This window comes from Streptomyces sp. NPDC049687 (assembly GCF_044465285.1).
GTDB lineage: Bacteria > Actinomycetota > Actinomycetes > Streptomycetales > Streptomycetaceae > Streptomyces.
Genome location: NZ_JBITLN010000008.1, coordinates 1 through 57,206 on the forward strand (window position 1 = coordinate 1; position 57,206 = coordinate 57,206).

The 57,206-nt window shown below is 71.1% G+C and carries 47 protein-coding genes and 5 pseudogenes (1 of these 52 running past the window's edge); 26 read left to right on the forward strand and 26 right to left on the reverse strand.

Going from position 1 to position 57,206, the window contains the following annotated elements; translation table 11 throughout:
* Positions 1 to 128 precede the first annotated feature (128 nt).
* Together ACIBVL_RS23920 and ACIBVL_RS23925 are read right to left on the reverse strand one after the other, a co-directional pair.
* Positions 129 to 707 (reverse strand): hypothetical protein, encoded by a 579-nt coding sequence (locus tag ACIBVL_RS23920; protein WP_399099540.1) that lies wholly within the window; start codon positions 705 to 707, stop codon positions 129 to 131.
* A gap of 184 nt (positions 708 to 891) precedes the next feature.
* Complete coding sequence (locus tag ACIBVL_RS23925; protein ID WP_399099542.1) at positions 892 to 1,857, reverse strand: fibronectin type III domain-containing protein; 966 nt, start codon at positions 1,855 to 1,857, stop codon at positions 892 to 894.
* Positions 1,858 to 2,242: 385 nt separating this feature from the next.
* Between ACIBVL_RS23925 and ACIBVL_RS23930 the strand changes: the two are divergent.
* The 6 genes and pseudogenes from ACIBVL_RS23930 to ACIBVL_RS23955 all read left to right on the forward strand — a co-directional run.
* Positions 2,243 to 2,941: pseudogene (locus ACIBVL_RS23930) on the forward strand (glycoside hydrolase family 75 protein); the annotation flags it as partial.
* A 612-nt stretch (positions 2,942 to 3,553) separates the two neighbouring features.
* The gene (gene dhaK / locus ACIBVL_RS23935) at positions 3,554 to 4,546 is read left to right on the forward strand and encodes a dihydroxyacetone kinase subunit DhaK (protein WP_399099544.1); all 993 of its coding nucleotides are present in this window, start codon (positions 3,554 to 3,556) and stop codon (positions 4,544 to 4,546) included.
* 43 nt (positions 4,547 to 4,589) lie between these two features.
* The gene (gene dhaL / locus ACIBVL_RS23940) at positions 4,590 to 5,189 is read left to right on the forward strand and encodes a dihydroxyacetone kinase subunit DhaL (protein ID WP_399100373.1); all 600 of its coding nucleotides are present in this window, start codon (positions 4,590 to 4,592) and stop codon (positions 5,187 to 5,189) included.
* A 7-nt stretch (positions 5,190 to 5,196) separates the two neighbouring features.
* Positions 5,197 to 5,607: a PTS fructose transporter subunit IIA gene (locus ACIBVL_RS23945; RefSeq protein WP_399099546.1), complete on the forward strand. Its 411-nt coding sequence runs from the start codon at positions 5,197 to 5,199 to the stop codon at positions 5,605 to 5,607.
* Between the two features lie 568 nt (positions 5,608 to 6,175).
* On the forward strand, positions 6,176 to 7,102 hold the full coding sequence (locus tag ACIBVL_RS23950) for a PmoA family protein (protein ID WP_399099548.1): 927 nt from the start codon (positions 6,176 to 6,178) through the stop codon (positions 7,100 to 7,102).
* Positions 7,096 to 7,857 (forward strand): cupin, encoded by a 762-nt coding sequence (locus tag ACIBVL_RS23955; protein WP_399099550.1) that lies wholly within the window; start codon positions 7,096 to 7,098, stop codon positions 7,855 to 7,857. The genes ACIBVL_RS23950 and ACIBVL_RS23955 overlap by 7 nt, the downstream gene beginning before the upstream one ends.
* Positions 7,858 to 7,952: 95 nt before the next feature.
* Here the strand turns inward: ACIBVL_RS23955 and ACIBVL_RS23960 are convergent, their stop codons facing one another.
* The 3 genes from ACIBVL_RS23960 to ACIBVL_RS23970 are packed head-to-tail and all read right to left on the reverse strand — an operon-like array spanning position 7,953 to position 11,158.
* Positions 7,953 to 9,245, reverse strand: coding sequence for a sugar ABC transporter permease (locus ACIBVL_RS23960; protein ID WP_399099552.1), 1,293 nt, complete (start codon positions 9,243 to 9,245; stop codon positions 7,953 to 7,955).
* Positions 9,246 to 9,250: 5 nt separating this feature from the next.
* Entirely contained in the window at positions 9,251 to 10,033 is a 783-nt protein-coding gene (locus tag ACIBVL_RS23965) for an ATP-binding cassette domain-containing protein (RefSeq protein ID WP_399099554.1), read from the reverse strand.
* A gap of 36 nt (positions 10,034 to 10,069) precedes the next feature.
* A complete protein-coding gene (locus ACIBVL_RS23970; RefSeq protein ID WP_399099556.1) occupies positions 10,070 to 11,158 on the reverse strand; it encodes a sugar ABC transporter substrate-binding protein in 1,089 nt (362 codons plus the stop codon).
* A 139-nt stretch (positions 11,159 to 11,297) separates the two neighbouring features.
* Between ACIBVL_RS23970 and ACIBVL_RS23975 the strand changes: the two genes are divergently transcribed.
* Positions 11,298 to 13,676, forward strand: coding sequence for a SpoIIE family protein phosphatase (locus ACIBVL_RS23975; protein WP_399099558.1), 2,379 nt, complete (start codon positions 11,298 to 11,300; stop codon positions 13,674 to 13,676).
* A complete protein-coding gene (locus ACIBVL_RS23980) occupies positions 13,673 to 14,755 on the forward strand; it encodes a sugar ABC transporter substrate-binding protein (RefSeq protein ID WP_399099561.1) in 1,083 nt (360 codons plus the stop codon). The genes ACIBVL_RS23975 and ACIBVL_RS23980 overlap by 4 nt, the downstream gene beginning before the upstream one ends.
* On the opposite strand, the gene ACIBVL_RS23985 is transcribed toward ACIBVL_RS23980, so the two are convergent.
* Entirely contained in the window at positions 14,745 to 14,990 is a 246-nt protein-coding gene (locus ACIBVL_RS23985) for a zinc-ribbon domain-containing protein (protein WP_399100375.1), read from the reverse strand. The two genes, ACIBVL_RS23980 and ACIBVL_RS23985, sit on opposite strands and share 11 nt — an antisense overlap.
* 188 nt (positions 14,991 to 15,178) lie before the next feature.
* Between ACIBVL_RS23985 and ACIBVL_RS23990 the strand changes: the two genes are divergently transcribed.
* Positions 15,179 to 16,156, forward strand: coding sequence for a hypothetical protein (locus tag ACIBVL_RS23990; protein ID WP_399099563.1), 978 nt, complete (start codon positions 15,179 to 15,181; stop codon positions 16,154 to 16,156).
* A gap of 36 nt (positions 16,157 to 16,192) precedes the next feature.
* On the opposite strand, the gene ACIBVL_RS23995 is transcribed toward ACIBVL_RS23990, so the two are convergent.
* From ACIBVL_RS23995 to ACIBVL_RS24010, 4 genes and pseudogenes are all read right to left on the reverse strand, one after another.
* Positions 16,193 to 16,765, reverse strand: a complete 573-nt coding sequence (locus ACIBVL_RS23995) for a MarR family winged helix-turn-helix transcriptional regulator (RefSeq protein ID WP_399099565.1) — start codon at positions 16,763 to 16,765, stop codon at positions 16,193 to 16,195.
* 50 nt (positions 16,766 to 16,815) lie between these two features.
* Positions 16,816 to 17,617 (reverse strand): annotated as a pseudogene (locus tag ACIBVL_RS24000) (amidohydrolase); the annotation flags it as partial.
* Positions 17,618 to 17,636: 19 nt separating this feature from the next.
* A complete protein-coding gene (locus tag ACIBVL_RS24005; protein ID WP_399100377.1) occupies positions 17,637 to 20,555 on the reverse strand; it encodes a glycosyl hydrolase 115 family protein in 2,919 nt (972 codons plus the stop codon).
* Positions 20,556 to 20,733: 178 nt separating this feature from the next.
* Positions 20,734 to 21,336 (reverse strand): sigma-70 family RNA polymerase sigma factor, encoded by a 603-nt coding sequence (locus ACIBVL_RS24010; protein ID WP_399099566.1) that lies wholly within the window; start codon positions 21,334 to 21,336, stop codon positions 20,734 to 20,736.
* Between the two features lie 76 nt (positions 21,337 to 21,412).
* Here ACIBVL_RS24010 and ACIBVL_RS24015 point away from each other — a divergent pair, with 76 nt between their 5' ends.
* The gene (locus tag ACIBVL_RS24015; RefSeq protein ID WP_399099568.1) at positions 21,413 to 22,315 is read left to right on the forward strand and encodes an alpha/beta fold hydrolase; all 903 of its coding nucleotides are present in this window, start codon (positions 21,413 to 21,415) and stop codon (positions 22,313 to 22,315) included.
* Here the strand turns inward: ACIBVL_RS24015 and ACIBVL_RS24020 are convergent.
* Positions 22,251 to 22,778, reverse strand: a complete 528-nt coding sequence (locus tag ACIBVL_RS24020) for an SMI1/KNR4 family protein (RefSeq protein WP_399099570.1) — start codon at positions 22,776 to 22,778, stop codon at positions 22,251 to 22,253. The genes ACIBVL_RS24015 and ACIBVL_RS24020 overlap by 65 nt on opposite strands.
* Positions 22,779 to 22,929: 151 nt before the next feature.
* Here ACIBVL_RS24020 and ACIBVL_RS24025 point away from each other — a divergent pair, with 151 nt between their 5' ends.
* The 7 genes from ACIBVL_RS24025 (at position 22,930) to ACIBVL_RS24055 (ending at position 31,067) form a co-directional block, all read left to right on the forward strand.
* Complete coding sequence (locus ACIBVL_RS24025; protein ID WP_399100379.1) at positions 22,930 to 23,439, forward strand: helix-turn-helix domain-containing protein; 510 nt, start codon at positions 22,930 to 22,932, stop codon at positions 23,437 to 23,439.
* A gap of 393 nt (positions 23,440 to 23,832) precedes the next feature.
* Positions 23,833 to 24,768, forward strand: coding sequence for a GNAT family N-acetyltransferase (locus ACIBVL_RS24030; protein WP_399099572.1), 936 nt, complete (start codon positions 23,833 to 23,835; stop codon positions 24,766 to 24,768).
* A 126-nt stretch (positions 24,769 to 24,894) separates the two neighbouring features.
* Positions 24,895 to 25,473, forward strand: a complete 579-nt coding sequence (locus ACIBVL_RS24035) for a hypothetical protein (RefSeq protein WP_399099574.1) — start codon at positions 24,895 to 24,897, stop codon at positions 25,471 to 25,473.
* A gap of 168 nt (positions 25,474 to 25,641) precedes the next feature.
* A complete protein-coding gene (locus tag ACIBVL_RS24040; protein WP_399099576.1) occupies positions 25,642 to 26,523 on the forward strand; it encodes a hypothetical protein in 882 nt (293 codons plus the stop codon).
* Positions 26,524 to 26,592: 69 nt separating this feature from the next.
* The gene (locus ACIBVL_RS24045; RefSeq protein WP_399099578.1) at positions 26,593 to 27,048 is read left to right on the forward strand and encodes an RpiB/LacA/LacB family sugar-phosphate isomerase; all 456 of its coding nucleotides are present in this window, start codon (positions 26,593 to 26,595) and stop codon (positions 27,046 to 27,048) included.
* Between the two features lie 292 nt (positions 27,049 to 27,340).
* A complete protein-coding gene (locus ACIBVL_RS24050; RefSeq protein WP_399099580.1) occupies positions 27,341 to 29,725 on the forward strand; it encodes a phosphoketolase in 2,385 nt (794 codons plus the stop codon).
* 364 nt (positions 29,726 to 30,089) lie between these two features.
* Positions 30,090 to 31,067: a RimK family alpha-L-glutamate ligase gene (locus ACIBVL_RS24055; RefSeq protein ID WP_399099582.1), complete on the forward strand. Its 978-nt coding sequence runs from the start codon at positions 30,090 to 30,092 to the stop codon at positions 31,065 to 31,067.
* On the opposite strand, the gene ACIBVL_RS24060 is transcribed toward ACIBVL_RS24055, so the two are convergent.
* Positions 31,051 to 32,994 (reverse strand): PAS domain S-box protein, encoded by a 1,944-nt coding sequence (locus tag ACIBVL_RS24060; RefSeq protein ID WP_399099584.1) that lies wholly within the window; start codon positions 32,992 to 32,994, stop codon positions 31,051 to 31,053. The genes ACIBVL_RS24055 and ACIBVL_RS24060 overlap by 17 nt on opposite strands.
* 154 nt (positions 32,995 to 33,148) lie before the next feature.
* On the opposite strand from ACIBVL_RS24060, the gene ACIBVL_RS24065 reads away from it, so the two are divergent.
* Complete coding sequence (locus ACIBVL_RS24065; protein WP_399099586.1) at positions 33,149 to 34,012, forward strand: fructosamine kinase family protein; 864 nt, start codon at positions 33,149 to 33,151, stop codon at positions 34,010 to 34,012.
* A gap of 71 nt (positions 34,013 to 34,083) precedes the next feature.
* Here the strand turns inward: ACIBVL_RS24065 and ACIBVL_RS24070 are convergent, their stop codons facing one another.
* Entirely contained in the window at positions 34,084 to 34,449 is a 366-nt protein-coding gene (locus ACIBVL_RS24070; RefSeq protein WP_399099588.1) for a DUF6479 family protein, read from the reverse strand.
* Between the two features lie 135 nt (positions 34,450 to 34,584).
* On the opposite strand from ACIBVL_RS24070, the gene ACIBVL_RS24075 reads away from it, so the two are divergent.
* From ACIBVL_RS24075 to ACIBVL_RS24085, 3 genes and pseudogenes are all read left to right on the forward strand, one after another.
* On the forward strand, positions 34,585 to 34,959 hold the full coding sequence (locus ACIBVL_RS24075; RefSeq protein WP_399099590.1) for a four-helix bundle copper-binding protein: 375 nt from the start codon (positions 34,585 to 34,587) through the stop codon (positions 34,957 to 34,959).
* Between the two features lie 130 nt (positions 34,960 to 35,089).
* Positions 35,090 to 36,268 carry an acyl-CoA dehydrogenase family protein gene (locus ACIBVL_RS24080; protein ID WP_399099592.1) on the forward strand — a complete coding sequence of 393 codons (1,179 nt, stop codon included), beginning with the start codon at positions 35,090 to 35,092 and terminating at the stop codon, positions 36,266 to 36,268.
* Between the two features lie 250 nt (positions 36,269 to 36,518).
* Positions 36,519 to 36,966: pseudogene (locus ACIBVL_RS24085) on the forward strand (transposase family protein); the annotation flags it as partial.
* 110 nt (positions 36,967 to 37,076) lie between these two features.
* Here the strand turns inward: ACIBVL_RS24085 and ACIBVL_RS24090 are convergent.
* The 10 genes from ACIBVL_RS24090 to ACIBVL_RS24135 form a co-directional block, all read right to left on the reverse strand.
* A complete protein-coding gene (locus ACIBVL_RS24090) occupies positions 37,077 to 37,745 on the reverse strand; it encodes a response regulator (RefSeq protein WP_399099594.1) in 669 nt (222 codons plus the stop codon).
* A complete protein-coding gene (locus ACIBVL_RS24095) occupies positions 37,742 to 39,103 on the reverse strand; it encodes a histidine kinase (RefSeq protein WP_399099596.1) in 1,362 nt (453 codons plus the stop codon). Before ACIBVL_RS24095 ends, ACIBVL_RS24090 begins: the two co-directional genes overlap by 4 nt.
* Positions 39,104 to 39,128: 25 nt before the next feature.
* Positions 39,129 to 40,007, reverse strand: coding sequence for an ABC transporter permease (locus tag ACIBVL_RS24100; protein WP_399099598.1), 879 nt, complete (start codon positions 40,005 to 40,007; stop codon positions 39,129 to 39,131).
* On the reverse strand, positions 40,007 to 40,936 hold the full coding sequence (locus tag ACIBVL_RS24105) for an ABC transporter ATP-binding protein (protein WP_399099600.1): 930 nt from the start codon (positions 40,934 to 40,936) through the stop codon (positions 40,007 to 40,009). Before ACIBVL_RS24105 ends, ACIBVL_RS24100 begins: the two co-directional genes overlap by 1 nt.
* A 61-nt stretch (positions 40,937 to 40,997) precedes the next feature.
* Positions 40,998 to 41,621 (reverse strand): TetR/AcrR family transcriptional regulator, encoded by a 624-nt coding sequence (locus ACIBVL_RS24110; RefSeq protein ID WP_399099602.1) that lies wholly within the window; start codon positions 41,619 to 41,621, stop codon positions 40,998 to 41,000.
* 112 nt (positions 41,622 to 41,733) lie between these two features.
* Entirely contained in the window at positions 41,734 to 43,197 is a 1,464-nt protein-coding gene (locus ACIBVL_RS24115; protein WP_399099605.1) for an aldehyde dehydrogenase family protein, read from the reverse strand.
* Positions 43,198 to 43,897: 700 nt separating this feature from the next.
* Positions 43,898 to 44,686 (reverse strand): IclR family transcriptional regulator, encoded by a 789-nt coding sequence (locus ACIBVL_RS24120; RefSeq protein WP_399099607.1) that lies wholly within the window; start codon positions 44,684 to 44,686, stop codon positions 43,898 to 43,900.
* A 44-nt stretch (positions 44,687 to 44,730) separates the two neighbouring features.
* Positions 44,731 to 45,573 (reverse strand): fumarylacetoacetate hydrolase family protein, encoded by an 843-nt coding sequence (locus tag ACIBVL_RS24125; RefSeq protein WP_399099609.1) that lies wholly within the window; start codon positions 45,571 to 45,573, stop codon positions 44,731 to 44,733.
* Complete coding sequence (locus ACIBVL_RS24130) at positions 45,570 to 47,342, reverse strand: bifunctional 3-(3-hydroxy-phenyl)propionate/3-hydroxycinnamic acid hydroxylase (RefSeq protein ID WP_399099611.1); 1,773 nt, start codon at positions 47,340 to 47,342, stop codon at positions 45,570 to 45,572. The genes ACIBVL_RS24125 and ACIBVL_RS24130 overlap by 4 nt, the downstream gene beginning before the upstream one ends.
* A 43-nt stretch (positions 47,343 to 47,385) precedes the next feature.
* Positions 47,386 to 47,880: a VOC family protein gene (locus ACIBVL_RS24135; protein ID WP_361554879.1), complete on the reverse strand. Its 495-nt coding sequence runs from the start codon at positions 47,878 to 47,880 to the stop codon at positions 47,386 to 47,388.
* A gap of 502 nt (positions 47,881 to 48,382) precedes the next feature.
* Here ACIBVL_RS24135 and ACIBVL_RS24140 point away from each other — a divergent pair.
* The 3 genes and pseudogenes from ACIBVL_RS24140 (at position 48,383) to ACIBVL_RS24150 (ending at position 51,750) form a co-directional block, all read left to right on the forward strand.
* A pseudogene (locus tag ACIBVL_RS24140) lies at positions 48,383 to 49,004 on the forward strand (TetR/AcrR family transcriptional regulator).
* Between the two features lie 121 nt (positions 49,005 to 49,125).
* Positions 49,126 to 51,324, forward strand: a pseudogene (locus tag ACIBVL_RS24145) (MMPL family transporter); the annotation flags it as partial.
* A 42-nt stretch (positions 51,325 to 51,366) separates the two neighbouring features.
* Entirely contained in the window at positions 51,367 to 51,750 is a 384-nt protein-coding gene (locus ACIBVL_RS24150; RefSeq protein WP_399100381.1) for a carboxypeptidase-like regulatory domain-containing protein, read from the forward strand.
* A 539-nt stretch (positions 51,751 to 52,289) separates the two neighbouring features.
* Here the strand turns inward: ACIBVL_RS24150 and ACIBVL_RS24155 are convergent.
* The 3 genes from ACIBVL_RS24155 to ACIBVL_RS24165 all read right to left on the reverse strand — a co-directional run bounded on the left by ACIBVL_RS24155 (position 52,290) and on the right by ACIBVL_RS24165 (position 55,516).
* Complete coding sequence (locus ACIBVL_RS24155; protein WP_399099615.1) at positions 52,290 to 52,706, reverse strand: helix-turn-helix domain-containing protein; 417 nt, start codon at positions 52,704 to 52,706, stop codon at positions 52,290 to 52,292.
* Positions 52,707 to 52,916: 210 nt separating this feature from the next.
* Positions 52,917 to 54,119, reverse strand: coding sequence for an MFS transporter (locus ACIBVL_RS24160; protein WP_399099617.1), 1,203 nt, complete (start codon positions 54,117 to 54,119; stop codon positions 52,917 to 52,919).
* A 761-nt stretch (positions 54,120 to 54,880) separates the two neighbouring features.
* A complete protein-coding gene (locus ACIBVL_RS24165; protein WP_399099619.1) occupies positions 54,881 to 55,516 on the reverse strand; it encodes a TetR/AcrR family transcriptional regulator in 636 nt (211 codons plus the stop codon).
* Between the two features lie 160 nt (positions 55,517 to 55,676).
* On the opposite strand from ACIBVL_RS24165, the gene ACIBVL_RS24170 reads away from it, so the two are divergent.
* A complete protein-coding gene (locus ACIBVL_RS24170) occupies positions 55,677 to 56,831 on the forward strand; it encodes a VOC family protein (protein ID WP_399099621.1) in 1,155 nt (384 codons plus the stop codon).
* A 29-nt stretch (positions 56,832 to 56,860) separates the two neighbouring features.
* Positions 56,861 to 57,206 carry the start of a fumarylacetoacetate hydrolase family protein gene (locus tag ACIBVL_RS24175; RefSeq protein WP_399099624.1) on the forward strand. 620 nt of this gene lie beyond the right edge of the window, so only the first 346 of its 966 coding nucleotides appear in the window; the start codon lies at positions 56,861 to 56,863; its stop codon lies beyond the right edge, outside the window.

Genomic DNA, 57,206 nt, shown 5'->3' on the forward strand with positions numbered 1-57,206 from the left:
GTCAGCCGGGCATTACGGTGGGACACGAAGACCTCCGTGCGGTGCAGTCCTAGACAGCTCCACCACACCGGAGGTCTTCGCCATGATCAAGCACCATCGAGTGTCAACAACGCTCGTGATCAATACACCTAGAGGCGGTACGGCTTCGAGCGGCGGCGCAGGAACCAGGCCGCCGCGATGACGCCGACGCCCACCAGCGCGCCGCCGACCCCCATGGTGACGGGGCCGAGGTCACGGGCCGTGCCGCCGAGGCCGCCCATGACACCGCGTGAGGGCGAGGCGGTCGCGGTGGCCGTCGTGGAGGACGTCGCGGTCGCCGTCGTCGTGGCGGAGATCGTCGGGGTGGACGGGGCGGACACGATCACGGACTGGGTGCCCGCGGTGTTGGCGTTGGAGCACATGACGATCACGGTGTATGTGCCGGGGGAGACGCTCGACCAGGCGGCGGACTGGCTGACGGTCGTCCCCGACAACGCCACCTGGCGTCCCTGGGCGAAGCTGGTCTGACCGCTGTTGAGCAGCGCCGCGGTGCCCCAGTTGCCGCTGATCTGGGTGCACGCGCTGGTCACCACGGACACCGTGGAGCCGGTCGTGCTCACCGAGATGCCGGAGACCGCGGCCGTCGGCTGCGCGGTCAGGGCGAGCGGCAGCGCGGCGGCGGCTGCCATGGTCAGTCCTGAGCGGACGAGAAGACGGGAAGTGCGCATCGGATGTCCTCCGGCGGCACGGTTGGCGGTACATCCCGTGCGCCGCCGAGGGTCGGGTACGCCCGTGCTGCCTCAGAGGCAGCCAATGTCCCCCGGATCCGTCCCGCACCCGGACCGCATCCGGCCGGGTGACGGATTCCCCCGGACGGCCCAGGCGGGGGCGGCCCAGGGGGCGGGCCGCGCGTCAGCCGTCCGCCCCGGTGGTCACCGTCCGCTCCGCCGAGTACGCCCCCCAGCTCCCGTCCGGCAGTCGCGCCCGCAGCCGCACCCGGTGTGTGGCTCCCTTCTCCCGCCCCGCGTAGAAGCTGTACGTCGCCCTGCCGTGCGGTGGTGTCCCGCCCCAGGCCAGCGAGGTGGCCGCCGCCCCGTCGAGCTGGATCCCGTACTCCGTGACCACCCCGTCCACCCGCGGCGCCATCCAGGACAGATCGAGGTAGTACGCCCCGTCGGGGGCGCGGTGGGTGGTGACGCGAAGGTCCCCCGGAGCGGTGTCGCGCCCCGCGTCGCCGCCGGGCGGGGTGGTCACGCGCACGGCCGCGCCGGCCGACGAGAGGTTGTCGGCGGCGTCCCGCGCCCGCACGGTGAAGGAGTACCGGGTGCCCGGCCGCAGCCCCGTGACGACCGTCGCGGTCTGGCCCCCGCCGACGCTGTGGATCCTCGTGCCGCCCTGGTAGACGTCGTACGACACCACCTCGCGGTCGTCCGAGGACGCCGACCAGGACAGCTGTACCGCACGGCTCCCCGCGGCCCGCCCGGTGACCGTGTCCGGGCGGGTCGGCGCCGAAGTGTCAGCCGGGCCCGCCGCCGGTGTCGTGGCCCGGACCTCCCGGCTGGGCGGCCCGAGCCGGCCGTCGCCGTCACGGGCCCGCACCGTGAAGACGTGGGCGGTGGACGGCGCGAGCCGTACGACGTCCAGCATGTGCGCGGAGCCGGGCACCTCCCCGACCTTCGTGGCGCCCCGGTAGACCTCGTACGCGCCGACCGGCGGATCCGCGGGGACCGCGTTCCACATGACGTGCACGCTGGTCGCGCTCCCGGCCCGCGCGGTCACCCCCGTCGGAGCGCCGGGCGCCCGCCCCTCGTCGCCCCCGCCGGCCGCGCACCCGCACGACAGGGCCAGCACCCACCCGCACAGCAACACGCGTCGCACGGCTCTCCTCCCGGCACGGCGCGGAAATGGTCCGGACCAATATGGCGGGACGGTGCGAGCACCTCAAGAGGGCGAACTGACGAAGACGGCGGTACGGGCGCCGGCGTTGCGTGACGGCTCGGAAAGTTACGTATGCTGAAGCTCCTCCCGGCCGAACTCTGTCTGATAGCGGTGGAGTTCGGGCCGGTGGCGCGGACCGCTGTCGTCGCTGATCCCGCGCCGGCGCAGTGGCCGGGGGGCCGGAGCCCGAGACGGCGTCGGCCCCCGGCCCCTGTCGAGCCGTCAGAAGAGTGCGCCGTACGGACCCCTCGGAATGGCCACGGGACGCGACCGGCACCAGATTGGGCCGAGTGTCCGTCACCTCCCCACGAGAGGGTGCCGCATCGTGCGTGTCCAGTCGCTGACCCTGGCCGCGGCCGGCCTCGCCCTGTTGGCCCCGGCCGCCGTCTCCCTCCCGGCCCGCCAGCCCCGGGCCCAGGGTGCCCCCGGGGCGCCGCTGGTACGGGAGGGCACCGTCCGCGCCGCCGATTTGCTCGCCCGGGTGCGCGACTGCGTGCCCGTCTCCCGCGGCCGGTACCGCACGGACGTCGGCGCGCCCGCGACCGTCCCGGTCTGCGGCACCCGGGAGGCCGTCTTCTGGAAGGCCGACCTGGACATCGACTGCGACGGCCGTCCCGGCCCGCGCTGCAACAGCCGGACGGACGCGCTGTTCTCCGAGACGACGGCCTACGCCCAGTCCGACGGCCGCCATCTGAGCGCCGAGGCGCTGCCCTACATCGTCGTGCCCGGGGCGAGCGCGATATGGAACCACCGTGAGCACGGGGTGAGCGGGGGCTCGGTGGCGGCGGTCGTCTACCAGGACCGCGTGCAGTACGCGGTCGTCGGCGACGTGGGACCGCGCGACATCATCGGCGAGGCCTCCTACGCCACCGCGCAGGCGCTCGGCATCCGCCCCGACCCCCGCGGCGGCGGCGCGCCCTCCGGCGTCACGTACATCGTCTTCAAGGACTCGCGCGCGACACCGATCGAGAGCCATGTGTCCGCCGTGGAGACCGGAGAGCGGCTGGCCCGGTCGTTCGTGCGGAGCGCGCTGGGGGCGCTCCGGCGCCCCGCGTGGCCGGTGGCGGGCGAGGGGGTGGAGGTCCGTCCTTCCGGTCGGCCGGAGGCCGCGCAGACCGGAGAAGGCGGGGACACCGCGAAGGGTGCGGGAGCGGCGGTCGAGGGGCCGCGGGAGCAGGACGGCCGGAAACCGCTGGAGGACCCGGGCGCGGAGGAGGCCCGGGGGACACGGGAGTCGGCAGATGGGGGCGGGTGAGGAGGAGTAAAGGGGGTGCGGCGGGGGGAGCCAAGGGGCCGAGAGGACGGGCACGGGTCGGTGACGTGTTCGCGGTCCGTCGACCGGCCGGTCCGGGTGGTGTGGGACGCGATGCGAGGACGTGCGGGGTGATCTTGGGTCCGGTCGGGAGCGCCGGGCGGCCACGACGGACTCGCCGCACGTCGGCCTCCGCACCCGTGACCCACGCCCCTGTCAGCATCGATACTGCCGGGAGCAGGCTTCCGACAACCGGCGGTCCGCGCCCGCGCGACCCGCTCCCGCACGCCGTCCACCGCCGAGCCCGACAACCGCTTGAACACCCCTCTGACCTGCAAGAACACCAGTCAGGGGCTACGCTGCTGGTGTCACTAGGAGGTAACCGTGAAGATGCTGATCAACGTTGCGGAAACCGTGGTCGCGGACGCGTTGCGCGGGATGGCCGCCGCTCATCCCGAGTTGACCGTCGACATCGAGAACCGGGTGATCGTACGGCGGGACGCTCCGGTGGCCGGGAAGGTGGGCCTGGTGTCCGGCGGCGGGTCGGGACACGAGCCGTTGCACGGGGGGTTCGTCGGAGCGGGCATGCTCTCCGCGGCTTGCCCGGGCGAGGTGTTCACGTCTCCTGTCCCGGACCAGATGCTGCGGGCGGCGGCCGCCGTGGACAGCGGCGCCGGTGTGCTCTTCGTCGTGAAGAACTACACCGGTGACGTGCTCAACTTCGACATGGCGGCGGAGCTCGCCGAGGACGAGGGCATCCAGATCGCCAAGGTGCTGGTCAACGATGACGTGGCCGTCACCGACAGCCTGTACACGGCCGGACGCCGCGGCACCGGCGCGACGCTGTTCGTGGAGAAGATCGCGGGGGCGGCCGCCGAGGAGGGGCAGCCGTTGGAGCGTGTCCAGGCGGTCGCCCAGCAGGTGAACGAGAACTCCCGCAGCTTCGGTGTGGCGCTCAGCGCCTGCACCACGCCGGCCAAGGGCAGCCCGACCTTCGACCTGCCGCCCGGCGAGCTGGAACTGGGCATCGGCATCCACGGCGAGCCTGGCCGCGAGCGGCGGGCGATGATGACCTCCGGGGAGATCGCCGACTTCGCCGTGCACGCCATCCTGGACGACATGACACCGCGCAACCCCGTCCTCGTGCTGGTCAACGGCATGGGCGCGACGCCGCTGCTGGAGCTGTACGGCTTCAACGCCGAGGTGCAGCGGGTGCTGACGGAGCGCGGGGTGGCCGTCGCCCGCACGCTCGTCGGCAACTACGTGACCTCCCTCGACATGGCCGGCGCCTCGGTGACCCTGTGTCAGATCGACGAGGAGTTGCTGCGCCTGTGGGACGCGCCGGTGAGGACGCCGGGGCTGCGCTGGGGCGCGTGAGGGCAGGAAGGAGCCAGGAGAACCGACCATGCAAGGAGACCCAGTGCTCGACGCCGACTTCTTCCGCCGTTGGATGACGGCGACCGCCGCGTCCGTGGACCGCGAGGCGGAACGGCTCACCGCCCTCGACTCGCCCATCGGGGACGCCGACCACGGCAGCAACCTCCAGCGCGGGTTCACCGCGGTGACCGCGGCGCTGGAGAAGGAGGGGCCGCGGACCCCCGGCGCCGTTCTCGTCCTCGCCGGGCGCCAGCTGATCTCGACGGTCGGCGGGGCCTCGGGGCCGCTGTACGGGACGCTGCTGCGGCGGACCGGGAAGGCGCTCGGGGACGCGGCCGAGGTCACCGAGGAGGAGTTGGCGCAGGCGCTGCGGGCCGGTGTGGACGCGGTGATGCAACTAGGGGGTGCCGCGCCGGGCGACAAGACCATGATCGACGCGTTGGTGCCGGCGGTCGACGCGCTCGGCGACGGTTTCGGCGCCGCCCGGACCGCCGCCGAACAGGGCGCCGAGGCCACCACGCCCCTGCAGGCACGCAAGGGCCGGGCCAGCTACCTGGGCGAGCGCAGCATCGGGCACCAGGATCCGGGGGCCACGTCCTCGGCCCTGCTGATCGCGGGGCTCGTGGAAGCCGACGGGAAGTGAGGCGACGGTGAGTGACGAGAAGCTGGTCGGGATCGTGCTGGTCTCCCACAGCGCGGCCGTGGCCACCGCGGTGGCCGAACTGGCGCGGGGACTCGCGGGCGGCGGCGCGGCCGTACCGGTCGCCGCGGCAGGCGGTACGGAGGGCGGCGGGCTGGGGACGAGCGCCGAACTGGTCGCCGCCGCTGCCGCCGCCGTGGACCGGGGCGTCGGCGTCGCCCTCCTCACCGACCTGGGCAGTGCCGTCCTCACGGTCAAGGCGCTGCTCGCCGAGGGCGACGAACTGCCCGACACCGCCCGTCTGGTGGACGCCCCGTTCGTCGAGGGCGCGGTGGCCGCGGTGGTCACGGCGGCGACCGGAGCCGACCTGGACGCGGTGGAGGCGGCGGCCGCGGAGGCGTACGACTACCGGAAGGTGTGACGCCGTTTCAGGCTCCTTGAAGCCGGTCGATTCTCGGCGGCCGGTTCAGGTCAGTCCCTCCGACGCGACGGTCGGGCCGATCGTACGGCCTCCGCCGGCTCGGCCCGTACCGTCGCCGGGGCTGTGGCGGTGTCGGCGGTGGCCCCCCTCGCGTGGTGCTCGACGGCGGCCCGCAGGGCGATGTCGCGCACCGCCGCCCGGATCGCCGGCCTCAGGTGGTCGGCGGGCGTCCGGCCCGGTCGGCGAGGGCGCGGGCGGACGCCGGCGCGGCCTCGTCACAGGTCTGCGGCCGGACGGCGCGCAGGCCGGTTCGGTGCGGGTGAGCCGTATCGGCGCGCCGACCGTGCGGGGGGTCCGGGCCGAGCGCCGGTGGGCCGTCCGTCCCCCGGCTGACCGCCGACGGTCGGCCGGGGCCGGGGTGTACGAGGGCCGGCCCGCCACCACCGCCCGTCCCTGCACAGGGGTTGTCCTGACATTCGCTCCGCCCTAGGGTCACCTCAGGAGCGCAAGCGCTTTCTGTGCTGCATGTCCGGCACGGCGACCACCCCACTGGCCCCGAGGAGCGCGCATGAGCATCCGCGTCAGTCACGCGTACGGCGAGCACATCGCGGTCGCGGCGGCGGACGGGACCGAGATCTTCCGGTACGTCTACCGGCCCGACCCCGAGGTGTTCGAGGCGCGCAAGCCCTACGCCCACCCCGTGCGCACCCTCGCCGGACGCACCGTGACCGGCTACCGGCCCAGTGACCACCGCTGGCACAAGGGCCTGCAGATGACGGCGAGCCACCTGTCCGGGCAGAACTTCTGGGGCGGCAACTCCTATGTGCACGGGCAGGGCTACCTGGCCCTCCCCGAGCGTGTCGGGTCGATGCGGCACGACGGCTTCCCGGAGTTCACGGTCACGGACGACCGGCTCGCCTTCACCGAGGAGCTCACCTGGGTCGCGTACGGCGGCGAGGAATGGGCGCGCGAACGGCGCGGCCTGGCCGTCCACTCCGTCGACGAGGAGGCCGGCGCCTGGGCGCTGGACTGGTCGATCCGGCTCACCAACGTCCGCGACGAGCCGCTCGCCTTCGGCTCCCCGACCACCGCGGGCCGCGAGCTCGCCGGATACACCGGTCTGCAGTGGCGCGGCCCCCGCGACTTCACCGGCGGCACCGCATTCGCCCCGGACTCCGACGCGGGCGCCGAGAGACTGATGGGCACGCAGGGGCCCTGGCTCGCCTTCACCACCGAGCACGACGAGGTCGACGGCCACTCCACCCTCGTCTTCGCCCACGCCCCCGAGAATCTCGACGAGACGACGGCGATCCACGAGTCGCACTGGTTCGTGCGCTCGGAGCCGATCCCGACGGTCGCGTTCTCCTGGGCCTTCTTCGAGGAGTTCGCACTGCCGCCGGGCGAGTCCTTCGCCTACCGCTACCGGATCGTCGTCGCCGACGGCGCCTGGGACCGCGACCGCGTCGGCACCTACCTGAAGGGCCTGTCATGGTGAGCGAACCCAAGCCCGCCCCGGCACACCCGCTGCCCGGCGCCGTCGGCCTCTCACACCTCAGGGCCTACGACTGGGAGGCCGCCGACGGCGTCTGCGGCGGCAGCCCCCATCTGCACCTGGTGTGCACGGAGGCGTACGTCGTCACCGGCGGCCGCGGCGCGGTGCAGACACTGAGCCCCGACGGCTACCGGGACATGCCGCTGGAACCCGGCTCGGTCGCCTGGTTCACGCCGGGCACGGTGCACCGCATGGTGCAGGGCGGCGATCTGCGTATCACCGTGCTGATGCAGAACAGCGGTCTGCCGGAGGCCGGGGACGCCGTCTTCACCTTTCCGCCCGAGGTGCTCGCCGTCCCCGAGCGGTACGCGGCCGCGGCGACCCTGCCGCCCGGCACGGGACCGGAGACGGCGACGGCGGCGCGGCGCCGCAGGGATCTCGCCGTCGAGGGCTATCTCGCCCTGCGTGAGGCCCTGGTCGCCGGGGACAGCGCTCCGTACCTGGAGTTCCAGCGCGCAGCGGCCGCGCTGGTGCGCGACAAGGTGCCCGCCTGGCGGGAACTGTGGCGGGGCGGCGCCCTCGCCGCCGCCGAACGCACGGGCGCCCAACTGGACGCCCTCCAGAGCGGCGACCCGGCCTACCTCGCCGAGGCCACCGCACACGGGACGGCGCCCACCCGGCTCGGCGGCTACGGCATGTGCGGACGCAGGGACGAGTACACGCTGCCGGGAACCACGCTTCCGTACGCGGCCGAGTAACGAGGCGGTCGACAGCGGATCCGGCACGAAGCCGTTCCGAGTCGTGCGGGGCCCGCAGCCGGACGTCGGCCGTGCCTCGTGCGGGCGGCGGGCCGTCAGGCCCGTCCGTGCGCCTCCTGGGAGCGCCGTGACAGGGCGTCGATGATCACCGCGGCGAACAGCACCCCGCCCGTGATCACGAACTGCAGGGCCGGGGGAGTGTCCGTGATCGCCATGCCCGAGGCGATCGACTGGATGACCAGCATGCCGAGCACCGCCGACCAGGTCGTACCGCGCCCGCCGAACAGACTGGTTCCCCCGATGACGGCCGCCGCGATGGCGTTGACCAGCAGGACACCGGAGCCCGAGCTCTGGCTCACCGATGTGATGCGCGAGGCCAGGAAGAGACCGCCGACCGCCGCCATGGTGCCGGAGACGGCGAGCACCGCCGTCTGGACCCGGACCACGCCGAGGCTGGCACGCCGGGCCGCCTCGATGCTGCCGCCCAGGGCGTACACCTGCCGCCCGTAGTGGGTGCGCCGCAGCAGCACGTCGAGACCGGCCACCACCACCAGGAAGATCAGCAGGGCGAGCGGGAGGCCCTGGAAGCGGTTGAGCAGGTACGCCGTGCCGAGCGCGATCACCGCGGTGCCTCCGGTGCGCACCATGACGGCCCGCAGCGAGCGGTGCGGCATGCCCACGGCCCGGCGCCGCCGTCTGCCCCGGTCGTCCACCAGGAACACCACCGCCGTGGCCACCGCGGCCAGACCGTAGGCCACCGCGTCCTGGGTGAAGTAGTAACTGGTCAGTTTGGCGACCAGGCCCTCCTCGTCGAGGTTGACGGTGCCGCTGTCGCCGAGGACGGCGAGCATGAGGCCGTTCCAGGTGAGCAGCCCCGCCAGGGTGACCACGAACGCCGGCACCCGGGTCCTGGCGATGGAGTAGCCCTGGACGATGCCGGCCACGGTGCCGGTGAGGACCCCGACGAGGAGGGCCAGCCACTCCGGCACGCCGTTGTTCACGTTCAGCACGGCGAAGACGGCCGCCGCCAGGCCGCTGATCGAGCCGACGGACAGGTCGAGCTCGCCGAGCAGCAGCACGAAGACGATGCCGACCGCGATCAGACCCGTCCCCACGATGTCCACGCTGAGATTGGACAGGTTGCGCGGGGAGAGGAAGTTCTCGTTGAGGGACTGGAAGGTGATCCAGACGATGGCGAGGACGAGGACGACGGGCAGTGAGCCCAGCTCGCCGGCGCTCACCTTGCGCGACACGACGGTGCCCGCGCTCCGCACCGCCCGCATCCCGCCTCCCACGGCCCGGGAGACGAGCCGCTCGCGCTGCGGCGGAGCGGGTTCGACACCGGACGCCGTGTGTTCGCCCGGGGAGCCGTCCATCACCTTGCGCATGTCTTTCACCACCCCGCCTCCCGGTGGGCCGGCCGGCGGGGCACGTTCTCCGTGGCGCCGGTGATGGATGAGATGATCTGTTCCTGGGAGGCGGTGTTCACGTCGAAGAAGCCGTTGTTGCGGCCCAGCCGCAGCACCGCGGCCCGGTCGGCGAGGGCCTTCACGTCGCCCATGCTGTGGCTGATGAGCAGTACGCCGAGACCGCGGTCGCGCAACCGGTCGATGAGGTCCAGGATCTCGGAGGTCTGCTCGAAACCGAGCGCCGCGGTCGGTTCGTCGAGGAGCAGCACCCGGGGCTCGGCGAGGAGCGAGCGGGCGATGGCGACCGTCTGCCGCTGGCCGCTGGAGAGCGAGGCGACGGGGCCCCGCAGGTCGGGCACCCGCCGGGTCAGCCGCTCCAGCAGGAGCCGGGTGCGGCGCTCCATCTCCATCTCGTCCAGGAAGCCGTACCGGCGGATCTCCCGGCCGAGGAACAGGTTCCCGACGACGTCGAGATTCCCGCACAGGGCGAGATCCTGGTAGACGGTGGCGATACCGAGGTCGCGCGCGTCGTGCGGGCGTCTGATGCTGACCGCCCGGCCCTCCCACTCGATGACGCCCTTCTCCGCGGGCGCGACCCCGGAGATCACCTTGACCAGGGTGGACTTGCCGGCCCCGTTGTCCCCCAGGAGGGCGACGACCTGGCCGGAGTGGATCTCCAGCTCGATGTCCGTGAGGACGTCGACGACGCCGTAGCGCTTGCACACCCCGTGCAGCGCCAGCAGGGGGGCATCCGGCACGGAAACCAACTCCTTCCCGGGGCCCGGAGAAGCAAGTCCGGCCCGTCAGGTCAGCCCGGCCCTGTCGCAGGCGGCCCGGAGCTGGGGGATGCAGATCTGCTGGACCGTGTGCAGACCCTCCTTCACCACGGTGTCCTTGATGGTGTCGGCGGTCACGGACACCGGCGTGAGCAGCACGGCCGGGACCCGCTCGCCGCCGCGCGTCCTCACCTCGTCCGAGGCCACCCGGTCCATGCCCTCCTTGCGGGCCGCGGCCACGGCCATGGCGCCGCCGGCCGCTGCCTCCGGCTCGAACGGCTTGAAGACGGTCATGTACTGGTCGCCGGCGACGATGCGCCGCAGGGCTCCCAGTTCGGCGTCCTGGCCGGTGACGGGCGGCAGCGGATCGACCTTGTTCGCCTTGAGCGCCGAGATGCTCCCGGCGGCGAGGCCGTCGTTGGCCGAGTAGACCCCGTCGATGGCGTCGGCACCCAGGGCCGAGATCGCCGCGGACATGTTCATGTTGGCGGTCTCCGTCCGCCACTGGAGGGTGTCGTACTCCTTGCCGATCTTCACCTTCCCGCTGAGCACGGACATCGCGCCCTTCTTGAACGACACCGCGTTCGGGTCGGCGGGATCGCCGTTCATCATGACGATCTGCGGGTCCGCCACGCTGTCGCCCATGGCGTGCAGGAGGGCCCGGCCCTGGAGCTTGCCGACCTCCTCGCCGTCGAAGGAGACATAGCCCGAGATCGGGCCCTCGGCGAGACGGTCGTAGGCGATGACCGGGATGTCCGCGGCATGGGCCTTGGCGACGACGGAGCCCAGCGACCTCGCGTCCACCGCCACCAGCACGATGGCGTCGACGCCCTTGGTGATCATGGAGTCCATCTGTTCCTGCTGGATGGCCACCTCACCCCGCGCGTTGACGTGTTCGACCACGCAGGTGGCGCACAGGGCCTTGATCCTCTTCTCGAGCAGCGGCCGGTCCTGCGCCTCCCAGCGGGCCGTGGTGGCGTCCGGCAGCAGCAGACCGATGCGCGGCGCCTTGTCTCCGTCCGGGTCGCTCCCGGCGCCCGCCCCGCAAGCCGCCAGGGCGACGGCCGCCGAGACCGCGGTCACGGCGGCGGCCGTGTCCCTTATGCAGGCCTTCATGTGCCACACCTGCCGTAGACGACAATGCCGACATTGGTGACGATAAGTAGGTATGTTCGGTTGGTTCGTATATGCGATTCTGGTGGGTGGGTGCCCCGTTCTCAACCTGTCGGCACCTGCGGCAGGGACGGGAGGTACGGTGCGGACTTGCCTCGACCGGGCCCTGACCCTGGCCGGAGCGACACAGGCAGCGGTCTACGCGCCCGGGGCCGGGAACGAAGAGCTTCGGCTGGTGGACTCGGCCGGATGTGCCCCTGCCGAGCGGCGACCGCCGGAGCGGCTGCCCCTGCCCGGTGACTCACCCGCGGCACGGGCCTTCCTCACCGACCGACCGCTGTGGCTGACCGCCGATCCCTCGCTCGGCGCACTGCCCCTCGACGTGGAGGGCAGGCGGCTCGGCTGTCTCGTCGTGGTGGGGGCCTCGACAGACGGCTTCGAGGCCGAGCAGCGCCGCTTCCTGGAACGCTACGCCGACGCGGTCGCCGGCCTGCTCCAGCCCGTGACGGGCCCGCCGGAGCCCTCGTCCCTGCTGGATCCCGCACTGCGGAGTCTGCGCGTCGGCTCCTTCGCCCTGGTCCCCGACACCGGGCTGATCGAGGCCGACGACACGCTGCTCGACCTGGTCGGCATCTCCGAGGACGACTTCGACGGCAAGGTGGACACCCTGCTCGCCCACGCCCTCCCGGAGGACATGCACGCCCTGATGTCCGTACTGGAGCCCTCCGCGCAGGCGTCCGGCCGGCGCGACCTGGAGTTCCGGGTCCGCGGTCCCACGGGCGAGATGCGCTGGCTGAGCCTGAGCTGCCGGGCCGAACCGGCCACCGTCGACCAGCCGGAACAGGTTCTGGGTGTGGTGACCGCGACCCCGGTGCTGCGCCGCAGTGCCGACGACGTCTCCCGGATCCAGTGGCTGACCGCCGCACTCGACGACGCCGTGACCGTCCGCGACGTCGGCCGGGTGGTGGTCGCCGCCCTGCGCGAGCCGCTGGTCGCCGACCGGGTGGCCCTCGCCGCCCTCCAGGACGACCGGCTGATGGTCACCGTGCTGGACCCGCCGCAGCCCGCCGCCTGGCCGGAGGCGTGGCGCTCCGAATGGCGTACCGAGTGGCCCGACGCGCCCGTCCGCGCCCTGCCCACCCTGCAGGCCGCGCTGAGGGACGGACGCATGGACCTCTGGTCCGCCGGCACGGCCCTCGAACCCGGCCTCGCGGGCATCGGCCCGGGCGGGCTCGCCGTCCTTCCGCTGCCCGCGAAGGGCCGGGTGGCCGGAGTGTGCCTGGTCGGCTGGGACCTTCCGCACGAGTTCGTGCCCGAGGAACGCTCCCTGCTCACCGCCACCGCCGCCCTGGTCGGGCAGGCCCTCCAGCGCGCCCACGCACACGACGCGGAGCAGGAGCTCGCCACGATGCTCCAGCGCAGCCTGCTGCCCCGCCGCCTGCCCGAGCTGCCCGGCGGGATCGCCGTCGCCCGCTATCTGCCCGCCCGGCGCGGCCTGCAGGTGGGCGGCGACTGGTACGACGTCATAGCCCTGTCCGAGGACCGGGTCGCCCTGGTCATCGGCGACGTCCAGGGACACAGCGCCGGAGCCGCGACGATCATGGGCCAGATGCGCACCGCGGTCAGGGCCTACGCCATGGAAGGCCACCCGCCCGACGTGGTCGTCTCCCACGCCAACCGGCTCCTCGTCGGTATGGAGACGGACCTCTTCGCGACCTGCTGCTACGCCGAACTCGACATGGAGGAGGGCAACACCCTCTTCGTCCGCGCCGGGCATCTCGCCCCGCTGTTGCGCCACCCCGACGGCGGCACCGAGGAGGTGGAGGTCGCGGGCGGACCCCCGCTGGGCATCCTCGCGGAGGCGGAGTTCCCCATGACCTCCGTCGCGCTCGCTCCCGGCACGGTCCTCGCCCTGGTCACCGACGGCCTGGTCGAGGCCGCGGACCTGCCGCTGGACGAGGGCATGCGCCGCACCCGCACCTCGTTCGCCGCCGCCGACCCCGCGGACCCCGGAGCGATGGCCGACGCCCTGCTCGGCGACGCCGGCCGCCGCGAGGACGACGTGGCGCTGCTCCTCCTGCGCTACGACGGCATGACGACCCGGCCGATCCGGGCCGGCTGGATGGTGTGGCGGCTGCCCGACGCCGTCATGCACGCCCGCCGCTTCACCGCGCGCACCCTGCGCCGCTGGAAGGTCCCCGCGGCGGCCGACGCGGTTCTTCTGGTCGTCTCCGAACTCGTCACCAACGCCCTGGTGCACACCCAGGGCCCGGTCCGCCTCGACCTCGTGCTGCGCGGGGACCGGGTGCGGGTCAGCGTGAGCGACTCCTCGCCCCGCGCGCCCGCCAAACCGGTGATCGTGGACTGGGAGTCGACCGGCGGCCGGGGGCTGATGCTGGTCGAGGCGATGTCGGAGTCCTCCGGCTCGGTGCCGGTGGCCGGTGGCAAACAGGTGTGGAGCGAGATCGTCGTACCGGACGGCGAACCGGTCCCCGCAGCGGAAGCGAGTGGCCTGCCATGAGGACCCGCAGACGGCCGCTCGCCGTGGCGCTCGCCGCGGCGCTCCTCGCCCTGCCCGTGGCCGCCTGCGGGGGAGACTCCGGCACCGGGTCCGAGGGTTTCACGGTGGGCCTGCTGCTGCCGAGCCGGTCGCTGCCCCGCTGGGAGCACTCCGACCGGCCACTGATCGAGGCGCAGGTGAAGAAGCTGTGCCCCGCGTGCTCCGTCGAGTACGCCAACGCCGAGAACGACGTGGCCAGACAGCGCCAGCAGATGATCTCCATGATCACCAAGGGGGCGCGGGTCCTGATTCTCGACGCGGCCGACGCCAGGGCGCTGCGCTCCTCGATCGAGGAGGCGCGCAAGGCGGGCGTCCCGGTGGTCGCCTACGACCGGCTCGCCGAGGGCCCGATCTCCGGCTACGTCAGTTTCGACGGCCTGCAGGTCGGCCGGCTCCAGGGTCACGCCCTGCTGACGGCGATGGGGCGGAAGGCCGAGGGCGGCACCGTCGTGATGATGAACGGCGACCCGGCCAGCCCCAACGCCACCTGGTACCGGCGGGGCGCGCTGTCCGTCATGGACGACCGGGTACGGATCGCCAGGGCCTACGACACCCCGGACTGGAGCACCCAGGCCGCCCACGCCAACATGTCCGCCGCCATCGCGGCCCTGGGCCCCTACCGGATCGACGGTGTCCTGGCGGCCAACGACAACATCGCCGCGGGCGTCATCGCCGCCCTCAAGCGTGCCGGCGTCACCCCGCTGCCCCCTGTCACCGGCCAGGACGCCGACCTCGACGCCGTACGGCGCATCGTCAAGGGCGAGCAGTACATGACGGTGTACAAGCCGTTCCGCAAGGAGGCCGCCGCGGCCGCCGCCATGGCCGTCGCCCTGGGGCGTGGCGAGGACCCCCGCGACGGTGCCTCGACGACGATCGACAGCCCCACCACCCGGCGCATCCCGGCCGTCCTGCTCCCCACGAGCGCGGTGACGGCCGCCGACATCGAGCGGATCCTCGTCAAGGACGGCGTCTACACCGTCGACCGGATCTGCACCCGCGAGCTCCGAGCAGCCTGCGCCCGGGCCGGCCTCACCCGGTGACGGTCCCCTGGGCCCGCAACCGTTCCGCCTGCTCCCCGCTCACCTTCTGCTCCGCGCCGCACAAGGCGCACTGCGTCAGGTACTTCGTCGAGACCGGGAACAACGGCACGAAGAACAGCGTGAACTTGGTGACGCGCTTCCTGAGCGTGTGCGCGGCGGGGCTGCCGCAGCTGTCGCACACCAGCGTCAGGATCGCCAGCTGGTACAGATAGCCCTTGGTGCCGAAGATGATCACGCCGCCGCTTCCCTCTCGGTCGATGCCCGCCTGCACGGCACAGTCTCCTGCATGCGGCAGCCGGGTTCATGCCCTGGGCCACGCGGGGGATGTCCCGGCCGCGACTGCCGCCGCCACCGCCGGCCCGCCGCCATGTTCGTCTCGCGCCGCACACCGGCGTTCTCGTGTTCCCCTCCAAGGAGAGGTCCATGTCCCGACTTCCACGCCTGGCGGGTGTCACCGCCGCCGCTCTCGCCCTCGGCCTGCTCGCCACGGCCCCGGCGGCGGGCGGCGAACCGTCCGTGTCCGACCCGCGTATCGTCGCCCACTTCAACTTCGCCAAGGGGCAGACGCCCGAGAACATCGCCCTCGAACCCGACGGCTCCGCCGACCTGACCTTCGCCTTCGCCAGGCAGGTCGCCAAGGTCACCCGCAAGGGCGACAAGCGGATCCTCGCCACCCTGCCCGACGTCGCCAACCCGGACACCCCCGTCGGAGCGGCCGTCGTCACCGGAATCGCCCGCGCCGAGAACGGCACCCTCTACGTCAACTACGTCACCGGCACCAGCAAGACCGGCATCTGGCGCATCGCCCCCGACGGCAGCGCGCCCAAGCAGATCGCGAAGCTGCCGCGGGACGGATTCCCCAACGGCCTCGCCCTCGACGAGCGCCGCGGGGTGCTCTACGCCGCCGACTCGTTGCGGGGCACCGTCTGGCGCGTCCCGCGCAAGGGCGGCACTCCCACGGCCTGGGCCACCGGAGCGGCACTCGACCCGGGCACCGGGCCGGAAGCGTCCGGCTTCGGCGTCAACGGCCTGCGGTTCCACCACAACGCGGTGTGGGTGTCCAACTCCGACGCCGGGACCCTGCTGCGGATCCCCGTCCGCCAAGGCGGCTCCGCCGGCCGGATCGAGACCCGGGCGACCGGACTGACCGGCATCGACGACTTCGGCTTCGTCGAGCGGCACCGCGACACCGTCCTCGCCGCGCTGATCACCGACAACGAGGTCGTCCGGGTGCGCCCCAACGGCACCCACACCGTCGTCCTGACGGAGGACGACGGGCTGTCCAACCCGACCTCGGTGGCGGTACGTGGCCGCAGTGTCTACGTGCCGAGCGCGGCGTACTTCACCCAGAAGGACCCCAACCTGCTCCTCGCCCGCGTCCACCAGCGCGCCCGCCGCTGAGCGGCCGGCGGCCGCGGCCCCGCCCGGAGCCGGTGCTCAGCCCTTCGGGCGGCGGCCGCTGCGGCGCGGGGCCGGCTCGGACCCGTTGAGCAGTGACTGGCGGCGCTCGTCGCCGTGGTCCTCCACCTGGAGCACGACGCGCCGCAGGCCCTCGGCGAGGGTCCGGCACTCGTCGTCGGTCAACTGCCCCGTGACGAAGGCCTCTTCCTCGTTGAACGCCGGGAACAGCCGCCGCATCAGCTCCTCGCCCTCGTCGGTGAGACTGAGCAGCACCAGCCGGCCGTCCGTGGGATGGCCGGCCCGTCGCAGCAGCCCGCGCGACTCCAGCGTGCGGGACACACCGGTGAGCGTCCCCTTCGAGATGCCCGCCTCCTCGGCCACGTGCCGGGTCTCCGACTCGCCCCACACCCACACGACCCACAGCACGACGAAGGCCGTCCAGGTCAGGTCCGAAGACCGCAGCACGGAGTTCTCCACGTGCTGCCGCACCGCGGAGGCGGCCCGGTAGATGTTGGCCACGGCCGCCATCTGATCCCGGCGGACCGGGAAGCCCCCGAGTTTCGCCGCGGCGAGCTTCTCGGCTTCGGTGATGGATCGCTGGCCGGGCACGAAGGCTCCTCTCGGGGACTGCTTGTTCGTTCGGGATCAAATTGTACGGGTCACCTCTCGTGGACGACCCTCCCGTCGAACACCGTCATGTGCACCCGCAGTTCGGTGATCGCGTGCGGGTCGAGACCGAGCAACGGGCGGTCCAGGACGCACAGGTCCGCCACCTTCCCCGCCTCCACCGACCCCTTCCACCCCTCGGCGAAATCCTGGCGCGGGGCTGACCGTGTACGCCCGCAGCGCCTCCGCGAGGCCCACGCACTGCTCGGGGCCGCTGGTGCGACCGCTCGCCTTCGACTCCCGCAGCATCATCGCGGCCACCCCCTGACGCCGGTCGGGCTCCGTGATCGGCGCGTCGGAGCTGGCGCAGACCGCGACGCCGGCCTCGAGTGCCGACCGCACGGGCCACTGGTAGGCGGACCGCTCCCGGCCGACGACCTCGTCCATCAGGTCGGAGATCGTCCACTTGATGGCCGGGTTCATGTTGACGCCCCAGCCGTGGGCGGCCAGCCGGGCGAGACCGCCGGGACCGATGAAGCCGCCATGGATGACGTAGTGCCGGGCGTCCGGACGGGGCACGGCCGTGTCCGCCGCGACGAACGCCTCCACGACCGCGCCGATCGCCAGGTCACCGGTGACGTGCACCCCCAACTGGAAGCCCGCCGCATGCGCGGTGCGGATCATCTCGGCCAGCTCGGCGGTCTGGAGCGCGGGTGTGTCGCCGTGCACGCACAGCGCCCCGTGGCCGCCGTCGGCGTACGGCTCGCTCATCCAGGCCGTACGGTTCGGCGGCACGCCGTCGGCGAAGATCTTCACGCCGATCACGTTGAGCCGGCGCGGGTCGACGGAGACGGGGGGGAGGGGACCGAAGCCGCTACCGGGCGGGCGCGTCCAGGCCCGGCCCGGTGTCCGGTTCGGGGTTGAACACCGGGTGGTAGCTCTCCGGCGGCGCGAGTTGGACGGCGGCCGGCACCCCGCCCGTGTCGATGACGATCTGGTCCACGACGATCCCCGGATCGACCATGAACACCCGCAGGACGTGCTCGCCGGGGGCGGTGACCGTCACCGTCGTGGTCAGCTTCTCCACCCCCTCCTCCACATTGCGCGCCCAGGCGTCCCCCCGGTTGCCGGTGGCGATGTTCTGCCCGGTCAGGACGGTCACCGGCTGGTCGTCGAGGCCGACCGCCAGCCGCCGCGCACCGCGCTCGTCCAGCGAGGGCAGCCGGAACACGGTGACCGGGAAGGTGCCCGCGCTCGAGAAGCGCACACGGTACCGCAGCTCGGGAGCCCGGGCCGCGTGCTCCCCGGTGACCGGGGCCGCCGTCGAGGGCACCGCCTCCACCGCGCCCGTACGACGCCCAAGACCGCGTACGGTCCGCCAGCCGGCCCCGCACCGCGCCACGCGCCGCTCGGTGTGCACGGCGTCGATCGAGACGTACCCGTTGGCCTCGACGAACCCCCGAACCCTGCGACGGGCCCGCTCCCCGCCGTTGACCACCCGCACCGGCACCTCGAAGCGCTGAGCGCCACCGGTGAAGGCGACCACGGTGTCCAGCGTGCCCTCGGGGGCGAGCGACCAGTCGATCTCCACCCAGACCCGGATCTGCTCGGTGAGCGAGCCGCCCGTGGAACTCAGCAGGACCCAGGGGTGACCGGCCTCGGCGCTCCACGTCAGGGCCAGGAAGCCCGTGTTGAAGACATCCACGAAGCGCCGGTCCCGGGAGTAGGAGGAGAACCGCAGGGGCACGTCCGCCCCGGTCTCGTTCCCCTCGGCCGCCACCCCCAGCCCGGAGGTCTCCCGCCGGGTCACCCGGGTCACGGCCGGGCGCCCCGGAGCCTTCGGGATCTGTGACGGATAGGGATTGATGTAGCCGTCCCATTTCCCGCCCGCCACCTCGGAGTTGTACCGCTGGGTGAGCGCCGCCTCCGCCGTGTGCGCGGCCTCGGCCAGGTCCGCGAAGCGGTTGGTGCCGGCACCCCGGCCTTGGCGGACCGCGAGGGCGTTGCGGTCCGCCCAGTAGTACTTCAGGTTCATCAAGTAGGCGCCGTGCGCGGGGTACTGGACGAGCTCGTAGTAGGCGTCCTGACAGGCGGCGGGGAGTTCGGAGCCCAGCGAGCGGACCCGCTCCAGCAGCCGGTCGTAGGCAGCCGTCCGGCGTCCCGCCTCGTCCCCGTGATGGATCACGGAGAAGATGTTCCGGTCGATGAACTCCGGCCGGCGCTCGGCCGCCAGACGGTAGTACTCGGTACGGATCGCGGCGAGCACCCGCGCGTGCCGCTGCCCGAACTGCCGCCCGTACCACTCCACCAGGAAGCCCTCGACCTCGTCGGCACCCCACCGGTCCACGTCCCAGGCCATGTCCATGCAGAACGAGAGCCCGGTCTCGATCGACTTGAGGTCACCGACGTTGAAGATCCACATCCGGTCCGCGCCGTGCGCGAACACCCGGCGCAACTCCTGCCAGACCTTGGCGAGCTGGGTGGTGTCCAGCCACAGATAGCTGCGGGGGCGGCCCCAGTAGGACAGGTGGTAGTAGATCCCGTTGCCACCCGGGCGGGCGCGCTCCGCGTCGGTCGGCAGCTGGCGCATGTTGCCGTGGTTGTCGTCCGGCCAGATCAGCGTGACGTCGTCGGGGACCCGGACACCCGCGTTGTACAGGTCCAGGACCTCCTTGTACGGGATGAAGATCTGCGGCTCGGCCGCCGCGCCGACCTCCTCCGCCAGGATCCGGCGCTGGTCGGCGATGATGTCGTTCATCACCGCGACCTTCTCCGGGACGGTCGTGGCGTGCTTCGTCTCCAGCGCGCTGTCGTGCAGCCCGCGCATGCCGATCGTCCAGCTGCTCTCGTACGCGGCGTTCTCGCGTGCCCTGGCCCGCCAGTAGTCGGAGATGACGGTGGGGTTGACCGTGTAGTCGTACACGGGCAGTGTCCCGTCCGCGTTCGGGTGCTCCCGCGCCCACGGCTCCCACTCGTGGACACCGTTGCGCAGCAGCGCCTCGGGGTGGCTGGAGCCGACGACGATGCCGTAGCGGTCGGCGAGTTCGGGGTTGTCCCGGTACTTGTTGAAGAAGTCGGAGTACGGATGCATCGCCGGCCACAGGTAGTTGGCCTTCAGACGCAGCAGCAGCTCGAAGACGCGCTGGTACGTCTGCGGGCCGATGTTCTTGTCCGGCTCCTGGGTACGGTGGGACCACGTGGTCAGATTCTGCTCGTCGTTGAGGAAGACACCCCGGTAACGGACCGACGGCTCAAGGCGCTCGAGGGGCCCGGCGGGCACGGTCACGGTGTCCCGCCGCTCGACCGGGACGTCGGCCCACCAGTACCAGGGGGTGACACCGATGCGCTCCGAGGTGTCGTACACGCCGTAGACCGTGCCGCGCCGGTCGCTGCCCGCGATCACCAGGGCGCGTGCCACACCGGGTACAGGCCGGTCCACCACCTGGGTCACGGACGCCTCCCAGCGCCCCTTCACCCGCGACACGTCGAGCCGCCCCTGGACGACGAGCCGGTCGATGACGGGGCTCGCGCCGAGCGTGCCGATCAGGACCAGCCCGGCGGACCGGTCCGGCAGTGTGTGCCGGACCTCCGGCCGGACTCCGCTCACCCGCTCCACGTCCGCCTGGAGGTCGCCGGCCACGCGGAGCACGGCGGGGTCGTCCGCCGCGTCGACGTGGATGTCGACCGCGAGACCGTCCCGGACCAGAGCGAAGTCCGGACGCCCGGGTGAGGCCGCCGCGGAGGACTCGGCCAGCAGGGCGGGGAGCAGGGGGGCCGCGCCTGCGGCCGCCAAGCCCCGCAGGAACGACTTGCGGGTCACCTCCCGGGGGGAGCCGGACGGGCCGTGAGATGCGGGGTGCGGCACGGACGGTTCCTTTCTGGCGCGAGCATGCCAATCCAGGCATTAGAAAGCGCTTGCCGTCCCGCACCCTAGGTCAGGCTCGTGAAGCACGTCCATATGCGTGCGCGGATCAGTCCCGCAACCGGTCGCGCTGCAGCCGCCGGGCGAGGGCGCGCCGTACGGACGCCGAGGCGGCGGCGGGGTGTGTGACCTTGGCGGGAAGGTCGAGTCCGCGACTGATCCTGTCGTACGCGGCACGGTGTCCGTCGGGCAGCTCCGTGCGGTGGACCCGCAGGTCCTCCTCGACGAGGCGGCGCAGTTCGTCGACGTGCTGTGGGGTGAAGCGCTTTCGCCCACGGCCGACGGCTTCGACATACCGGGTGCAGTGGGCGGTGTGGCCGAGGCTCTCCGATATGTCCTCGGCCAGGCCCCACAGACGTCCCTCGAGCCAGGGGGTGTCGGGCTGGTCGAGGTCGAGGTCCATGGAGGAGGGGCGGTCGGCGTCCCTGTGCTTCGTCATCTGCTTGGACACGGCGGGCTGGCTCATCCCGGCGAGCCGGGCGATGGTGTCCTGGGTCCAGCCGAGGCCGGCGAGCACCTGGATCATCTCGGCGCGCAGGGCGCGCATCTCCTCGCCCGCACGGATGACCTCGTTGATCTCGGCGAGCATGCGCTCGGCCTGCTCCTCGGTCAGCGTCGCGGGGCCGCTCCGGGCGCTCTCTTCACCTGCCACAACCCGGTTATACACCCTGCTCGCACCCCATAACCGGGTTGTATAACTGGGTTATGGGGTGCCAGACTCCCCGGCCATGCCCACTTTCTGCGCACCTGACGGAACCCGGCTCGCCTACCGTGAGACCGGAACCGGAGCCCCGCTCGTCTGCGTCCCCGGCGGCCCGGCGGACTCCTCCTACCTGGGCGACCTCGGTGGCCTGTCCGCGCACCGCCGGCTGATCGTCCTGGACCTGCGCGGCACCGGGCGGTCCGCCGTCCCCCAGGACACCTCGTCCTACCGCTGCGACCGGCTCGTCGACGACGTCGAGGCCCTCCGCACCCACCTCCGGCTGCCCCGGATGGACCTCCTCGCCCACTCCGCCGGCGCGAACGTCGTGACGCAGTACGCGGCCCGGCACCCGGAACGCGTCGGAAGGATCGCCCTGGTCACCCCCGGCACCCGCGCCGTCGGCATCGAGATCACGGGGGAGACGCGACGCGCGCTGGCGCGCCTCCGGCGGAACGAGCCGTGGTTCCCCGAGGCGTACGCCGCCCTGGAGGCGATCACCGAGGGGAGGGGCGGGGACTGGGAGGCCGTCGCCCCCTTCTTCCACGGCCGCTGGGACGCTGTCGCGCGGGAACAGCATGCGCGGGCCCGGCCGGACAACGAGGAGGCCGTCGCCCTCTTCGGGGCGGAGGGAGCCTTCACTCCCGGGGCCACGCGTGCGGCGCTCGGGACCCTCACGGCTCCCGTCCTGCTGCTCGCCGGAGAGCTGGACCTGAACAGCCCGCCCCGCTCGGTCGAGGAGTGCGCGGAACTGTTCCCGGAGGCCACCCTCGTCGTACAACCCGGAGCGGGGCACTCTCCCTGGCTGGACGACGCCGGGTGTTTCGTCCAAGCCGTCTCGGCGTTCCTGGACCAGGCGAACGGGCTCAGCGGCACAGAGCGTCCAGGTCCTCCTCGAAAGCCGGGAACTCGGCCTTGGCCTCGGCGATGACGACCCGGGCCGGGCGGCGCGGGGTGGTGGCGTGCCGTGCGGCCAGCTCGGCGAGTTCGGGCTGGGGCCGGGCTTCGCGGTCCGGGTATGCCACGGCCTCCATCGGTCCGAAGCCGTCGGCCAGCAGCCACAGGAAGTCGGAGAGATTGGCCGCGACCACCCCGACCTCGCCCTCCGAGCCCAGGAAGACCACCGGTTGCTCGGCCGGCGGCCTGCCCGGGCGTACGCACCACAGGGCGGCGAGCCCGCCGGTGCCGTCCCGCCCGAAGACCCGGAAGGCCTCGCCGTCCAGCTCCTGGTTGCCGGTCCACTGACGGATCCAGTCGGTGGTCTCCTCGGCGGAGTCGAAGGCGTCGTACGGCTCGAAGTCGAAGCCCTCACCGTCGGCGTACGGAAATTCCGCCGTCGCCACCTCCGCGAGGGCGGCAGGGAAGCGGCGGTCGGCGCTGATCGTCTCGGTCATGAGTGGAGGCTAGACGAGTAAGTCCGAACCCACGCCTGCGCCGCCAAGCGTGTGCACCGCCACGATCGTTTCGTTTACAGAACGTTCTGTTTGTGGAACGCTAGTCGCGTCACGGCCAATGCGTCAACGGCGCAGTAAGGGGCGGAGAACTCTGGAACTGGCCCAGGAGGTGGGCGCGCGGCTGCGCCGTCTGCGCCAGGACCGCGGCCTGTCGCTGTCGGAACTGGCCCGTCGATCCGGCGTCGGCAAGGGCACGCTCTCGGAACTGGAGACGGGCCAGCGCAATCCGACTCTGGAGACGCTGTACGCGCTGACCACGGCCCTCGAGGCGCCGCTGAGCACGGTCGTCGGCCCCGCCCCGGTGCAGGGTGCGGCGGTGCACGCGGTGCTGATGGACCGCGTGCAGGACGCGGCTGCGGTGTCGGAGGTGTATCGCATCCGCATTCAGGGCGGCGCGGTGCAGCGCTCGGCCGCTCATGTGACGGGCACGGAGGAGCACTTGCTGGTCTTCAGCGGCACGGCCCGGGTTGGTCCCGCCTCCGCCCCGCTCGAGGCGGGCCCGGGCGGCCACGCCCGGTGGGCGGCGGATGTACCGCATCTGTACGAGGCGGTGGGGAGGGATGTGGAGGGGGTGTTGGTGGTGCGCTACCCGGTGGAATGAGAGGCCTGCGCCGCACCGTCCTGTGCTAGGGCGTGTTGCGAAAGTAGCGTCGTCCGCCCGGAGGGCGGGGCCCGCGGCGTCTGGCGCGGTGCATCGCAAGGCCGAGGGTCGTCCGCGTACCGGGCGTACGCGGGCGATCCCGACAACGCGGCGAGGCGCCGTGCCAGGCGTCGCGGGCCAGACGGGACTTTCGAAACACGCCCTAGGCGACGACCACCGCCGATCGGCTATGGGATCGACCGCTGCCGCAGGAGGCCGACGGTATCCAGTCCGCAGGCCCGGGTCTGACGGTCGGTCCGACGAGGGCAGGAATAGCCAGGCCTGCCGGTGCCACTGGGTGGCGGTTTCATGCGAAGTCCAGCTACGTCATCGAGAGAAGGATGATCCAGGTATATGCCTATACGTATCGCGCGCCCAGACGAACTACCTGCCCTGGTCCAGCACTCCGAGCAGCCCGAGCGCAACGCCGGGACGGCCGCCTACCTCACCGACCTGCTTGCCAAGAAATGTACCCGGCCGGAGTGGTGCCTGGTCGCGGAGGACGAGGCCGGTCGGCTCACCGCGGCAACCGCGCTGTGGACCCTCCCGGGGAACGACGTCCCGATGGCCGTGGTGCTCCTTGAGACGCGGTGGGACGAGCCGGGCCTGGCCACCGGCCGGGCGCTGCTGGCCGAGGCCGTCGCCCTGGCCGGCTCGCTCGGCGCCAGGGAGCTGGAGCACGTCATCGACTCGCCGACGCAGCCGCCGCAGTTCCAGGCGGAGCCGGAACGGCGCGCCGAGCTTCTCCGTCTGGCGGGCTTCGAGCGCGCCCGAGACGGTCGCCGCTTCCGCCGCCACTCCGGGGCGGAACTCACTGCGCATGATGAACGGTTGAACTGGCATTCGCTGCCCAGTCTGGGCCGTGAGCCGTTCATCGCTCTCCTCGCCGAGGCGCTGCCGACCAGCGCCGACGCCCACCTCGCCGCCGAGGTCGCCCGGCATGGCGCCCGGGGTGCCGCGGAGAGCCTCTTCACGGACATGGAGGAATTCTCGTACGAACCCCGGTGGTGGGAGATCGGCTACGCTCCGGACGGCACGCCAGCTGCCATCAGCCTCCCCGCCCGAAACCCCTCGACCGCGGTGATCGGCTTGGTGGCTGTGTCCCCCGCCTGCCGCGGCAACGGCTACGCGACGGCGGTGGTGGCCCGCGGCACGCGGCTGCTGGTCGAAGCGGGCGCCGAGGAGATCCGCGGCGACTGCGATGCGGCCAACACCGCCATGATCATGGCTTTCGAACGAGCAGGCTACGAGAACTTCGCCGACCGCCAGGAGTTCACGCGCCGGTTGTGAGCAGGGGCCTTTCCCGCGCTGTGACGAATGCTGAGCGGCCCCTCCCCACCCCGGTTGGTAGGGCTGGACGAGTAGGTCCGAAGTCCTGCGGGCGCAAAGTGGAGAAGGGGTCTCGTTGATCGTTGCGTGACGAACGACATCGAGACCCTTCTGGCCGCACTGTACGTGAAGATCGACGACGAGCCGGCGGGACCACGATGGCTGGGCAGGCCCCCGGTGTTGACCGACTCCGAGCTCGTGTGTGTCGCGCTCGCCCAGTCGCTGCTCGGCTTCACCTCCGAGACGCACTGGCTGCGCTATGCCGGCCAGCACCTCACCGGGATGTTCCCGTACCTGCCTCAGCAGTCCGGCTACAACAATCGGCTGCGGTCCGCGCTCGGCCTGGTCAAGCGGGGCATCCGGATGGTGGCGAAGTCGAGCGACTTCTGGCTGGACGACTGCTGGATCGTGGACTCCACCCCGGTGCCCTGCGGGATGTCGCGGCAAACGGTGAAACGCTCGGACCTGGCCGGATGGGCGGGCTATCGCCAGCCACTCGCGGTTCTACTGGGGGCTGAAGCTGTATCTGGTGTGCACTCCGTCCGGGATGCCGATCCTGTGGGCCTTGGCCGATCCGAAGATCGGCGAGCGCGAGGTGCTGGCCTCGATGCTCGAAGCCGAAGCAGACATGGTCACCGAGCACGATGGCATCCTGCTGATCAGTGACAAGGGCTTCGCCGTGATCAAGCACCGTCGAGTGTCAACAACGCTCGTGATCAATACACCTAGTGCCGCGGCACCAGACGCAGCCGCTGACATCGCCCGTCGGGGTTGTTATGACCGCTGTCATGATGGAAGCTACTTCTCGGTACGCCACCGAGCTGGGAGGCCGGAGTGAGGGACACCGTCGCACGGGCGATGTGGGAGCGGTTCGAACCGGTACACGACCTGGTCTACTTCGCTCCCGAGGTGCGCCGGGCCGCCGACGCGCTCGGCCTGCGGGGGTACTGGATGGGCTACTTCGCCCTGCGCGCGGCCCCCCTCGGTGCCGCTCCCGCCTCCGTCGTCACCAGCAGCTTCTACGTCTTCCACCCCGACCGCGTGGCCCGCGCGCTGCCCGACGCCTGGACCTACGCGGACCCGGCGGAGGTGCTCGCGGCCCGCGCGCGTGCCGTGGGCGAGGCCATGACCGGCCTCTACGGCCCGGACGTCGTCGGCTCCGACGAGATGGCCGAGGCGGCCGACCTGGCCTGGCGGGCGGCCCAGGCCGCGGACACGGCCGGGCGGGTGCTCGGCGCCGCCAACCAGGCCCTCGCCCGCCCGGCCCAGCCGCACGTCAGGCTCTGGCAGGCCTTGACCACCCTGCGTGAACACCGCGGTGACGGACACATCGCGGTCCTCGTCGGCCGTGGGGTGGGGCCCGTGGAGGCGATGGTGCTGAAGTGTGCGGCGGGGGAGTCGGACGAGGAGTTCCAGCGGCAGACCCGCAAGTGGGAGCCGGAGCAATGGCGGGCGGGGCGGAGGAGATCGCGCGCGCGTGGGTGGCTCGACGAGGACGGGCGTCTCACCAAGGAGGGCAGGGCCGCCCACGAGGAGATCGAGGCCGACACCGATGCCGCGGCGGCCGCCCCGTGGACCGCCCTCGGACCCGCTGCCACCGCCCGCCTCGCCCAGTTGCTCGAACCGCTCGCCCGCACCGTGCTGGACGCCGGGATCATCCCGACCGCCAACCCGGTCGGGATGACCGCGGACACGTGGAGCCCGGTTGCCGGATGACCGGATCCGGCGGGCCGGGAGTCGACCTGGTGGCGACAGCGCGGACGTTCCCTCAGTAGGCTTCCTGACATGCGGATCTCCGTTTCCTCGGACATGGACGAAGCCGTGGCCCGCTCCCTCGTCTCGGAACTGCGCGGCCGCGGGCACGACGTGGTGACGTACGGCGCGCTGCGCCCCGGCGCCGACCCGCAATGGGCGGTGTGTTCGGAGGCGGCGGCGCGGGACGTGGCCGACGGGACCTCGGAGCAGGCGGTGGTGTGCTGCTGGACCGGCACGGGCGCGTCGATCGCCGCGAACAAGGTGCCCGGCGTCCGGGCCGCCCTGTGCGCCGACGCCTACACGGCGGACGGCGCCCGCCGCTGGAACGACGCCAACGTCCTCGCCCTGAGCCTGCGCCTCACCTCCGAGCCGCTGCTCAAGGAGATCCTGGACGCCTGGTTCGGCGCGGAGGCCAGCCGGGACACCGAGGACCTGCGGAACGTGGAGCACATCGACGGGCTCGACGCCGACCGCACCGGTTCCTAGCACCGCGGCAGGCAGGGTTCCCCCTGTCGCGACGCCCCGCACGGGCTCTCGCCACCCCGGGCACAACCTCAAGAGGGCGTGATATCGGCACGCCGGGATCACGCACCGGACGCCGCTCCTTGAAGGCAAACCTTGCCGGCGCGGCGCTGGGAGGCCCGGAGGCCCTTACGGACGGTTCCGCTCCGCCGTATGGTCCGGTCGCCCCTGTCGGGTACCCGGCGGACGGGAAAGGGTGGGGAGGTACGGACCGGTACGCACCTCCGCGCTACCCCGATCCGGAAGGGAACCCGAGATGTCCGTCGACCCGCGGCAGTCGTCCGCCCGGCTCACCGACGACGAGGTCAGGACGCTGCACGCACACTGGCGCGCCGCGAACTACCTGTCCGTCGGCCAGATCTACCTCATGGCCAACCCGCTGCTCACCGAGCCGCTGCGCCCGGAGCACGTCAAGCCGCGGCTGCTCGGCCACTGGGGCACCTCCCCGGGCCTCAACCTCGTGTACACCCACCTCAACCGCATCATCCGCACCCGTGACCTGAACGCCCTGTGCGTCTGGGGCCCCGGGCACGGCGGTCCTGCGGTGGTCGCCAACTCCTGGCTGGAGGGCTCGTACACCGAGACCTATCCCGACGTCACCCGGGACGCGGCCGGCATGGCCCGGCTGTTCAAGCAGTTCTCCTTCCCCGGCGGCGTCCCCAGCCATGTCGCCCCCGAGACGCCCGGCTCCATCCACGAGGGCGGCGAGCTCGGCTACTCCCTCTCGCACGCCTACGGCGCCGCGTTCGACAACCCCGGTCTGCTGGTCGCCTGCGTGATCGGCGACGGCGAGGCGGAGACCGGCCCGCTGGCCGCCTCCTGGCACTCCAACAAGTTCCTCGACCCCGTGCACGACGGCGCCGTCCTGCCCATCCTCCACCTCAACGGCTACAAGATCTCCAACCCGGCCGTGCTGGCCCGCATCCCGGAACCCGAACTCGACGACCTGCTGCGCGGCTACGGCCACGACCCCATCCACGTCACCGGCGACGAGCCGTACGCCGTCCACCGCGCCATGGCGCAGGCCATGGACACCGCCCTGGACCGCATCGCCGCCCTCCAGCGCGCGGCCCGCGAGGAAGGCACCGGTGAGCGGCCCCGCTGGCCGGTCATCGTGCTGCGCACCCCGAAGGGCTGGACCGGGCCCGCCCACGTGGACCGGCTGCCCGTGGAGGGCACCTGGCGCTCCCACCAGGTGCCGCTGTCGGCCGTCCGGAACAACCCCGACCATCTGCGCCAGCTGGAGGCATGGCTGCGCTCCTATCGGCCCGAGGAGCTGTTCGACGAGCACGGCGCTCCCCGTCTGGACGTCCTGGCCTGGATCCCGGAGGGCATCCGCCGCCTCGGCGCCACCCCGCACGCCAACGGCGGCCTGCTCCTGCGCGAACTTCCCCTGCCCGACATCGACTCGTACGCCGTCCCCGTCGACAAGCCCGGCACCACGCTGCACGAACCCACCCGTGTCCTGGGGGAGGTGCTGCAGGAGGTCGTGCGATCCACCGCCGAGCGGCGGGACTTCCGGCTCGTCGGTCCCGACGAGACCGCCTCCAACCGCCTCCAGGCGGTGTACGGCGCCAGCGGCAAGGCCTGGCAGGCCCAGACCCTCCAGGTCGACGAACACCTCGACCGGCACGGCCGGGTGCTGGAGATCCTCTCCGAACACACCTGCCAGGGCTGGCTGGAGGGCTATCTGCTGACGGGCCGGCACGGACTGTTCTCCTGCTACGAGGCGTTCGTGCACATCGTCGACTCGATGGTCAACCAGCACGTCAAGTGGCTGCGCACGACACGGCGGCTGCCCTGGCGCGCGTCCATCGCCTCCCTGAACTACCTGCTCACCTCGCACGTCTGGCGCCAGGACCACAACGGCTTCTCCCACCAGGACCCCGGCTTCGTCGACCACGTCCTCAACAAGAGCCCCGAGGTCGTCCGCGTCTATCTGCCGCCGGACGCCAACACCCTGCTGTCGGTGGCGGACCACGCCCTGCGCAGCCGCGACCACGTCAACGTCGTCGTGGCCGGCAAACAGCCCTGCTTCGACTGGCTGTCCATCGACCAGGCCCGCGTCCACTGCGCCCGCGGCGCCGGGATCTGGGAGTGGGCCGGCACCGAGAACGGCAGCCGCGAACCCGACGTCGTGCTCGCCTGCGCCGGTGACGTGCCCACCCAGGAGGTGCTGGCCGCCGCCCAGCTGCTGCGCCGCAACCTTCCCGAACTCGCCGTCCGCGTCGTCAACGTGGTCGACATCGCGCGCCTCATGCCCGCCGGGGAACACCCGCACGGCATGAGCGACTTCGAGTACGACGGCCTGTTCACCACCGACAAACCGGTGATCTTCGCCTATCACGGCTACCCGTGGCTCATCCACCGCCTCGCCTACCGCCGCACCGGCCACAAGAACCTGCACGTGCGCGGCTACAAGGAGATCGGCACCACGACCACGCCGTTCGACATGGTCGTCCGCAACGACCTCGACCGCTACCGCCTGGTCATGGACGTCATCGACCGCGTCCCCGGGCTCGCCGTGCGCGCCGCCGCCGTACGCCAGCGCATGGAGGACGCGCGGCTGCGCCACCACGACTGGATCCGGGTGCACGGCACCGACCTTCCCGAGGTCGCGGACTGGTCCTGGGACGGCTGAGACCGCTGGTCGCAGGCCGCCGGACAGGGCGCACGGACGGGGGCGGACGGCGCAGGGGAAGGGGCAGGAGGAGGGCGCGCGTGCGCCCTGGCACGGCGCCTTCCCCGGTGCCTACAGTGGTCGGCCAGCCCTGCGACGCGGATCCCCCGGGACTTGACGACAGGGCCCCACCACCCCCGTGGTCACCACCCGTGACCGGCCCGGCAGTCGCCCGGACCCCGGTACGGCTCCCGCACACCGGCGCGGCTTCCAGGGCGACGGGTGCGAGGACCACCCGCGCGACAGGCACCATCCGTGACACCGCTCGGGCCGTGCGGCAGGGCGCCCGCGGCACGAGCGCGCGTCGACACCACTGGAGGCCGCTGTGTCCCGACCGAGCATCGCCCTGATAGCCGATCCCACGTCGCCCGAAGGCTGCCGGGACTATCTGGCCGAGGCCGTGGAACTGCTCACCGGCGCACCGCCCGTCCGCATCGACTCCCGGCACTTCGCGACCGGCGGCACCGGCCGCGGCGTCCCCGACGGAGGCCGGTTACGGCTGCGGGTCCCCGAGGAGCGGCTCGACTTCGTCCCCGACGTCGTCCTGCTCTACGAGATCCCGCCGCACAGCAGGCGAGACCTCGCCGCCTTCCAGGCACTCCTGGAGACCCACGACGTGGTGACCCTCGGCACCGGTCCGGAGGCCTGGCGGACGGCGACGGAGAAGAACCTCACCGTCGCCCGCTTCCAGCGGGACGGCATCGCACAGATGGAGACCGTCGTCCTGTCCCGGCCCTCCCCGCGGGAGGCGGCCGAGGTGTTCGAGCGGCTCGGCGGCGACACCTGGGCCCGGCCCGTCGTCGGCACCGGCGGCAACGACACCTTCCATGTCACCACCCCCGATCTGCTGGAGCACGCCACCGCCTACTACGCCGAGCACGGCACCGACTGGATGCTCTCCCGCGACGCGGGCAACGTCACCGCCGACGGCCTGCGCCACCAGTTCCGTGTCTTCGTCCTCGGCGGCCGGGTCGTGCACGCCCGCGAGCACCTCCAGCCCGAACCCGACACCCCCTGCAACACCTGCCGGGGCGCCACCCCCGTCCATATCGACCCGGCCGACCTCCCGGCCCGCCTCGGTGAACTCGCCGTCGCCGCCACCGCCTCGGTGGGGCTGCCGTTCGCCGGCGTCGACCTGGCGATCGAGAACGGCGGGGTCGTCTTCGAGGTCAACGTCCAGCCCGCCTTCGTCGACGGACAGGTGGAGGTGGAGAAGGTGGCCGTGCCCTACGTCCAGGCCCACCTGGACGCCTTCGAACTGGCCCGCGGCGGCCGCTCCCGGGGGCTCACAGCCTCAGCGTGAACCAGGTGGTCTTGCCCTCGTCCGTCGGTCGTACCCCCCAGCCGGCGGCGAGGGTCCGCACCAGGATCAGGCCCCGCCCGGACTCCTCCTCCTCGGCCGCCAGACGTGGCTGCGGCAGCTGTGGGCTGCGGTCGCTGACCTCGACGGTGAGATCGGTGGCCGTGCGGTGCAGATGGAGGCCGATGGGGCCGCCGGCGTGCAGGACGGCGTTGGTGAGCGTCTCCGACAGCAGTAGGAGGGCGTCGTCGGCGCAGGAATCGCAGTTCCACGACGTCAGTGTCTTGTGGAGGAAGACCCGCCCCTCGGGCACGGAGGCCGGGTCGGCCGGCAGTTCGGTGGTGACGGCGGCCAGCGGTGCCGCCGGGAGCTGCGCGAACAGCAGGGTCACGTCGTCGTTGTGACTGTCGGCGTCCGGCAGCAGACCGGCCAGCACATGGTCGGCGGCATCCTCCAGGGACGGCGTGCCGGTGAAGAACTCGTCGAGGATGGTGGTGAGTTCGTCGATCCGCAGCTCGATGTCGCTGCCGGGCGTCTCGATCAGGCCGTCCGTGTAGAGCACCAGGGTGGCACCGGGGGGTATCTCCGTGCTGGACTGCTCGTACAGGACGTCGCCCACTCCGAGCGGCGCGTTGACCGGGCAGGGCAGCGCGGTGATACCGCCACCCACCCCGGCCACCAGCACCGGCAGATGGCCCGCCGAGCAGACGGTGACCGTGCCCGAGTCCGGGGCGATCACCAGGTAGCAGCAGGTGACGAGCTGGTCGGGTACGTCGAGGTCGGCGACGCAGGTGTCCAGTGCCCGCATCAGCTGGCGCGGCTGCATCCCGGTCTTCGCCAGCGCATGCGCGGCCGACCTCAACTGGCCCATGACGGCGGCTGCTTCGAGCCCGCGGCCCATCACATCGCCGATGAGCACGCCCACCCGGTCGGCGCCCAGCGGGATCAGGTCGAACCAGTCGCCGCCCACGCCCGCGCCCTGGGTGGCGGGCCGGTAGCGGCTCGCGGTGGCCAGCCCGGGCAGGGCCGGCGGGGTGCCCATCAGACTGCGCTGCAGCGTCAGCGCGATGTGCCGCTGCTGCTCGTACAGGGCGGTGAGTTGGGCCTCGGCGCGCTTGCGGTCGCTGATGTCCCGCACGATCGCGCACGCCCCGACCACCGTGCCGTGCGAGTCCCGCGTCGGCCACAGGGTCACGTCCACGTCCAGCAGCGTCCCGGGCTTGGTCAGCCGTAGCGTCTCGAAGTGCTCGACCTTCTTGCCGTGCCGCAGCCGCTTGAGCAACGACCGTACTTCGCCCCGCGCTTCGGGCGGCGCCAGCACGGAGACATGCCGACCGATGACCTCCTCGGCCGTGTAGCCGTACAGCCGCTGAGCGGCGGCGTTCCAGTAGGTGATGTACCCGTCGAGCGTCTTGGCGAGGATCGCGTCCTGCGAGGACTCCACCAGCGCCGCCAGCTCGTTGATCCGTGCCTCGGCCGCCTTGCGGTCGCTGACGTCCCGCACGGCCGCCGACACCAGCAGCCCGTCCGCCGTCTCCATCGGGCTCAGGCTGATCTCGACGGGGAACTCCGTGCCGTCCTTGCGCAGCCCGTGCAGTTCCAGTCCGGCGCCCATCGGCCGTACCTGACGGTTGGCCGTGTAGCCGCCCCGGTGCCCGGTGTGCTGGTCGCGGAAGCGGTGCGGGATGAGTAACTCGACCGGGTGGCCGAGCAGTTCCTCGCGGCCGTAGCCGAACAGCGCCTCCGTCTGGGCGTTCACCAGTCTGATGGCGCCCGTGTCGTCCACGATGACCATGGCGTCCGGCGCCGCCTCCAGCAGCCCGCGGAACCGTTCCTCGGCGCCGTCCGGCACCGGGGCGCCGCAGCCGCACCGTTTCTGCTGTGTCCTGCCCGGGCGCCGCACGGGTCCTGCCTGCATCACGTCGGCCATCTTCCACCTCACCCTGCGCGACGGTTCAGGCCACTACAGCGCCTTTCGGACGCCGCCGCTCCGCGAAGTCGTTTACTGTCCGTTCACTGTCCGAACCTGAACGCCGGGGCCTCGAGGTGGCCGAGTCACCGGGAACCCGCCGTACGCTCGTCCCGTGCACTCGCCCCACGCTCCCGACCCCGGTTCCGTCGCCGCCGCCTTCACCGGTGCGTCCGTCCACCGGACGCGCCCGCTGTCCGGGGCGCTCTGGGAGGCCGAGCTCGACGACGGGCGGACGGTGATGGTCAAACGGAGCGACGAGCGGGACGCCGTACGCGCCGAGGCCGCCGGGCTGCGCTGGCTGGCCGCCGCGGACACGGTGCGGGTGCCGGTCGTGTACGGGCAGGACGAGCGGTGGCTGGTGACCGAGCGGGTGCGGACCGGAGCGCCCGGCGCGCGGGCCGCCGTACGGTTCGGCCGTGACCTCGCCGCGCTGCACGCCGCCGGCGCCCCGGCGTTCGGCGCCGCGCCGCCGGACGGCCCGCAGGAGGCGTACATCGGGCTCGCCCCCATGCGCAACGCCGTCGGCGAGGACTGGCCGAGCTGGTACGCCGAGCACCGGGTGCTGCCGTATCTGCGCTCCGCCGTCGACGCCGGGACGATGCGCCCCGCCGAGGCGGCCGTCGTCGAAGGCGTCTGCGCGCGGCTGCCGGAACTGGCCGGGCCCGCCGAGCCGCCCGCCCGGCTCCACGGCGACCTGTGGAACGGCAACGTGCTGTGGGGCTCGGACGGCCGGGCCTGGCTGATCGACCCGGCCGCGCACGGCGGGCACCGCGAGACCGACCTCGCCATGCTGGCCCTGTTCGGCTGCCCCTTCCTGGAACAGGTGCGGGAGGGGTACGAGGAGACCGCTCCGCTCTCCGAGGGGTGGGCCCACCGCGTGGGCGTGCACCAGCTCTTCCCGCTGCTGGTGCACGCCGTGCTGTTCGGAAGACCGTACGCCGAGCAAGCGCTGACGGCGGCCCGGGCGGCCTGGTAGGCGGTGCTGTTCCGGGAGGTCAGCACCCAGGTGACCGGCAGCCCGGCGTGCGCCCGCTCGCGGGGTCGGTCTCAGTGGGCGCCGAGACCGCCGCCGCCGAACGAGCCGCTGCTGCCCTTGCTCCAGCGCGGCCGGGTCTTGTCCGCGCTCGGCCGGGTCTGCATGTTGGTCAGCTCGTACGGGGTGAGGGGACGCTCGCCCTTGGGGGTCCGGGGTATCTCGTCGGGTTCGCGGTTCTCACGGATCTCGTGCACCGGGCCGTCCGGCGGCAGGTGCGGCTGCTCCTCCGGGCGCGGCCTCGGAGGCTCGCGCAGTTTGACACGCGCGCCCAGCCAGAAGCTGCCCGCCAGCAGCGCCACGACGGCGACCCCGACCACGAACAGCACAAGGCTGAGCAGGCCGCTCGCGGCGGCCAGCTGCTCGCTTGCGGTACTCATATCGGCTGAATACCCCAGGAAGGGGACGTGAACCACGCCGCGGCACCCGTTACTCAGGGTCCCTCAGCCGCCACACAGGGCGCCCTGCCCCGGCGGGCGGGGTTTGGTGCGGCCGGTCGCGGCTACCCGCGAGACGTGACTTCGACGACTTCCCAACAGGAACTCTTCCGGTTCCTGGAGGATCGCTTCGCCTGCGCACAGGCGTGCACCGAGTGTGCGCGTACCTGCGCGCTGCGCGCGAGCCTCGTGGATCCGGACGGCACGGAACAGCAGGAGCTGCTGCGCCGCAAGGGCATCATGTGCGCGGAGGTGTGCGACGCCACCTGCCGGGTGCTCTCCGAGGACAACCGCCTGGACGAGGCCGGCATCCGCGTACAGCTGGAGTGGTGCCGGACGGTCTGTCTGGAGAGCGCGCACGTCTTCGACAGGCATCCGGGCGCGGAGGAGACCGCTCAGGCGTGCCGTGACTGCGCCCGGGCCTGCACCGACTTCATGGCGACACTGAGCTGACAGGCCCTCAGGGTGTCGGGCCGCACGCGGTCGTCCCCGCGCCACTTGCCTCCCCGCCATTCCCAATTTCTGGAACACGTTCTACCGTGTGCGCCGTCAGGACACCGGCCTTGGGGAGCCAGGAGGCGCCGTGCACCTCGACCACACACCCGAGCAGCAGCGGCTGCGCACCGAACTGCGCGCCTACTTCGCCGAGTTGGTGCCGGACAACGCCTACGCCCGGCACGCCGACCCGGTGGCCGCGAAACGCTTCTACCGCGCGACCATCCGCCGGCTCGGCGCGGACGGCTGGCTCGGCGTCGGCTGGCCCAAGGAGTACGGCGGCCGCGGCCTGACCCCGATCGAGCAGTTCATCTTCTTCGACGAGGCCGCGCAGGCCGGCGTACCGCTGCCGCTCATGGCCCTGAACACCGTCGGTCCGACGATCATGCAGTACGGCACCGACGAGCAGAAAGCGTCCTTCCTGCCGAAGATCCTCTCCGGCGAGATCGACTTCGCCATCGGCTACAGCGAGCCCGACGCGGGCACCGACCTGGCCGCCCTGAAGACCCGGGCCGTACGGGACGGGGACGAGTACGTCGTCAACGGGCAGAAGATCTGGACGACCAACGGAGACACCGCCGACTGGGTCTGGCTCGCCGTGCGCACCGACCCCGACGCCCCGCCGCACAAGGGCATCACCATGCTCCTCGTCCCGACCACCGACCCCGGCTACTCCTGCACCGTCATCCGCACCCTCGCCTCGCACGACACCACCGCCAGCTACTACGAGAACGTCCGCGTCCCCGTCTCCCACCGAGTCGGTGCCGAGAACCAGGGCTGGCGGCTCATCACCAACCAGCTCAACCACGAGCGCGTCACCCTCGCCGCCCACGGCACCATGGCCATCCGCGCCCTGCACGACGTCCAGCGCTGGGCCACCGAGACCAAGCTCGCCGACGGGCGCCGCGTCGTGGACCTCCCCTGGGTCCGCCGCCGTCTCGCACAGACCCACGTCAAACTGGACGCCCTCAAGCTCCTCAACTGGCAGATGGTGGGCGCCCTCCAGAACGGCACGCTCACCCCGCAGGACGCCTCGGCCGCCAAGGTCTACGGCTCCGAGGCCCGCCGCGACGCCTACGCCTGGCTCCTGGAGATCGTCGCGGCCCCGGGCGCCCTCCAGGAGGGTTCGGCGGGAGCCGTCCTGCACGGCGAGCTGGAACGCGGCTACCGTTCCGCCGTGATCTTCACCTTCGGCGGTGGCAACAACGAGATCCAGCGGGAGATCATCTCGTGGATCGGTCTGGGGATGCCGCGGGTACGGCGCTAGCAATGTGTGACACAAGGGGTGCCGCCGCACTTGGGCATCCAATCCAACTAACCTCTCCGCTTCGGCGAGGGCGGCACGCTCCAACTCCTGGTCCCTGCCGCAACCATCGGCAACACCCCACGACCCGATGGCTGAACAGGTCTGGGTGCAGAGGAGGCAGACCGATCGTCGCCCCCCTTTTCACGAGTTGGTGCGTGATAGCGGTTGAGGCGTCGTGCCTGGCTGGTGGCACGATCCGACCGTGGCCATCATGGTCAATCGGGCCGTGCCGGCGCATCGGCTGTTCACGGGGATCTCTCGCTGGGATCTCGCGTGCCTGATAGAGGACTTGGCGGCGCCATGGCAGGCCGGCCTTGAAGGTCGCCGTCATGCTGTGCGAGGCGGAATCCGCAAGCGGGCCGAGGGCGCCGGAGCCCCCCCGCCACCAGCTGGTGTTCGTCGACCGGTTGGTGGCCACGTTGATCCATCTGCGGCACGACCTGCCGCACGCGGTGCTCGGCCGGCTGTTCGGCGTCGACCGCTCCACCGTCCCCCGCGCGATCGCCGAGATACGACCGCTCCAGGCCGAGCGGGGACGCGCGGTCCCCGACCGTCCCGGCCTGCGACTTCGGACGATGACGGATGTGTTCGCCTACGCTCGGGCCGAGGGCATCGAGCTGCGCCTATCTTCCAGGGCACGGCGAAGGGGCCCCCATGGATCCCGAGCTTGGGATGGGTGCTGCCGCCGGCCAGCACCTCGTCGAGGGCACCGAGGTCTTCGAGGACTTCGAGGCTGCGGGGCTGGACGCCCTTGGCGCGGGACCTCGGGCTATGGCTTGGCCCTGACCAGCCCGATGTCGTACGCCATGATCACGGCCTGGATGCGGTCGCGGGCCCCGATCTTGGCGAGGACGCGGCCGACGTGCTTCTTGACGGTGGACTCGGTGAGGACGAGCCGTTCGGCGATCTCCGTATTCGTCCAGCCCTGGCCGATGGCGATCAGGACCTCGCGTTCGCGGTCGCTGAGGGTCTGCAGACGGGGATCCTCCAGGGCGGGGGCGCCGACCGGTGCGAGAACCTGGTGGGCGTAGGCGTCCAGGAGACGGCGGGTCAGGCGGGGGGCCACCACGGCGTCGCCCGTCGCGACCGCACGGATACCCGCGACGAGTTCCTCGGGGCGGGCGTCTTTGAGCAGGAATCCGCTGGCGCCGGCCCGCAGGCCCTCGTAGGCGTACTCGTCGAGGTCGAAGGTGGTCACGATGAGGACGCGCGTGCGGCCGCCGGTGGCGATGATGCGGCGAGTGGCCTCGATGCCGTCCGTTCCGGGCATACGGATGTCCATGAGAACGACGTCGGGGCGCAACTCCGCGGCCAGGCGGACGGCCTCCGCACCGTGCTCGGCCTCGCCGACCACGTGCAGGCCCGGGGTGCCCTCAAGGAGCATGCGCACGCCCATGCGCTGCAGGGGCTGGTCGTCGGCGATCAGCACGGTGGTCATCGCAGGAGTTCTCCCGATGCTTCCGGCGCGGGCGTCGCCTCAAGTACGACGTCCACGACCCAGCCGTGGCCGGTGTCGCGCGGTCCGATGATCACGGTGCCGCGGTACATGGCGGCTCGCTGGCGGATGCCGACCAGGCCGTGGCCGGGTGCGAGCTCATGTGCGGCCGGCTTCGGTGGCGGGGGAGACCCGGGGGGCCTGCCGGTGTCGGCGACTCGGATCCGTACCTCTCCCGCCTCTGCGGTGATGTCGACCTCGGCGGTCGTGCCGGTCCCCGCGTGCCTGAGCGTGTTGGTCAGCGACTCCTGCACGATGCGGTACACGGTGAGCTGTACGCCGCTGCCCAGCGAGTCGAGATCGCCCACCGTCCGGTAGGCCGCGCGCAGGCCTGCTGCGCGCACCCGTGCCAGTAGGGGGTCCAGATCCCGGATGCCGGGCTGAGGGCTGAGCGTCCTTTCACCGTCCTGTTCCTCGCGCAGGACTCCCAGGACCCGGCGCAGTTCGCTCATGGCCTGGCGGCCGGTGTCGGCGAGGATGCGCAAGGCGTCGGTGGACTGCTCGTTCCGGTTGGCGGCGAGGGTCGCGGCGCCGTCTGCGAGGCTGACCATGACGGAGAGGTTGTGGCCGACGATGTCGTGCATCTCGCGGGCGACTCGGGAGCGTTCGGCGGCCGCGGTGAGTTGCATGCGTTGGTCCTGCTCGATCTCCAGCCGTCGGGCGCGGTCCTCCAGCGCAGCCAGGTACATCCGTCGGATGCGGAGTGTCAGGCCGACGGCGATGGCCGCCGTGACCGTGCCCAGCAGGAAGAAGCTGCCGACGAATGGATGTTCGGTCGGCGCCAGGACGAAGACGACCAGGATCGCCTCGACGACGGTCAGAGCGGCTGCCCAGCCCAGGGCCCGCAACGAACCGTTCCGGGCCAGGGTGTACAGAGCGATGAGTGCGCCGGCGCTCGCCGGCAGCCAGACGCCCGTCGTCCATTGGGCGAGGGAGACCGCCGCGATCACGAAGTACGTGAGCGCCGGGGCCTTGCGGCGCCACCACAGCGGAACGATGAGAGCGGCGTGGCAGCCGAACAGGGCGCCGAAGGTCAGCTGGTCACGGGTGGTGGTGTCCCCGAAAGGGGCGTTGCCGTCGCCCCGGAGCAGGACCGGCAGGCTGATCAGGGCGACGGCCAGCACCACCGTGGTGTCGAGCAGCCACGGATGCCGGCGGTCCAGCCGCTGTCGGCGACCCTGGTCGCGCAGCAGCCTGCCGAGCAGCGGATGCGCCCAGGCGGCACCGAACCCGAGGGACGGCGTGACCGCTGCCGTCCCCCGGGCGCCGGCCGCGGCGGCTGCCGAACGGTGCGGACTCATGGACACCAGTGCCTCCGTCGCCGGATCAGGCGTCGGACTTGACGAGGCGGTAGGCCGCCCCGGCGAGTGTCAGGGCCACCCAGCCGGCGAAGACCGCGAGGCCCGCTCCTGCTGAGAGGGAGCCCGAGGACTGGTGCAGGGCGTACACGGCCTGGCCCGCGTTGCCGGGGAAGTAGGGGTTGATGCTGTCGTACAGCGAGTCCGGCAGGAGCGAGGCCAGGCCGGGCAGGATGAGCAGGATACCGACCAGGGCTGCGATGGCTCCGGCAGAAGAGCGGATCAGTACGCCCAGGGCCACGCCGAACACGGCGACCAGGCCGAGGTAGACACCGGCACCGGCGAGACTGCGCAGGACACCGTCGTCGCCCAGGGACAGGGCGATCCTCTCGCCGTCCAGCCCCGGGGTGCCCAGCAGGAACGCGGCCAGGGCGCCGATGCTGGTGAGGACCAGGGCGATCGGGCCGATCACGGCGGCCTTCGACCACAGGACGGGCAGTCGGCGCGGTACCGCGGCAAGGGTGGAGCGGATCATGCCGGTGCTGTACTCGCCCGCGGACAGCAGCACCCCGAGTACGCCGACGGCCAGCGAGGCGAACGTGACACCAGTCAGGGCCAGGCTCACCGCGGTGCTGTCGCCGCTGGCCCCTCCCGGCGGCCCGCCGGTCGCCGCGCCCGGACTGTAGGTGTAGGAGGCGATCGCCCCGAAGAGGACCAGCAGGAACACGGCGACACCCAGGGTGATCCAACTGGAGCGCAGTGACCAGAACTTGGCCCACTCCGAGCGCAGCACCCGCAGACCGGTCACCTTGTAGGCAGTAGGGGAGGACGTGGGGGCGTCGGGCGCCGTGGAGAGTCGGTTGTGCCAGCCAGGGCGCCGATTGGGACGGAGTGAGGTGGTGGGCATCAGGCGGCCTCTCGTTCGGTGTCGGCCGGAGCACTCTGGTACTCCACGGCGTCGCGGGTGAGTTCCATGAACGCCGCCTCCAACGAGGCGGACTGCGGGGTGAGTTCGTACAGCGCCACCCCGTGCCGGGCGGCGATCGCTCCGATCTCACGGGCGTCGCGACCCAGCACCAGCAGCTCCTCGGCGGAGGAGGAGGTGATCGTGACATCCGGGCCGGACAGCAGCGAGCGCAGCTTCGCGGTCTCGGCGGTGGCGACCTTCACACCGCCGCCGCTCGCCTCCCGGGTGAAGTCGTCGACGGTGGTGTCGGCGAGCAGCCGACCGCGTCCGATGATGACCAGGTGGTCGGCGATCAGCGCGGTCTCGCTCATCAGGTGCGAAGAGAGCATCACGGCCCGGCCTTCGTCGGCCAGCGAGCGCAGCAGGTTGCGCACCCACAGCACGCCTTCCGGGTCGAGGCCGTTGACCGGTTCGTCGAGCATGACGATCGCGGGGTCGCCGAGCAGGGCGGCCGCGATGCCGAGCCGCTGGCCCATGCCGAGCGAGAAGGCCCCCACCCGCTTGCCGGCCACGCTGGTCAGGCCGGCCAGCTCGATGACCTCGTCCACCCGGCTGCGCGGAATGCCGTGGGTGTACGCGAGCGCCATCAGGTGGTTGAACGCACTGCGACCGGGGTGGACGGACTTGGCCTCCAGCAGGGTGCCGATCTCGTGCAGCGGTGCGGACTGCATGGCGTAGGGTCGGCCGCCCACGGTGACCGAGCCTTTGGTGGGGGAGTCCAGGCCGACGATCATGCGCATGGTCGTGGACTTGCCCGCGCCGTTGGGCCCCAGGAAGCCGGTCACCTCTCCGGGCTTGACGGTGAAGCTCAGGTTGTCGACGACCGTCTTGTCGCCGTACCGCTTCGTCAGCTCACGTACCTCGATCATGGGGTGGGCCCTTCCTGTCGCGAACTCGGCCGCGGACGCGCCGCGGTGTCTGCGTTCGACGCTACGAGGGCGGCAGGTTCACACCCTGGGACCACGGGGGTATCTTCGGCGTCCGAGTGGTACCCGAGTACCACTGGGCACCACCCGCGCCGAGAGTCTCCGCGCGCCGCTCCCGTGGGAGCTGCCCGACTCCCTGTTGGACGACTTGCAATCTCACCTTCGAGGCGGCCTCCTCGCTGTCGAGGTCGGGACGGGCAATCCTCAACTCGACCAGGGACAGCAGAACTCCTCCCATGGCGGACAGCGCAGCGACGGGGTCGGCGTCGGCGAAGCGGCCGGTGGTGATGCCGCGTTGCAGGTCGCGCAGGGCGCGAGGAGCAACGCCGCGCTCCGAGTGAATGTGCCGCAGGCCGCGGTGGCGGAGGATCTGCACCAGCTCCGGGTGCGAGTCGCCCATGCGGGCCGTGAGTCGGAAGCCCGCAGCCACCGGTTCGGCCGGGTCGTCGACAACTTCCTGCAGATGATCGTATCCGAAGCCGACGTCGGCCCGGTCGGCGATGGACTGGATGCTCGCTCTGCCGCCACCGTGCTCGGCAAGGAGCTCGCGGGCTGCGCGGATCAGAGCTTGGCGGGTCTCGGCACGGCGCCGTTCGAAGCGGTTGCGGGGTGGAGCGGCTGTCGACATGGGGTGAGGGTAGCAACATTCACCAGTTCTGATACTTGCATCATTTGAGTCGGTCGGCGGGAGCGGGAGCGGGGGTGGCCCTGGCCGGGCCGCCTTGTCTGGGAGGCCATGGTCAGAACGGGTAGAAGGGGATCTCCTGGCGGACGGTGACCCACTGCTGCTCGGTGAATGCCTCGAGGTTGGCGGCAGCGCCTCCGTGGCGGGAGCCGTTGCCGGAGTCGCCGACGCCGCCGAACGGGATGGTCGACTCGTCGTTCACTGTCTGGTCGTTGATGTGTACAAGGCCGGTCGGGATGCGGTCGGCCAGCGCCAGGCCCTTGGCCACATCGCGGGTCAGGATGCCGAGAGAGAGCCCGTACTCGCTGTCGGAGGCCAGCCGGGCGGCCTCGTCGAGATCCTGGAAGGTCACTACGGGCGCGACAGGGCCGAAGATCTCCTCCGTGTAGGCGCGGGCGGTGAGCGGGACGTCGGCCAGGACGGTGGGCCGGTAGAACAGGCCTTCATGGGTACCACCGGCAGCGAGCCGTGCTCCCGCGGTGACACTGTCGCAGACCACGGCATGGGCGGCCCGCAGCTGTCCCTCGTCGATCATGGGGCCCATGAGGACCGTGCCGGTCATCGGATCACCCACGGGTGTGGCGTCGGCGTGCTCGGCGAGGCGGGCTGTGTACTCCTCGGCGATCGAGGAGTGCACGAGATGACGGCTGGCGGCCATGCAGACCTGCCCGGCGTTGAAGAAGGAGCCGAAAGCGCCCGCGGACACGGCCTTGTCGAGGTCGGCGTCGTCCAGGACGACCAGCGCCGAGTTGCCGCCCAGCTCCAGGTGGACCCGCTTGAGCCGCCGCGCGGCTGCCGCCGCGATGGCCTTCCCCGCCCGGGTGGACCCGGTGAAGGCGATGACGGGCACGCCCGGGTGGTCCACCAGCGCCGCGCCGACGGCGGCGCCACCGGGCAGGACGTGCAGGACGCCCTCGGGAAGCCCTGCCTTCTCGAAGACCCGCGCGATGGTGACACCGCCGCAGATCGCGGTGCGCGGATCGGGCTTGAGGACGACCGCGTTGCCCAGGGCCAGCGCCGGGGCCACCGCACGCATGGCCAGCAACATCGGCGCGTTGAACGGGGAGATGACACCGACCACGCCCACCGGGCGCCGCCGCGAGAACGACAGACGGTCCTGGGCTGACCGGAGCACTTCACCAAAGGGAGCCGCAGCGAGTGCGGCGGCCTCGTAGCACTCCTCGGCCCCACCATCAGTCGCCTGGGTGTCCGCGAACAGCCGCGGGGCGCCCGACTCGCGCACGATCCACTCCGCTGTCTCCGCCTGGTGCCGCTCGAACAGGGCTGCGGCGCGCCGCAGCACCTGCGCACGCTCCAGGTACGGCACCGCCGCCCATGCGCGCTGGGCCTGCTGCGCGTGCGCCACGGCCCGGTCCAGATCGGCGGGAGAGGCTGCGCCGACGCGGCCCAGCGTCTTCCCGGTCGCCGGCTCGGTGGAGTCGTACGGCTCAGCCAAGCCCTTGACCCATCCGCCCGAGAAGATCCGCTCCTGCCAGTCGGCTGCATCGAGAAGGGTCATGGTGTTCCGTTCTGCGTAGGTGACATAGGAAGGCGCACCGTCCGCGCCGCCCTCGGTCCCGGAGGCATCGCGCCAGGTGGCGCTGGTCACTCGGTCGGAACCCGGCCTCGGCCCGCTCGGGGATATTGGAATGTCCCGTTGGGCAGGACTAACATCTTGATTAACAGGACATTACTGTTGAATGTCAAGCGGTATGTCGAAGGTGGCGGCGACGGGTCGTCGTGCCGGCATGCCCAGGGTGCTGCAGTGTCGGCTCTGGAGGAGCGCCGGAACGCGGCAAGCTTGCAGCAAGCACGGTATTTGCATGAAATGTTGCGAATTGCGCGATGATGAAGGTGAGTCAGGCCAGCCTCATCCGCTGATCCAAAGATCGAGGGGGGACGGCCCTGGGATGCCAATGGGCAACGACGCATTGGACCCACGCTTCGGGCTCCCCCTGCTTCGTGGCACTCAACTGCCACATCCGCGTGGTCCAGTGGATCGAGGCGTCCGACGGCTTCGCCCCGACTCACTTCTTCAACGCCTACCAGGGACGGCAGGGTGCCCGGCGCCATGGGCGGGACACTTCCTTCAGCGAAGGTAGGAGGCCGCCACGCCTGGGGAGGAGTGCATCGCCGACGATGGAAAGACCCCCGTGGTTCCCTCGCTCGAGCCCGAACCGCCACAGCGTCCGTACGCTGCGTTCGGCACCGCCCGGGTGTCAGCCCCCGACGGCTGTCAGTCGCTCGCTGATCTCCCGTGCCGTCTCCTGAACCTTCCGGGCCAGCTCCGCCTCCGCCTCGGGGAACACACGAGAGGCCAAGGCCGCGATGCTCACCGCTGCCACCACCCGCTGCTGCTCGTCGCGGACGGGAGCGGCGACACCCATCACGTCGGCGTCGAGTTCGCCACGAGTGACCGAGTAGCCGGCGCGCCGGATGTGGGCCAGTCGCTGCATGAGAGTGTCGACGTCCGTGAGGGTAGCGGGAGTGAAACGGCGCAGGTCTGCTGATTCAAGAAGCCCTCGGGCTTCCTCGTCGGGGATCCAGGCCAGCAGGACGAGTGCCGCCGCACCCGCGTTGAGGGGGAGAGTACTGCCCCTCTCGTAGGAGATGCGCACGGCGCCCGTCCCCGTTTCGGCCCGATCGACGCACACGACCAGCTCTCCGGTCCGCCTGGTGAGCAGGACCGTCTCGCGCACGTCCTCGGCGAGCGTCGTCATCGCCGGGAGGGCGACTTCGGACAGGCCGTAGCTGCGGCGTGCCAGCCGTGCGATCTCCATGACGCGCAGCCCCAGCCGGAAACCTCCACCCGGCGCCTCTTCCAGGAAGCGGCTGCTCACGAGGCTCTGGAGGTACCGGTACGCGGTCGAGCGCGCCACGCCGAGTCGCTCGGCCACAGCGGTGCCGGAGACGACGAGGTGGGTGTCGGTGAACATGAGGAGGATGTCCAGGGCCCGGTCGGCCGTGGAGTTGCGCTCGCGATAGCTGGTGGACGCTGTTCCTGACATGCGAGACATGGTAACTCGTATCGGGGTGTCATGGGCACCAGGCGTCACAATCGGTCCTTGACCACTGTATTGCGCAGTTCGCCGATCCCCTCGACGACCGTGACGAGTTCCTGCCCCGGCCGGAGAAAGACCTTGGGGTCGCGGCCGGCACCCACGCCTCCCGGGGTACCCGTGGCGATCAGGTCGCCCGGCAGCAGCGTGATGATGGTGCTGACGTACGCGATGATCGTGGCGACGTCGAAGAGCAGGTCCGCCGTGTTGGACTTCTGCATCGTGGTGCCGTCCACGAGGCAGCTGATCGTCAGCCCGGACGCACCGCGCGGCAGTTCGTCCGGTGTGACGAGCGAGGGTCCCACAGGGGTGGTGGCCTCGAAGGTCTTGCCGGACAGGAACTCACGGGTGCGATGCTGCCAGTCCCGGACGGTGACGTCGTTGAGGACGGTGTAGCCCGCGACTTGCGCCAGCGCCTGGTCCGGCGACACGTGACGTGCGCGGTGTCCGATCACCACACCGAGCTCAGCCTCCCAGTCCAGGTCATCGCTCACCGGCGGAATGTGCACGTCGTCGTAGGGTCCGACGAGGGAGCCGTCGTACTTGGCGAACAGTGTCGGATGGGCTGGGGTGGCGCGGCCCATCTCCTTGATGTGTGTGGCGTAGTTGAGGCCCAGACACACGATCTTGTTCGGGTGAGGGACGACGGGAGCGAGGGACGCGGTCGACAGGGGGATGCGGTCGCCGTCCTCGGCGGCCACGCGTTCAGGCCAGTCGTCGCCGCTCGACAGCAGTTCGCCGACGTCGGAGTAGGGCAGCAGAACGAGCTCGTCCCCTTCCTGGCGGGCAGCGGTTGTGCCGCGCTCGTCGTACAGCCGGACGGTGCTGAGCCTCATCGGGGCCCTCCTTGGGTCTTGGAAGCGCTCTTGGTGACGGGGCGCGCGGTCGGTGCGGGCCGCGGTAGGACGGCCTCGTGATCGATCTGCGCCGGGCCGCCTGACGCGGGAACGGGGACATCGCGCCCTGGACCGGGCGCGAAGCGACGCAGGCTGTGCGAGACACGCACTGCTTGGTCGGGTGGGAACACGGCCGCGATCAGCCGGTCGGGGCGCACCAGCATGAAGTGTCCCTTGAGCCCGCCGAACAGGGCCTGGAGTCGGCCGTCGGCGTCGGCTACGGCGGTGCGCCCCGGGCGGTCGCGAGGGTAGCGGTCGCCGAGGACGACGGATACCCGCTTGCCTGCGGGCAGACCGGCGTGTGCGGCGGTGTTCCAGTCGGCGTCGGTGACGCCCACGCCCAGCAGGCTCCAGCCACGGCCGAGCACATTGTCGAGCCGGGTGACCTGAAGGCGCGGACCGTGCAGGACGCGTGGCTGCGGAAGGGCTGTGCCCACCGGTGACCTGTTCTTGCCGGCGAAGGGGACGACGGCGCCCGAACGAACGCGGGTGTTCGGCCGGTAGCGCATCTCGGTGAGGTACCGGCGCCCCTGCGGGGTGTGCATGGCGCTACGCACCAGCAGATCGCGCAGCCGCGCCCGGCTGCGGCTGGTCGTCATGACGATGCGGCCGAGCCGGACCGAGAGGTCGATGACGGCCTGGGCGTGTGGGCGGCGTTCGGTGTCGTAGGTGTCGAGCAGGGTGTCTCCCGCCCGTCCGGCCAGGACGTCGGCGAGCTTCCAGCAGAGGTTGGCCGCGTCTCGCACGCCGGAGTTGAGTCCCTGGCCCGCGAAAGGCGGCATCATGTGGGCGGCGTCGCCCAGAAGAAAGCAGCGTCCGTCGCGCAGGCGGTCGGCCAGCAGGGCGTGGAACGTGTACGACACGGCGCGCTCGACCTGGTCCGGGGTGATCTCGCGGTACGGCCGCAACAGATCGCGTACCAGTTCGAACGGTGGGGGATCGCCGGGCAGGCTCTCCCCGGGGTGCAGCAGGAACTCGTAGCGGCACCGACCGTCGCGGCCCGGCACGACGACCGTGGGGCGGCCGGGGTCCCCCAGGTGCATGCCGTAGCGCTGGTCGTGGGGATCTCCCACTGTGTCGGCGACCAGCCACACGTCGGGAAAGCTGCGCCCCCGCATGGGGATGGACAGCAGTTCCCGGACGGTGCTGCGTCCGCCGTCGCATCCGAGGACGTACGAGACGTCGAAGTGCTCGACCGGTCCCGTGCCATCGCTCGGTCCGACTCCGACCCGTACCCGGTCGGAGTGCTGTTCCAGCGAGAACAGCCGCGTGCGGAAACGGGTTTCGACGTCGGGGCGGTCGCGCAATTCCTCGACCAGCACCCGCTCCAGGTCGGGTTGGGCGAAGGGGTTCTTGAACGGGTGCCCGAACCGCTGGTCGCCGAGGCCGCGGGCGTGCACGAGGGGTCGGTTGCCCACGCCGAAGTACTTCGTTCCCGTGCCGGGCACGATGATCGGGTAGACCGCCCCGTCGATGCCGGCCGATTGCAGCGTGCGCAGCGACTCGTCGTCCAGACTGATCGCCTTGGCGTCGTTGCTCGTTGTCGGATTGCGCTCGACGAGCAGGACGCGTATGCCGAACGAACCGAGCAAATGGGCGGCCGTGAGCCCCGTCGGACCGGCGCCGACCACGAGTACGTCGGCTTGCACCAAGGTGGCCGAAGCGAATCTTCGCTGCGGTTCCGGGTGCGGTGTCTGGGGACTGCTCATGGGCGGGGCTCCATCGATCGGCTGCGTGTGAGGGTGCGGTGGGCTACTGGACCGGCTGGTACGCCGGGCCGCCCTCGGTCAGCAGCCGCTCCACGTCGGCCATCACGTCGGCGGGCTCCTGGTCGAGGTCGAGGGTCTTGCGGAACGGCTGCCGCACGTCCCGCTCCACCCGCAGATACACCTCGTTGCGGTTGCCCTCGGGGTCGAAGAAGTAGATACCGATCGCGTTGCCGTGGGTGACTTCCTGCTGCACCTCGATGCCCTCGGCGCGGAACCGGTGGTGGAACTCGATGACCGACTCCAGGGAGTCCACCCGCCACGACACCTGATGCGTGAGCTTGGCGCCGTCGTGGGCGGTCCGCCCGCGCTGCAGGACGAACTCGTGGTGCTCCTGCTCAGGGCAGGAGGAGAGGAAGACGATGCCCAGCTCCTCGTCCTCGTCGGTCACGGTCAGGCCAAGGACCCGCGTGTAGAAGTCGCGCATCGCGTCGAGGTCGTGAACCCAGAAACCGGTGTGGCCGAGACCAGTGATCGCCATTGCGTGTCTCTTCTTTCAGGATGGTAGTTTTGTTTTACAGGACAATAGGTGGACGTCGGGCGAGACGTCAACTGTTGACTTTGGGGGATGCCTTGGCGCGTGGCTCTGATGCCATGTAGGGGTCCGTACTCGCCGAGCGCGCGCCTCGGGGTGACGCACTACGCCTCGAAGGCGTGGTGCGCCCGGCCGCGCGCCCTCGCCCCGCGTGGGTGGTGCGATCGTCGGTTCCGGCTGCACTCGTTCGCTGCTCCGGGCATCGAAGGGGCTTCGGCGACCCGACGCCCGTCCATCCCCTTCGCAATCGAGTGCGCCGCAGTTCTGCCGGCCCGGCGGCGCGCGCCGTGAGGAGATCGGCCCGGCGCGATTGGGAGAGGTGCCATGGCTCGCGCAAACCCCGGACAGGCGATGTGGCGTACGAAACGGTTCCGTTTTCATTCTGGTTGGGGTAAGGTCATGGCCGTGCGGTGATACGTACGAAACCGTTTCGTTCATACGGTGTGGGCTGGTCGAGGTCGCAGCGTCGCGTCGCGGTCGGATCACACCCAAACGCAAGACCGAGCTGTACGCGGCTGTGCGCGATCTGCTTCGTGAAGTCGGCTATGGCTCGCCTGACCATGGACGCCGTGGCCGCGCGCACCCGCTGCAGCAAGGCGACGCTCTACCGCCAGTGGGGCGTCGAGGCCGAGCTGGTCGTCAAGGCGATGCGTCACGACAAGCCCGTCAGCGTCAGGGACGTCGACACCGGGTCGCTGCGGTGAGACTTCCTGGCTGCGCCGTCCATCGAGGACGACTCCGCCATGGAACGGAACTCCGCACTGATGCGCGGCCTGGCCATGGGGATACACCACAGTCCTGACCTCGGGCGGGCGTTCCGGGAAGTGCTCATCGAACCGGAACAGGCCGAATTCAACCGGGTGTTGCAGCGTGCCGTCGACCGAGGCGAGATCCGTGCGGACAACCCCGCGTCGGATCATGTGCCGCACATGCTCAGCGGCGGCTACTTCGCCCGCGCTCTGATCGACGATCGCCCGCCGACGCGGGCGTTCCTGGCTGAGTATGCCGACGCCGTGCTTTTTCCCCGCCCAGGCGTCGGTCTCTCCCCTTCTTCGAGTCCCCAGCAGTAAGCCGCTCTCCAGCCGTATCTGGCACAACCTCCCCTTTGCCTCCGGGGCATGGGAGGGTCCCCATCGTCGTCGGGCCTGCCCTCTGCCCTGAACCATCCACGACTGACCGGGAGCACGTCCCGTGGCTACCTTCCTTTACAAACTCGGCCGATTCGCCTTCCGGCGACGGCACTACATCGCCCTGTTCTGGGCCGCCCTGCTGGCCGCCGCCTGTGTCGCGGCCTTCAACGCGCCCGCCGCAGGCTCATCGTCCTACACGATCCCCGGCATCGAGTCCCAGAAGGCCTACGACCTGCTGGCGCAGCGTTCGCCCGGTTCGAGCGCCGACGGAGGGAGCGCCAACGTCGTCTTCAAGGCTCCTGCGGGCGAGAAGATGACGGACACCGAAAACAAGGCACTCGTCGAGCAGACAGTCAAGGACCTCGGCACGGGTCCCGAGGTCGACTCCGTCACCGACCCGTTCACGCAGCACAACGCGGTGAGCAAGGACGGGACGATCGCCTATGCGCAGGTGAAGTACACCGCCCCGGCCAAGGAGTTGAAGGATTCCACCAAGGACTTCCTGGAGGAGACGGTGGAGGAGTCCCGGCACTCCGGGGTGTCCGTCGAGATCGGCGGTGACGTGCTCGACGAGTCGCCGGAGTCGGGCATCGGAGAGGTCATCGGTGTCGCCGTCGCCGCGGTCGTTCTCGTCGTCACGCTGGGCTCGCTCGTCGCGGCCGGGCTGCCGCTGCTGACCGCCCTCATCGGGGTGGGTATCGGCGTCGCGGGCATCACGGCCCTTGCCGACGCGCTCGATCTCGGGGACACGACCTCCATCCTGGCCATGATGATCGGCCTCGCCGTCGGTATCGACTACGCCCTGTTCATCCTCTCCCGCTACCGGAGTGAACTGGCCGAGGGCCGCGAACGCGAGGACGCGGTCGGACGTGCCACGGGCACGGCGGGCTCGGCAGTGGTCTTCGCCGGCCTGACGGTCGTGATCGCACTCGTCGGCCTCTCGATCGTCGATGTCCCGGTGCTGACCAAGATGGGCATAGCGGCGGCGTGCACGGTCGTGCTCGCGGTGCTGATCGCCCTCACGATGATCCCCGCGATGATCGGCTACGTGGGCCGGAAGATCCAGCCGACAGGCACGAAGGGCAAGCGGTCCGGTGGCAGGAAGGCGCAGGAGAACACCGAGGGCAAGCCCAACATGGGCACCCGCTGGGGAAGCTTCGTCGTCCGCCGTCCCGTCGCCGTCCTGGTGCTGGGCGTGGCCGCCCTGGGGGCCATGGCCGTCCCGGTGACCCAGCTGCAACTCGGGCTGGGCGACGACAGCACGAAGCCGGAGTCCACGACGCAGCGAAAGGCCTACGACCTCCTCTCGGAAGGCTTCGGCCCCGGCTTCAACGGCCCGCTGATGATCGTCGTCGACACGAAGGACAGCAGTGACCCTAAGGCGGCCGCCACCACGGTGACCGACGAGATCAAGGGCCTGAAGGACGTCGCGACGGTCAGCCCCGCGGTGTTCAACGAGGCCGGCGACACGGCGACGATCACCGTCATCCCGGACTCCAAGCCGTCTTCGACGCAGACCGAGGACCTGGTGCACACCATCCGTGACAAGGCCGACGGCATCAAGGCCGACACGGACGCCCGGGTGCTGGTCACCGGCACGACTGCGATGAACATCGACTTCTCGCAGAAACTGACCAACGCGCTGATCCCCTACCTGGCGCTGGTGGTCGGCCTCGCCTTCCTGCTCCTGATGGTGGTCTTCCGCTCGATCCTCGTCCCGCTGAAGGCGGCCCTCGGTTTCCTGCTGTCGGTGCTGGCGGCGCTGGGCGCCGTGGTCGCGGTCTTCCAGTGGGGCTGGCTGGCCGGTCTGCTCGGTGTCGAGGAAACCGGCCCGATCATGTCGATGGTGCCGATCTTCATGATCGGCGTGGTCTTCGGCCTGGCGATGGACTACGAGGTGTTCCTCGTGACCCGGATGCGCGAGGCATACGTCCACGGCGAGGAGCCCAAGCAGGCGGTGGTGACCGGCTTCAGGCACAGCGCACGCGTGGTCACGGCCGCCGCGGTCATCATGATGTGCGTCTTCGCCGGCTTCATCAGCTCCAGCGAGTCCATGATCAAAATGATGGGCGTCGGGCTGGCGTCCGCGGTCTTCTTCGACGCGTTCATCGTCCGCATGGCCATCGTCCCGGCCGTCCTCGCACTGCTCGGGAAGAGCGCCTGGTGGCTCCCCAAGTGGCTGGACCGCGCCCTGCCCCATGTGGACGTCGAGGGCGAGCGCCTACGCACACAGGACCAGCACCAGAGCGAGAACACCCAGGCTCCGTCCGACGAGCCGCAGCCGGAGCGGCAGCCGGTGCTGGTGGGCGCCGGTGTCCTGCGGAAGCCGACGGAGGCCGAGCCGCAGGCCGCGTACGCCTCCACCGGGAGCGCTGACCAGGTTCCCGCGACGGGCGGGCCGTCCATCGCGGGCCACGTGCGCGACGCGGAGGGCACGGGCGTCGACGGCGCCACGCTGACACTGATCTCCCCGACCGGGCGTCAGCTTGGCCGGACCGTCGCCGGGTCCGACGGCCTGTACTCGATGCCGACGCCGGGCTCCGGCTCGTACCTCCTGACTGCGGCTGCCGACGGGCACCGACCGCAGTCCGCCACCGTGGTGGTGGGCGAGGAGCCGCTGGCGTACGACGTGCTGCTCGATGGGCCTGGCGGGCCGACCGACGGGGGCCTGTCGAGGGCGAGTTGATTGTTGTCACCGATGCGCGCGGAGAGGTGCTGACGACGGTCAGGTCCGTTCCCCAGGGTGCCTTCTCCGCGGTGAACTGCCCTCGGTGACCCCACAGTGGCCGGCAGTGCGGTGGGCCGCCGGCCCACCGCACGCCACCGGGTCGGACGGCGCGTACTCCTTCGTCGACACGGGAACTTGCTGGTCGTCAAAAAGGCTGACAGCCGTGATCGGCAGGGTCCACCGCTTACGAGCCGTTCTCACGGGAGGTGGCGCGGGGTGGCGGCGGTGTTCTCGTGCACCGGTGCTCGTATGGCGGTCGTATTGTTCGGTCGTACCCCCACATCGGCGAAGCCGTGCACGAAGACGCGTAGAGGAAGTGGCAGGCTGGTCGGCCTGCCCCGTTCGGCTGAGGCGGACCAACCAGCCAGGTGGCCGACGAGATGCCTCCGGCGCGGGTGGCGGTCTTGCCGCCCTTCCCATACCTCCTGCGGTACGGGTGACGCTTCGGCGACCTCGTCCGTGTTTGTGCGGGCGAGGGCGGTAGGCGCTGCTCGCAGTCATGGGGGAGGCGGTGCGTCGTATGCGTCAGGACCGCGAGTTCGACGGTTTCCTCGAGGGCCTGGGCAAGGTGCTCCATCGCCGGCCTGAGCAAGGCGCGGATCTCCGGGCGGCCGGCCTCGGCCAATCGCACCAGTTCGGGACCGATGCGGACGCGACCTGTAGCAGAGGCGGCAACCAGCATGCCCTCGACCTCCAAGGCGGAGACCAGCCGGTGAATCGTCGAGCGAGGGAGCGCGTTCAGCGAGCTGGGAGAGGCTGAGCCCCTCCCGCTCGCCGGCGAGGGCGCGGAGCACCGCGACGGCCCGCCCGATGCTCTTGATTCCGGCGTCGCCACCGTCCTGGGAGGCGGTTTCCGCCCAGTCCGCCGCACTTGTCCTGTAAAAGCGTTGCTTTAGTCCCGCAATGTAGGACATTGCTCATCGGTCTTGGGGTGGCGGAAACGGGGATGAAAGCCGTCGTCGCCGACGTCAGCATGGATCACCCGGCCGACGTCCGTGAGTTCGGGCACGCCCACGTCCTCGCGCACAACGCGGGGATCAGCGCGCTCGGGCGGACCCTGTGGGTTCGACACACAAGGCGGATCATGCCGAGGCCGCGCGGCGCTGCGGGGGCACCGGAATCTCCTACGGCAAGTTCGAGTGGGGTGGTGTAGTGAACTCGCCGTCACGCTCCGGGTCCGGGTGAAACGGCGGTGGCTGCGGGGTGGTGCGGCCGGCCTCCGTCATGATGCCGACACGCTCCTGAAGGACGGGGTGGGGACGGCCATCGAGCACGCGCGGTGCCGCACAGAGTGTCAGCGACCGAAGATAGCCGTCGGCGATCCACACACCGATCAGCGGCATGACGAAGGAGAGGGGCTGGCCTGCGAGGAGGCTCAGCACCACAGCCGCGGTCAGTACCGTGACCGGCGGATAGAGCAGGATGAAAGCCATGGTGGCCCGGGCGGTCCCCGAGCGGGAGATGGACGTCTCGTTCCGATGGATCGCCGTGCTCGCCACGACGAAGATCGCCACAACCGCGCCCGCGCCCAGCGCGGCGTTGAAGCGCAGGTCAACGGAGGCGAGTCCCGTGAGGCCTGACCAGGCGATCAGGTTCGCTCCGATCACGAGGGCGCCCGTCCCCACGATGACCCGCTGGCCCGGCTTGCGGTGTCCGTCCTGGCCAGGGGCCAGGACGGACACGTCGGTGCCGCGCGGCAGTAGCCACAGGCACAGGGCGACGGCGATGATTCCCAGGCCCGCTCCCATGGCCGTGATCAGACGCCACGCGTTCTCGACCGGCAGCGCGCCCGCCGTGTTCTGGGCGACGAATCCCGCGATTGGTATTCCCAGCGGAACTATTGCGAGTGAACGCCTGGCTCGGGTGGCCGCGTCCGCGCGGGCGCGCCTGCCTTTGGAGGCGGCGTCTTGGCGCGCGGCCCCGACCCTCGTGGCCGAGTCCTTGACGAGACTCAGGGTCAGGGGAAACGCGACGCCTGTGCCGATTCCGGCGAGCATGCTGAGAAGTCCCAGTTGCCAAGGGGCGGTTGCGAGTGCGCAGGCCCCGGACCAGAGCGTGAGCCACAGGAGTGCGGCGAGCGTCGCCTGCCGGAGCCCGAGGCGCCGGGCCAGCGCCACTGCGGCGTGGACGCCTGCCAGAACGCCCAGAAAAGCCGTGCTCCCGATCAGTCCCGCAGCGCTCGGTGACAGGTGCCAGCCGGGCTCGGTCTGCAGGGAATCGAGGAAGTTGGGGAACGCGACGAGCTGGTAACTCAGTGCGGCCAGGAGAAACAGTCCGAGTGGAACCAGACTGCGGCCAACAGGGGGTGTGACGGTGTCGGACGGCATGCCGGCCTCCAGATGGCGAACGGAAGAAGGGACCAGCGCCCGGCGTGGAACCGGGGCCGCGGTGGCGACGTTCTCGCGGTCGGAGATGACCCGGGCGAGGGGCGGGGTCGTGAAGTCCCGGGCTTCCTGGACGACGACCTCGCCGCGGTCGGTGGTCGGATCCCACCAGATCGACAGCAGCCCATCGTCGTCCTCCGCCTGGGCGCGGCACCGTTCGACTCGTGCGGGAGCCGGCCCTCGGTCTCCAGATCGAAGGATTCGCCCTGCTCGCGCCACGGTGTGTAAGGCCCGTTGAGGAACATGTTGTCGGGGTCCCCCATGAGCGCCCTTCCTTGCTGCGACCACCATCGTCCTGAATACCAGGATTGCTATCTGTGAAATGGGACTGTGCTGGACCGTATAGCTGTACCCTGAGTCGGTCAAGTCGGGTGCCGTGACGGTGTGAGCTGCCGCAAGGTCAGCTTGCCGACGGGAAAGCCCACGGGGCGACGCTGAGGGGTGGTGTGACACATCGAGACTGAGGTCCTTTATAGCAGGACCATTGCCCTACTTATCAGCAGGTCGAGCTGCTGCCGCAGGGACTGCAGCGAGCGGTTGGTCTCCTCGCTCGGACGGGATATCCGCTTGTCGGCCTCATCGATGGCCTCGGCAAGGCGCGATCGTGAACGCGCGATGGTTGTTCGTAGCGGGCCCGGTGGGAACGCGGTGTGCGTCGAAGCGGTTCGCGGACGACATGCTTGGGCGCGGCGGTCGGTCCCTTGTCAGTCCAGGTCGGGCAGCGGGCGCCGGGCCACGTCACGGGCGTCCTCGGCGGGAACGCCCAGCATGCGCAGGAGCATCTCGGCAAGGTTCGAGGCCGCCTCGTCCCCGTCGAGGTCCGGGCGGGCGAACCGCAGTTCCACCAGCGCCAGCAGGGAGCCGCCCAGTGCGGTCAGGGCGACGGTCGGGTCGCTCATGACGAAACGGCCGGAGGCGATGCCGATCTCCAGGTCGCGCGCGGCGCGCGGGGCCAGGCCCGAATCCGTGTGGAGGTGGCTGAGGCCCCGGTGGCGCAGGACCTGCATCAGTTCCGGTTTGGAGTCGGCCAGGCGGGCGCTGAGGCGGAAGCCCGCGGCGACTAGTTCCGCCGGGTCGTCGACGTCCCGCAGGTGCTCGTCGAAGGTCTGGCCGAGCTCTTCGAGGGCGTCCATGACAGCTGAGTCGAACAGCTCTGTCTTCGACTCGAAGTGGTTGTAGAAGGACCCGAAGCCGACATCGGCGCGCTCCGCGATGGTCTGGATGCTCGCGCTGGTGTCGCCGGTCTCGGCGAGGATCTGTCGGGCCGCCCGGACGAGTGCCTGGCGGGTCTCGGCACGGCGCCGTTCGAAGCGGTTACGGGGCGGGGCTGGCGTCGACATGGGCGTGAGTCTACCCACGAGAACCTTCTGCGCAACAGTTCTGATGAATCAATCAGTGCAATAGTGATGATTTCATCAGTGAGCCTCGATCAAGCTATTGACGATCTAATGGTCAAGCTTGATGCTTTCATCATCATGGCAATGTTGCTTGGAGGACACCATGTCCGAATCCCGCGTCACCGCAGACGGCGTCAGCGGCGTCAGGACGGCCCACCAGGGCCTCCGCAGTGAGCAAGGCGCCCTGCGCGGCGAGCACCCGGGCCGGTCCCGGAATCCCTTGATCAAGGTGGCTGACCTGGCTTGGCTGGAGTTCGAGAAGCCGGATCTGGACCGCGCGGAAGTCTTCGCCCGTGACTTCGGGTTCGGGGTCGCGGCCCGCACAGATCGTGAGCTCTGGCTGCGCGGCACCTTCGAGGGCTCACCGTGCATGGTGATCCGCAAGGGGCGCGCCAGCAGCTTCATCGGCCCGGCATTCCGCGCGGCCGAGGCCACCGACCTGGGCCGTCTGGCCCGAGCCACCGGCACCGACGTGCGCGAAGCGGACGTCCCCGGCGGCGGCAAGGCCGTCGACCTGCTTGATCCCTCCGGCTTTCCCGTGCGCGTGGTGCACTGCGGCGAGCAGCTGCCGGCGCTTCCCGAACAGCAGCCGTTGCTGCTCAACTTCGGCACGGAGCACCGTCGTACGAACGTCACTCAGCGGCCGCCCCGTGAACCGTCCCGTATCCAGCGCCTGGGCCATCTGGTACTGGAGACACGGGTGTTCGTCCGCGCCCTGGACTGGTATCTCGACACGCTCGGAATGATCGTGTCCGACTTCCACTTTCTGGACGGGCAGCGCGACCGCGGTCCGACGATGGCATTCATCCGCTGCGACCAGGGCAGTAGGCCCGTGGACCACCACACCCTCGCGATGCACCTCGGCCCGGGCAACGGCTACGTCCACTCCGCCTATCAGGTCACCGACCTCGACTCGATCGCCGCAGGCGGGGAGTACCTGGCCGAGCGCGGATACAAGCGCAGCTGGGGCATCGGCCGGCACATCCTGGGCAGTCAGTTGTTCGACTACTGGCGCGACCCCGACCACTTCCTGCTGGAGCACTTCGCCGACGGCGACCTGTTCTCCTGCGACCTCGAACCCGGCTGGGCGCCCATGTCGACGAGCGGGCTGGCCCAGTGGGGACCGCCGGCCAGCCGCGACTTCCTCGGTGCCAGCCCCTCTCCCGCCAGGGTTCGCGACGTCATCCAGGCGTTGCGCGGCGACAACGAGATCGATCCGGCGCGTCTCCTGGGCCTGCTCAAGGCCGCGAACTCCTGACCCCCACCACCCCTCAAGAAGGCACTGACATGAGCACCAACGTCCTGCGCACCGCCGACGGCTGGTGGGTGGTGCGCGACGCGCGAGCCATCCGCATCGACACCAAGGCCGTCACCACGGCCGAGCTACTGGCCGACCGGGCCGCCGTGCGAGAGGCCGCCGCATCGGGTGAAGCGGGCACACCCGTGACCGGCCTGGCCGCCCTTTCCCCGGTCACCACGCCCTGCCGCGTGGTCGCCCAGATGGTCAACTACCGCAGTCACGCCCGCGATTCGGGCTTCACCGGTGACATCCCGCCCGCCTTCTTCCGCAAGGCTTCCGGCTCGGTCAGCGGCCCCCACGAGAGCGTCATCCGCCCGCAGCACGTGAAGTTCC

Excerpts from the sequence above, each read along its gene's own strand:
- ACIBVL_RS23920 (WP_399099540.1), bottom strand. The coding sequence starts at position 707 with ATGCGCACTTCCCGTCTTCTCGTCCGCTCAGGACTGACCATGGCAGCC.
- ACIBVL_RS23950 (WP_399099548.1), top strand. The coding sequence starts at position 6,176 with ATGAGCATCCGCGTCAGTCACGCGTACGGCGAGCACATCGCGGTCGCG.
- ACIBVL_RS23955 (WP_399099550.1), top strand. The coding sequence starts at position 7,096 with ATGGTGAGCGAACCCAAGCCCGCCCCGGCACACCCGCTGCCCGGCGCC.
- ACIBVL_RS23960 (WP_399099552.1), bottom strand. The coding sequence starts at position 9,245 with ATGCGCAAGGTGATGGACGGCTCCCCGGGCGAACACACGGCGTCCGGT.
- ACIBVL_RS23970 (WP_399099556.1), bottom strand. The coding sequence starts at position 11,158 with ATGAAGGCCTGCATAAGGGACACGGCCGCCGCCGTGACCGCGGTCTCG.
- ACIBVL_RS23980 (WP_399099561.1), top strand. The coding sequence starts at position 13,673 with ATGAGGACCCGCAGACGGCCGCTCGCCGTGGCGCTCGCCGCGGCGCTC.
- ACIBVL_RS23990 (WP_399099563.1), top strand. The coding sequence starts at position 15,179 with ATGTCCCGACTTCCACGCCTGGCGGGTGTCACCGCCGCCGCTCTCGCC.
- ACIBVL_RS24015 (WP_399099568.1), top strand. The coding sequence starts at position 21,413 with ATGCCCACTTTCTGCGCACCTGACGGAACCCGGCTCGCCTACCGTGAG.
- ACIBVL_RS24020 (WP_399099570.1), bottom strand. The coding sequence starts at position 22,778 with ATGACCGAGACGATCAGCGCCGACCGCCGCTTCCCTGCCGCCCTCGCG.
- ACIBVL_RS24030 (WP_399099572.1), top strand. The coding sequence starts at position 23,833 with ATGCCTATACGTATCGCGCGCCCAGACGAACTACCTGCCCTGGTCCAG.
- ACIBVL_RS24045 (WP_399099578.1), top strand. The coding sequence starts at position 26,593 with ATGCGGATCTCCGTTTCCTCGGACATGGACGAAGCCGTGGCCCGCTCC.
- ACIBVL_RS24050 (WP_399099580.1), top strand. The coding sequence starts at position 27,341 with ATGTCCGTCGACCCGCGGCAGTCGTCCGCCCGGCTCACCGACGACGAG.
- ACIBVL_RS24060 (WP_399099584.1), bottom strand. The coding sequence starts at position 32,994 with ATGGCCGACGTGATGCAGGCAGGACCCGTGCGGCGCCCGGGCAGGACA.
- ACIBVL_RS24070 (WP_399099588.1), bottom strand. The coding sequence starts at position 34,449 with ATGAGTACCGCAAGCGAGCAGCTGGCCGCCGCGAGCGGCCTGCTCAGC.
- ACIBVL_RS24090 (WP_399099594.1), bottom strand. The coding sequence starts at position 37,745 with ATGACCACCGTGCTGATCGCCGACGACCAGCCCCTGCAGCGCATGGGC.
- ACIBVL_RS24095 (WP_399099596.1), bottom strand. The coding sequence starts at position 39,103 with ATGAGTCCGCACCGTTCGGCAGCCGCCGCGGCCGGCGCCCGGGGGACG.
- ACIBVL_RS24100 (WP_399099598.1), bottom strand. The coding sequence starts at position 40,007 with ATGCCCACCACCTCACTCCGTCCCAATCGGCGCCCTGGCTGGCACAAC.
- ACIBVL_RS24105 (WP_399099600.1), bottom strand. The coding sequence starts at position 40,936 with ATGATCGAGGTACGTGAGCTGACGAAGCGGTACGGCGACAAGACGGTC.
- ACIBVL_RS24110 (WP_399099602.1), bottom strand. The coding sequence starts at position 41,621 with ATGTCGACAGCCGCTCCACCCCGCAACCGCTTCGAACGGCGCCGTGCC.
- ACIBVL_RS24115 (WP_399099605.1), bottom strand. The coding sequence starts at position 43,197 with ATGACCCTTCTCGATGCAGCCGACTGGCAGGAGCGGATCTTCTCGGGC.
- ACIBVL_RS24120 (WP_399099607.1), bottom strand. The coding sequence starts at position 44,686 with ATGTCAGGAACAGCGTCCACCAGCTATCGCGAGCGCAACTCCACGGCC.
- ACIBVL_RS24125 (WP_399099609.1), bottom strand. The coding sequence starts at position 45,573 with ATGAGGCTCAGCACCGTCCGGCTGTACGACGAGCGCGGCACAACCGCT.
- ACIBVL_RS24130 (WP_399099611.1), bottom strand. The coding sequence starts at position 47,342 with ATGAGCAGTCCCCAGACACCGCACCCGGAACCGCAGCGAAGATTCGCT.
- ACIBVL_RS24135 (WP_361554879.1), bottom strand. The coding sequence starts at position 47,880 with ATGGCGATCACTGGTCTCGGCCACACCGGTTTCTGGGTTCACGACCTC.
- ACIBVL_RS24155 (WP_399099615.1), bottom strand. The coding sequence starts at position 52,706 with ATGTCCTACATTGCGGGACTAAAGCAACGCTTTTACAGGACAAGTGCG.
- ACIBVL_RS24160 (WP_399099617.1), bottom strand. The coding sequence starts at position 54,119 with ATGCCGTCCGACACCGTCACACCCCCTGTTGGCCGCAGTCTGGTTCCA.
- ACIBVL_RS24165 (WP_399099619.1), bottom strand. The coding sequence starts at position 55,516 with ATGTCGACGCCAGCCCCGCCCCGTAACCGCTTCGAACGGCGCCGTGCC.
- ACIBVL_RS24170 (WP_399099621.1), top strand. The coding sequence starts at position 55,677 with ATGTCCGAATCCCGCGTCACCGCAGACGGCGTCAGCGGCGTCAGGACG.